The organism is Mycobacterium sp. SM3041 (genome assembly GCF_039668335.1).
Classification (GTDB): domain Bacteria; phylum Actinomycetota; class Actinomycetes; order Mycobacteriales; family Mycobacteriaceae; genus Mycobacterium.
Map to the genome: position 1 here is coordinate 1 of NZ_JAYXBQ010000039.1, position 49,460 is coordinate 49,460.

Genomic DNA, 49,460 nt, shown 5'->3' on the forward strand with positions numbered 1-49,460 from the left:
CGCGTCTTTGATGTGCGGTGGGCTTGATCGCCGTCGTCGTTTGGAGACTGAGATTGCGGCACTGTCGATTGCCACCAGAACAGGAGGCAGGCTTAGCTGCGAAATTGCGCATCAGTGCTACTACGCGATGCCAAATACATCGGTAGATCGCGGTCCCATTGTTGCGGAAAACTGACGCACGACGATGAGTCTCGCTATGCAAAGGTTTGAGGCAACTATTGCCGTGGTCAGCTTGGGCACTCTGTGCCCAGTCGGCGCCGCGCACCGAGCGGTGAAATTTCGGCGCACGCAGGCCGGTATCGACGTTCATGTAACGGATCCTGACTCGGAAACCAGGCGAGCGTGGGCACTTCTTGCTGGAGCGTCAGCTGGTTGGTCTGAAGTCCAGCCTGGCGGTGTCAGTCGAACGGCATGTGACGAGGCCGAGATTCAGCCGCCGCTGACGACAAAATATCATATCTGTCTAGATATTGACATTTACATCCAATATGTAAAAACTGGTGGCGAGTGCGGTCAAGGTACGCCGTGACTGGGAGGAGCTGTTGTGAACCCGCTTGTTGAGCCTGTGATTGAAGCCAGAAGGAGTCTGTCGTCCGTCCTGCTTGCGCCAGCGCCGAGTGTCGTCGACGAGAGTTGGCGTCGATGGAGCCGAGGCTGGCCGGTCTGTGAACTCGCTGTTGTGCCACCCGGAAGTGGCTTGAAACCGGTGCTCGGCGATCCAGGCCTGCCTCTTGTCGGTCATACGCTCGACTACATCCGATTCGGATCGGATTTCAGCCGAGAGCGCTACGACCGTCTGGGTTCTGTGTCGTGGATGGGCGCGTTCGGCACCAAGTTGGTCGTCATCGCCGGTCCGGAGGCCACCCGGCAGGCCTTCACGAGCGAAGCCAAGGCATTTTCTCAGGATGGCTGGTCCTTTTTGATCGACTCCTTCTTTCATCGCGGTTTGATGCTCATGAGCTTTGATGAGCACTTGATGCACCGGCGCATCATGCAGGAGGCGTTTACGCGTCCGCGCCTGACCGGATATGTCGAGCAAATGACCCCACGCGTTCGCTCAGCAGTACCCGCGTGGCCGACGGGCTCGTCGGCTCGAATCTATCCACTGCTGAAGGAACTCACCCTCGATGTAGCCACCGACGTTTTCATGGGTGGCCGCGGCAAGGAGGAGAGTGATGCTGTCAACAAGGCGTTCGTCGCTGCGGTGCGTGCAGCGAGCTCCCTTGTGCGTGTTCCGCTTCCGGGAACTAGATTCCGCGCCGGCGTGCGAGGCCGGCGCGTCTTGGAGGATTACTTTTTCAGGCATCTGCCGGCCGCGCGAGCCGGTGAAACGGACGATCTGTTCGCTGCTCTTTGTCAAGCCACCACCGAAGACGGGGAGCGGTTCTCCGACGAGGATGTGGTGAGTCACATGATCTTCTTGATGATGGCGGCTCACGACACATCGACGATCACCACTACTGCGGTCGCCTATTTCCTCGCCAAGAATCCGGTGTGGCAGGAGGCAGCGGCGGCGGAAGCCGAGTCCGTCGGTGACGGGTTACCAGACATCGAGGCCCTAGAGAAGATGGCGGTTATCGATCTCGTGATCAAGGAAGCGCTCAGATTGGTTGCGCCTGTTCCGTTGGTGATGCGCAAGACGGTTCGCGATGTAGCCATCGACGGATATCACATCCCAGTGGGCACCGTTTGTGCCATTACAGCTGCGGTGAATCACTTCGATCGAACGATCTGGAGTGATCCTGAGCGGTTCGATCCTTCACGTTTTGACGAGCCTCGGCGCGAAGATCAACACCACCGGTTCGCTTGGGTACCTTTCGGGGGAGGAGCGCATAAGTGTATCGGCATGCAATTCGGAACTCTTGAGGTCAAAGCGATCCTGCACCGGATGCTGCGGTCGTTCATCTGGACGGTTCCGGAGAACTATCAGATCCGGTGGGACAACACCTCGCTTCCTGTTCCGGTGGACGGACTTCCGTTGGAGATGCGACGCCGATGACTGACGATTACAGGCGTTATCTCGAAACCACGGAATTTCTAGATTGGCAACATGATGCGGTACGTGACTTCGTGTCGTCGGCGATCCGGGGCGCCTCTGACGACATTACGAAAGCGATATGCATCTTTACCGCGGTCCGTGACTCCATTTGGTATGACCCCTACACAGTCACCGATAACCGGGACGCGTATCGCGCCAGTACTGTCGCGACATCAGGACGCGCCTACTGCGTCCCGAAGGCCGTGCTGTTGACGGCAGCGTGCCGAGCGGCTGGAATTCCGGCGCGGCTGGGGTTCGCCGACGTTCGAAACCACCTCCAAACCAAGACATTGCGTGAGCGGATGGGTGGTACAGACGTCTTTGTCTATCACGGTTACAGTCTCATGTTTCTCAACGGTGCCTGGGTAAAGGCCACTCCGGCGTTCAATCGTGAGTTGTGCGCGCGTTTCGGTGTCTCGCCGATCGATTTCGATGGTCGTAGCGATGCACTGCTACATGGGTTTACGGGTGACGGCACCCAGCACATGGAGTATCTGTGCGATCGAGGAGCATACGACGATCTACCCCTAGCGGACATCCTGCAAGCACTGAAATCGCATTACGGCAGTTTCATCGACCAGCCGAACAGCAGTCCCGACCTCTTCGCCTGAAAGGGCACTACACGATGCAAAGCACTATGCAAGATGTTCCCCTCACGGTCTCGGCAATCGTTCAGCATGCGGCAGCCATACACGGTGATAGCGAGGTCATCACTCAAACCGGAGCTGGTTATCGTAGGACTTCCTATCGCGAGATGCTGCCGCGAGTAGCTCAACTCGCCAACGCACTGCGCAGCCTTGGCGTCACTGCAGATCAACGCGTGGCCACCTTCCAATGGAGCAACCAGGAACATTTGGAGGCCTACTGTGCGGTTCCCTCCATGGGTGCGGTCCTGCATACCTTGAACCTTCGTTTGGCCCCAGATCAACTCGCGTACATCGCCAATCATGCGAACGACCAGATTGTGATAGTCGACGCGTCGGTCGCGCCGTTGCTGGCTGCCGTGCTCCCTGCGATGACGTCGGTGCACACCGTCATCGTCACAGGACAGGGCGACCTTGCCCCGTTGCAGGGAAGCGGAAAAACAGTTCTGTGTTACGAGGAAGTGCTTGCCGGCCAGGAAGAGTCATTTGAGTGGCCGGTTCTCGACGAGTTGTCTGCCGCGGCCATGTGTTACACCAGCGGCACCACGGGAGATCCCAAAGGCGTCGTCTATAGTCATCGTTCCACCTACCTGCACTCCCTGACCGCGTGCACAGCTAATGCGTTGTCGATCAGCGAGGCCGACCGTCTGTTGGCCATCGTTCCAATGTTTCACGCCAATGCGTGGGGGCTTGTCTATGCAGCGTTGATGTCCGGTGCGGATCTGGTGCTGCCTGACCGGTATCTCCAAGCCGAACCATTGGTATCGCTCATCGAAAACACCGGGCCGACCGTCGCTGGTGCGGTTCCGACGATCTGGAATGATGTCGACCGATATCTGGATTCGCATCCTGGGCGGGATATTTCTTCGCTACGTTTGGTCGCTTGCGGCGGATCGGCTGTTCCGATTTCGCTGATTCGTGGGTTTGAAGAAAAGTACAACGTGCCCATCGTGCAGGCATGGGGTATGACCGAAACGTCTCCGCTGGCTACCGTTGCACGTCCGAGTCGCGACGCTGACGAGACGAGACGATGGGAGATGCGGGCCAGTCAAGGTCGGCCGATCTGCGGTGTCGAAATCCGTCTGCGGGACGACGACGGTAAAGACGTGCCGTGGGACGGACAATCCGTTGGGGAGATTCAGGCGCGTGGGCCTTGGATAACCGGCTCATATTTCGGTGATTTCGACTCGGACAAATTTGACGAAGGATGGTTGCGTACCGGTGACGTCGGCCGCATCGATCCGGACGGATGCCTGACCCTGACGGACCGCTCAAAGGACGTGATCAAATCTGGCGGGGAATGGATCTCGTCGGTAGAACTGGAAAACGCGCTTATCGGTCATCCCTCAATCTACGAAGCAGCGGTCATCGGAGTTCCTGACGAAAAATGGCAGGAGAGGCCCTTGGCTCTTGTGGTAGTTCACCCAGGCTCTGAGGTGAACATTGACCAACTTCAGGTCTTTATCTCGCAGAAGGTTGCAAAGTGGTGGATTCCGGAGCGATGGTGTTTCGTTGCTGACATTCCACGTACAAGTGTTGGAAAGTATGACAAAAAAGCAATCCGTGCGAAACATGCGTCTGGACATTACAAAGTTAAGTACGTTTGATTCCCCTGAATATTTGCAGACTCGAGTTGTTGAAAGGAAATTGTGTCCACCTCAATGTCCCCATGGATGAATGCCGAATTGGTAGAGCTTCGCGACCTCGCAGCGAAGTTCTTGTCGGCCGAATTAGCGCCGCATGCGCAGCGCTTTGCCGACCAGCACCACGTCGACCGAGAACTGTGGAACCGGGCGGGTGAGCTGGGCTTGCTCTGCATGTCTATACCTGAGGAATACGGCGGAGGCGGTGGCACGTTCGCACACGAAGCGGTCGTGCTCGAAGAGCAGGCCCGCATCGGTGACAGTTCGTGGGGCGCTGGGCTGCACAGCGGAATCGTCGCGCACTACATCCTGCAGTACGCGACTGAAGAGCTGCGACGAGAATGGTTGCCTAAGATGGCATCCGGCGAACTCGTTGGAGCTATAGCAATGACTGAACCAGGTACCGGCTCGGATTTGCAAAGTGTCAAAACCAAAGCTGTACTGGCCGGAGACGAGTACGTCATCTCGGGCTCAAAGACCTTTATCACCAACGGCCAGCAAGCCGATCTGATAATTGTCGTTGCCAAAACCGACTCCAGTAAGGGCGCGGCCGGAATATCTCTCTTCGTAGTCGAAGCTGACCGGGCGGGGTTCCGGCGTGGCAAGGTTCTCGACAAGATCGGCCAACGCGGTCAGGACACGTCTGAGTTGTTCTTCGACGAAGTGAGGGTTCCGCGCTCGCATCTATTGGGCCAGACCGAGGGTCAGGGCTTCATTCAGCTCATGAACCAGTTGCCCCAAGAACGACTTATCGTCGCGGTGGGTGCAGTCGCGGCGATGGAGCTTGCCCTGGAGCAGACGCTTAACTACACGCGTGAGCGCGAGGCGTTTGGTCGGCCGGTCTTTGGCTTCCAGAACACCAAGTTCATTCTGGCTGAAGCCGCGACCGAAACGCGCATCGCAAGAGTGTTCCTCGACTACTGCATCGACCTGCACCTTGCGGGTCAACTCGACGTGCAGACCGTGGCTATGGCGAAGTGGTGGACCACGGAACGGGCTATGAAGGTCCTTGATGACTGTATGCAGCTGCACGGCGGATATGGCTACATGACTGAGTACCCCATCTCGAGATTGTGGGTGGATCAGCGCGTGCAAAAAATCTATGCCGGCACGAACGAGGTTATGAAGGAAATCATCTCTCGATCGCTGTGATCGACCGATCATTGACTTTTCTAAACAAATCTAGGAGTTCGAATGGCAACGGTGATTCTGCCCTATCGACATGAAGTTGCGGGCCATTGTGGTTCGGGTGCGTTACGTGACTTGACTGAGTGGGCGGGTATTCGTTTCGCCGGACACGTACCGGATGAAGGATTGGTTTTTGTGCTTGGCGGCGCATTGGACTTCTCCTACATCCGATCAGCGAAACTTCAACCGCCGGTCTATCTCGTTGGGCGTAGCGCCGATCTTGAAGACGAATACTTGAACCGATTGGGTGCACAGTTTGAGACTCGCGCGACCGATGACGCTGACCTTGGATGGAAATGGGTTACCGAGCAGCTCGACGCGGGCACGCCAGTCATGGTGTGGACGGACATCGCCGAATTGCCTTATCTGCGCGCGCGGCTGAACATGAGTCGGCACGACGTCGTGGTCGTCGGATATGATGATGCCCAAGAAGTCGCTTATGTCGTAGATAATGATCGCGATACTGTCCAGGCTGTTCCGTATGCAAATTTACGGCGCGCCCGTGCTTCGACTGGATTTCCAGTCCCGACCCGCAATACGACTTACATAGTCGAGTGGCCAGAGTCGGCACCCGACCTCAGGGTAGCTGCGTGCTCGGCGTTTCTTCGTAGCGCTGAAGCCATGGAAGGTGCCTACATTGGCGCACCCATTGCGTCGCTTTCCAGTTCCGAAATGCAGGTGAGCGGACTGGCTGGAATTTCGTCTTTCGTTGAGGATTTGAACCGGTGGCCGGACCTTTTCGATGATGATTGCCTCGAAGCGGCGTTGTTTGCGCTAAGCGCCCTTATTCAAAAGGCTGGAACGGGAGGCGGCCTGTTCCGGAGCCTCCAGGCGCAGGGTTGTCAAAAAGTAGCCGAACTACTCGATTTCGAACCTGCACAAGAAGCTGCCGACGCTGCTGCGGCCGCATCCCGACTTTGGACGGGCTTGGCGTCGATCGCTTATGACCCGGAGGCCGACCCCCGCCGTAGGGCCGCAGATGCTGCTTCTCTGGCGGCGCAGCTGCCGAGTGCCGAATGGGAGTTGGCGACCGCGCTGAGGGCTGCGGGAAATTCGCTTCGTGGACGACGAATCACGAGCGGATAAGGCTGCGGCAAATATGGTCGCGCGAAGATTCCCGGAACAACCATGTGGTCAATATGTCAATAGATGGAGGAAAGCAATGTCCGTTTTTGGTGATGAGGATGAGGTCTACCGCTACTTGGGTGGAATTTTCCGGCGAGGTTTAGAAAACGCAGAGCTTGCGACAAAGCTTGCTCGGTCCGGCGTGGTATTGCGCATTCACTACACCGATCCTGATGCGATAGTAACCGTGGACATGCCAAACAAATTGATCGAGACTGGCGCCGCCAGCGCCGCTACGCCGAACGTCGAACTATTTATGACTGCCGACACTGGCAATAGGTTTTGGCTGGGCAAGGTAAATCTGACGGTGGCCATGGCTAAAGGGAATGTCAGGGCCAAAGGCCCTGTAGCCAAGTTGGTGAGACTAATACCGCAGGCCAAGAATCTCTTTCCAGAGTACCGTGCAATGCTGGAAGCGGAGAAACGCCAAGATCTTTTAAGTGCTTGATGTGGCAAGTCAATCGGCGCTGTCGTAGCTTCAACCGTATTCTTCGTTGAGATTCCCCGTGGTCGCGGTCGCATAGTAACCTCGCTTTGGGGTAGTGCTCAACGCTAAATTAGGTATTTACTAAACATTGTTGCCACCGAAAGGACATATTCAACGTGAAGACACGTGCTGCGGTATTGTGGGGTCTGGGTCAGAAATGGGAAGTCGAAGAGATTGACCTCGACCCTCCGGGTGCTGGCGAGGTACTTGTACGCCTTGCGGCCACGGGGCTGTGCCATTCTGATGAGCATCTCGTAACCGGTGATCTGCCAATCCCGCTGCCGGTTGTCGGTGGCCACGAAGGTGCCGGCACAGTTATTGAGTGTGGCGTGGGCGTTGATGAGTTCGCCGAAGGCGATTCCGTTATCTTGACTTTCCTGCCCTCGTGCGGTCGGTGTTCCTACTGTGCCCGCGGTATGGGGAATCTCTGCGAACTCGGAGCCGCGCTGATGATGGGGCCGCAACTCGATGGCACCTACCGGTTCCATGCTCGAGGCGAAGATGTCGGACAAATGTGCTTGCTGGGGACGTTTTCCGAGTATACCGTGGTGCCGAAATCGTCACTGGTAAAAATAGACGGTGGAATTCCCCTCGACAAGGCAGCATTGATCGGTTGCGGCGTTACGACCGGCTATGGTTCGGCTGTACGGACCGGAGAGGTGCGCGCCGGCGACACTGTTGTGGTCGTTGGTGCAGGCGGTATCGGAATGAATGCGATTCAGGGTGCGCGCATCGCTGGAGCGCTCACGATCGTGGCCGTCGATCCCGTGGAATTTAAGCGGCAGCAGGCCCGGGATTTCGGCGCGACACACACCGCAGCTTCAATGGACGAAGCGTGGTCAGTCGTTAGTGACGTCACGTTCGGCAAATTGGCCGATGTATGTATTCTCACCACGGACATCGCCGAAGTGTCCTACACGGGCGAGGCGCTCGCTTTGGTTGGAAAGCGCGGGCGCGTTGTGGTTACGGCCATCGGGCACCCTGACGACACGTCGATAACTGGATCCCTGCTTGAGATCACGCTCTACGAGAAGCAAATTCGTGGTGCGCTCTATGGTTCGTCAAACGCGCCCCACGATATTCCGCAGTTGGTCGAACTTTATGCCGCCGGGCAGCTGAAGCTTGATGAGTTGATTACCCAGGAATACTCATTGGATCAAATTAACGATGGGTACGATGACATGCGATCCGGAAGAAATATTCGCGGACTCATCCGATTTTGACATTTGACCGCACGGGATTGGGTCACGTCGTTGCCGCTACGGATTTTCATGCAGGGGCTTGGTCTCGGGCTCGGTGAAGGTCGCCACGACTGGCCTGGTGAAGCCGCAGCGGGTAAATACTCACGCGCCGCGTAGCTTCGCCAGGTGCAGACGCGCATCAAACTCCGCGATCAAGAAGCCGAGTTGACTCACTGCGCAGTCAGTTACCTGTCCCGCGACGTCAACCCACAATGATGAACCCGCTACTCCTCGAGCTTTCCGATGACAGCGTTCCCGACATGGTGGCCTGCCGGGTTTTTGGATCTCCACTCAAGCGTTCTATACGAGGCGCAGAGAAACTTGTTTCGCAGCGCGATTGGGATGATGTAAATCTGATCAACGCAGGCCGTGAGATCCACGCCCACGGCCCCACCTTCGGACAATGATTTATCGCTGACGAGTTGCCCAGGTGCGGGATCAGCGCCGGCGAGAGCCGTGTCGCTCTACTGTGCTCGAAGGAGCGTATCTTGTTGTCCTCGTCAAGATTCGTGGGTTGAATCGTCGATCAGGTCCGTAAGTTCATGGCGGCCTCGTGCAGCGTCAGTTCGATGCTCAGTCCCCAAATCCATTGTGGTTGGCCAACCTCACAGAGCGCCGCACCACGAACGCCAGCTCTATCTGTGTATTCCATAAAAGAGGTTCTTTCCAAACGGATCGTGGGCTATCGATCGAAGCGCGCAAGAAGTCCACGCTCGGGTTGGCCGCACTCGATTGTTCATCGGGGCAGAGGCAGCGATTCCGCCGATCCGTTAAAGCATTGTTATGCAAACAATTACGCCGATCGCGGTGCTCAGTGCGCGGGTCGCCTGCGGAGAAACGCGCCTCGCATTGACCCAGCCTCCCGGCGATTCGACGCCACCGTGTCACGTGTTGAACAGCAAACCCGACCCCGGTTGGCGCGCCACTACGTTAAGTTCCATTTCGCCCCGGGGATTCGTACAAATCCGTCCTGAGAATTGTTGTTGGCAAGCGTCTTTCGTCGTGAGGCCGGATGTCCGTGCCACGCGCCGATAGACCCCGAGAACGCCGGGTCATAGCCGTCCGCCCCCATGCAATCACGCCGCTTTTAACCCTGTCCGTTGTGGTCGGCAGCGCGCATGCTCGTATACATGTCCCGACCAAGACACATGCACCTCGCCGGCTTCTTCTCCGCGGGAAACGTCACCCACGCTCACGGCGCCTGGCGGCACGTCGGCGCAACGAACGAGTTTCTTAGCGGGCGGTACTACAAGGAGATCGCCAGGACGCTCGAACGCGGGAAGTTCGATCTGCTGTTCCTGCCCGACGCTCTCGCGATCGAAGACAGCTACGGGCACAATCTTGAAACCGGCGTCGGACTGGGCGGCCAGGGCGCTATTGCGTTGGAGCCGACCAGCGTTGTAGCGACGATGGCCGCCGCGACCGACAAGCTCGGACTCGGGGCGACCGTATCGACCACCTACTACGCGCCGTATCACGTTGCACGAGTGTTCGCGACGCTGGACAACCTCTCCGACGGACGAGTCTCGTGGAACGTGGTCACCTCCCTCAACGACTCCGAAGCCCGCAACTTCGGTGTTGACGAACACCTCGAACACGACCAGCGGTACGACCGCGCCGACGAGTTCCTGGAGGCGGTGAAGAAGCTGTGGGCGTCCTGGTCAGACGACGCGCTGTTATTGAACAAGGCGGGCGGCCAGTTCGCGGACCCGAAGCGGGTGCGTTACGCCGACCACCGGGGCACGTGGCTGTCGGTGCGCGGTCCGCTGCAAGTGCCCAGATCCCGGCAAGGTGAGCCCGTGATTCTGCAAGCCGGTTTGTCACCGCGTGGACGTCGCTTCGCCGGCCGCTGGGCGGAGGCGGTGTTCAGCATTTCGCCCAACGTCGACGTCATGCGCGCGACGTATGCGGACATCAAGTCCAACGTCGCCCTAGCCGGACGTGACCCTGACCAGACAAAGGTCTTCACCGCGGTGATGCCCATTCTGGGCGAGACCGAGGCCATCGCCAACGATCGACTCGAATACGTGAACTCGCTGGTACACCCTGAAGTGGGGTTGTCGACGCTGTCGAGCCACAGCGGCGTCGACCTGTCCGCGTACCCGTTGGATACCAAATACTCCGATATCGTCGGCGATCTGGGCGACCGTCACGTCCCCACCATGTTGCAGATGTTCTCCGCTGTCGCCGGCGGTGCGGATCTGACGCTCGCCGAGCTCGGCCGCCGCTACGGTACGAACGTCGGGTTCGTTCCCCAGTGGGCGGGAACGGCCGAGCAGATCGCCGACCTGCTGGTCGACCACTTCGAGGCGGGCGCGGCCGACGGTTTCATCATCTCCGCCGCTCATCTTCCCGGCAGTTACGACGAGTTCGTGGACCAGGTGGTGCCACTCCTTCAGGAACGCGGGGTGTTCCGCGCCGATTACGAGGGAACGACGCTTCGGGAGCACTTGGGCCTCGATGTACCCGACGCGGAGGCGGTCGCATGACGACGGGCGTCGAGCGCGATGTTCTCGCGTACAGCAATTGCCCCGTGCCGAACGCGCTCCTGACCGCTCTGGAATCCGGTCGCCTGACACGGGAAGGCATCTCACTCGAAGTGCTCACCGGCAGCCAGGGTGATCTGCACTTCACCTACGACCACCCGCAGTACACCCGCTTCGGTGGCGAAATCCCACCGCTGGTCAGCGAGGGACTGCGGGCACCGGGCCGAACACGCCTTCTCGGTATCACCAGATTCGTTGGACGACAGGGCTTCTACGTGGCCGCGGGTAGCCAGGTAACCGATGCTGCCGGGCTTGCCGGCCGACGCGTCGGCGTCTCGTCAGCGGCGGTCCGCATCCTGCGACGGGAACTGGGTGATTACCGGCGACTCGATCCATGGAACCAGACCCTGACCGCTCTCGGCACATGGGAAGCTCGCGGCCTCCTTGCAACGCTGAGTCGCGGTGGCCTCGAACTCGGCGACGTCGAACTCGTCGCCATCGAAACACCGGGGGTCGACCTGCCGCCGGATCAACTTCACTCATCGTCGAGTATCAAGGGTGCGGACCTGTTCCCCGCCGTCGCTTCGCATCAGTCCTCCATCTTGGCGTCCGGCACGGTAGACGCACTCTTCAGCTGGTTGCCGTGGGCAGCGGAACTGGAGGATCTCAGCGGCGCACGGATCGTCTCGGACCTCAGCGACGACGACCGCAACATCTACGCCAGCGTGTGGACGGTGAGCGCGCGATTGATCGACGATCGACCGGATCTGGTGCAGCGACTGGTCGACGCGGCCGTCGACGCGGGACGGTGGGCCCGTGATCATCACGACGAGGTAGTGGCCATTCACGCCGAGAATCTCGGCGTTGCACAGTCGGCCATCGGACGGGGCTTCGGTGCGGACTTCAACAAGCATCTCGGCCCCGCACTCGACGACGAGTCGTTCACGATTCTCGAGCAAACCCAGCGGTTTCTGCTGGACCGTCAGCTCATCGATCGCGCCACCGACCTAGAACAGTGGTCCGCCCCCGACTTCCTCGCCGACAGCATCAAACGATTGACCACGATAGGAGCATGACGATGACATTAACCACCGACGCACACCACAAGGGTGCACAGGCGCTCGCCGATCCCGTCGCGGTCGCCAAGGACCTCGCCTCCACCTGGACCGACGGTCTGCTTGAACGCGACCGCGCCGGCGGCTCAGCCACGGCGGAGCGAAATGCTCTGCGGGACAGCGGACTCCTGTCCCTCGCCGTTCCGCAGGAGTTCGGTGGCTGGGGAGCGTCATGGTCGACGGTCTTCGACGTCATCCGCGAGATCGCCAAAGTGGACGGCTCCCTCGGTCACCTGTTCGGCTATCACATCGTGGACATCGCCTTCGTCGAACTACTGGGTTCGACCGAGCAGAAGGAGTCGACCTACCGCGAGGTGGCACAACACAATCGGTGGGCGGGCAACGCGTCGAGTGAGAACAACAGCCACGTCCTCGATTGGAAGGTCCGCGCGAAGCCGGTGGCGGACGGTGGGTATCGGTTCGACGGCGTCAAACACTTCAGCAGTGGTGCAAAGGGTTCCGATCTGCTCCTCGTGTTCGGTGTCGTTCAGGACGACTCGCAGCAGCAGGGGGCGATCATCACGGCGGTGATCCCCACCGATCGAGCGGGTGTCGTCGTCAACGACGACTGGGACGCGCTCGGCATGCGCCGAACCGACAGCGGCACTACCGAATTCCATGACGTCGAGGTGCGCGCCGATGAGGTGCTCGGCGGTCCGAACGCCGTGCTGAGCGCTTTCTTCCAGTTCCAGCGAGGCAGTCTCTTCGGCCCCCTGGTGCAGCTGGCCTTCGTCAACGTGTACCTCGGCATTGCGCGGGGAGCCCTCGACGCAGCCGCCGAGTACACCCGCACTCAGGCAAGGCCGTGGACACCGGCTGGCGTGACCCAAGCAGTTGAGGATCCATACGTTATCCGCACCTACGGCGAGTTCGGCATCGCATTGCAAGGCGCCGATGCCGCCGCGCGCGAGGCCGCGCGAGTTTTTGAGACGGTGTGGAACAAGGGCGATCAACTGTCGGCGGAGGATCGAGGAGAACTGATGGTTCTGGTGGCGGGCGCCAAAGCGCTGGCATCGCAAGCCGCACTTGACATCACCAGCCGGATCTTCGAGGTCATCGGAGCCAGGGGGACGCATCCGCGTTACGGCTTCGATCGCTTCTGGCGCAACATCAGGACCCACACCCTGCACGATCCGGTGGCGTACAAGATCGCCGAGGTGGGGAATCATGTGTTGAACGGCGCCCATCCGTTACCGGGATTTACATCATAGGTGCGGCCACCGCGTCGCGATGTTTGATGTTTGCCGGGCAGACAAACGTGATTCCACGCGGTTGTAGCTTGGAGACAGATGACCTCAAGGGAATCGCGTGACTCCCAAGCTAATGGGTATGACCATCCGAGTTGAGCACTGCTGCTCCGAACAACTCGCACATTTCTAAGGCGATCTCGACATCGAGCCGGTCGTCGGTTAGGGGGCGGCCCCGTCGCTGGGCTGCACGCCCTACTCGGTACTTGACCGTATTGCTGTGCAGGTGCAGCTTTTCTCCCGCTGACTTAAGGCTGGCTCCCGAACGGAGAAAGACTTTCGCTGTTTCACGGAGTTTTAGGTCGGCTACAGAGTTGCAAGCGAGGGGCCCGAGGGTATCGCGGACGAACATGCTCATCGCATCAATGTCATTGACGAGCAGAGAGCCAAGCGCAACCCCCGGATCGGCCGCGCTGATGAAGCGGTGCTCCGCACCTTCGGCCGCAATAGCGACTAGACGAGCCCGTTCCGCCTGGCGATGTGATCGCCGAAATCCGTCGATACCGGCGAGCGGTGTTCCTACGGCGACGTTGGGCACGTCCTGCTCTGACTCTATGAACCTGCGGAGGTGGGCCACCGCAGTCTCGTCGTTCACCGCAATCCAGGCCCACCCCACCAAACGGTCCACGGACAGATGCAGGGCGGACACGGCCCCCACCGCACGTGATGCACGTTTCAGGAGTCTCTTGGTCGTCTCCGGTTGTGCATCGTGGTCCTCTCGCGGGCGATCCCACCACAGGACGATCGCGGTATGCAGGGCGTCCAGTGGATACTGGATCATCTCGGACGTCGTGGCGATGTTGACGTCCATGCCTGCGAGAACGTCGCGTACTACCTGTGTGCGAGCTCCGCGACGATGCTCTTCCCACACCGTGTGCTCTTCTTGATACGTGCTCAGTAGCTGTTCGGAAACGCAGTCAATGTAGCCGAACGACACTCGCGTGATGTGTTCGTAGAGATCGAGCTTCAGTTCTGGTGACAGATTCGACCGTCTGATCTCGTCGATCACGAATCGCAGTCCTTGCTGATGACCCAGTCGATAAGCCCGCAGCAGGGAATTGGCCGGTACTCCACGCTGTGCCATCCTGCGGGCATGTTCAAGCGCCGCTGCGGGTGGTTCCACAATTGCGATCGGGATGTCGTAACGGAGGGTCGAAAACCAGGTTTCGACGTTCGCCGCGACAGTCTCGATGAGAAGATCTTCGAGTTGACCGTCCCCACTTAGCTCTGCGACCTCGGCCGCCAGAAGCCGCTGGATCAGATCCGGTAGATCGCGCAATTGCTGCCCCAGGCCACCGAGTACCTCGGCGACGTGAACGGGCATCGCCCTGTCAGAAGCGGGGTGAACCACCATGGGTCCATGATAGGCGCTACCTTTGTCTACTGGCGACAAACATTTCCTCGGCATTCATCGATAACCTACGTAGCTCTAGTTGAGCCACCGCGTTAATGTGGAAATCGCTGTTCCCGGCGGTGACCGGCGGATTTCAGTAATCGATATCGTGCGGCTCGCCTCATCGTAGGAGGACCTTTATGTCATTCATCGCAGCTTTCACTGTGTTGGCATGCGTTGCCGGCATAAGTCGGCCTGTTGTTGCCTATGTTGGCTCGCGTCCGGATGTCGGGCGAGCACTCGCTTCGATCGGTGACGACTGGTTGGCAGTCGACCATGCTCGGGACAACCCACCGTTGTAGACGGAGACTGCCCACTGATCAACGGCCGGCAATAGGCTTGTAGTCAGCTCTTGCGCAGCGTCAAGCGAGTGCGCCTTCGCCACCATCTGAGCCGTGCGCCGGGCTACTTGCAGTGCCAGGTGGTCTCTGACGTGCGTTGAATCTGAAGTCGAATTAGTGCCAGTGATGACCCGACGTGCGGTCACGGCCGAGTATGCGGCAGCTGGTGCACGGCGTTCCCGCGCCGACTCGTGTCGCTATAATTTACGGCCGCACGGTTCAGCCAATGATTTCACGCAAAGCAACGCTCTGGCTCGCCCACCTGGTGCAGCTGGCACTGACCGGTCTGGCCATGCTCATCAACTATGTCGCGCGACATCGCTTTTCGCACCCGCAGCCTACCAGCGGGTGATCGATCAACTGACATAGTCTCATTTGGTGACGTAGACCCTCGTTGCTTCGCCGACGATCGCCGCTGTTGCAAGAACTTCCGGCGGGTCGGGAAAATTGAGCATCACGGTTCGGGCACGCAGTAATGGTCTTCATCATCTAAACTCGAGCGACACCAAGAACGGCATGCCCCAAATCGGCAAGTAGAACCGAAATGCGTTCGGCGGCCATACCGGTTTCGCGGTATTGCAACGTCGACTGAATCGCTCCAATTGCGCCGTGGACTACAGCTCGTAATCCTGTCTCGTCAAGTTCGGGGCGGAGCTCACTGAGGACGTGCACCCACTCCTCGAGATATAGACGCTGTTTGCGACGTAACTGACTGCGCTGCTGCGCGGCCAGATTGTGAAATTCGCGGTAGTAGACGATGGCGAGTTCGCGTTGGTCCAAAACGAGCGCTACATGGTCCGCGACGAGGGCGGTCAGTGCCTCGGCGTCGTCACGGCTCTGTTCGACGATCGAGGAAGCACGCTGCAGTAGCGTGTCGATCACTTGCTCGAATAGCGCCGCCAGCAAGCCTGCCTTGCTTTCGAAGTGTCGGTAAATCGCCGGACCGACGACGCCGGCGGAATCGCCGATATCGGCCATCGATGCGGAATGATATCCGCGGTCCGCGATAATCTGCGCGGCTGCCGTCAGAATCCGCGCTCGACGTTCATCGCCCCTTCTGCGACCGTAGGCGACCGTCAGACTCATAGCCGACCTTCCTTTCGCGGAAAAGGGTGGTTGTCTGGACCGTGCACGACGCCTGCGGAGTCGAAGCACCGCCCGTGATGTTAGCATTGATTCACTTACTCAAGCTGAACCTCCCGACATCAGCACCGAACGTGAATTGTGCTCCGAACGACTTGGCCTGCGAGGCTTTCTCGTCTGTAAGAAGCGCGCTACGTGCAATTCGCGGACGGGCCAGCGCGAATCATCAATGTGCGTTTCAGACGTCGCTGGACCGCATGACATCGCCGTACATCTAGGCATGTCGCGCTCGAAGGTCGAGGCGTTGCTTGGCCGCTACTGGATGGCTCCAGGCCAGAACACCAGGTTTGGTGGTGCGCCGAACCACACCATATCGCTGTGAGCACTCCGAGCCCGGGACCTGGTGCGTCTCGATGATCAAAAAGCCGGGCCGCCATGTCAGCGCAACCACAGCGGCGTGGAATACGCCAACGTCAATCACGCGGTCGATGAGCACTCGCGGGTGACGTATAAGGAGACCGGGACTGCCCCCGGATTGGACGACTCCTCACCAGTGAGGAGTCGTCCTTGCTGAGCTGATCAACCCCCGTTCCGAGACGTTTGGCGGTTCAAGCTGAACCGGCGAGCAGTTCGGCGCGGTCGGTGGGAAGACGTTTGGTGATGGCCTGTTTAGCAAGCATGAAATCGCGTGGTCGATTGACGCAGTCGGCGGCGATGAGTTCGCCATCGCGGAAGTAAAAGCAACTGAATTCTCTATGGTGCGATGGTTCGCCGCTGAGTACGACTTCGTCGTATCCGGTGTTCAGACCGGCGATCTGGAGTTTGAGGTCGTACTGGTCGGACCAGAACCACGGTAGCGCAGCGATGGCGCTGCGCTTCCCGCAGATGGTCGCCGCGGCGATCTTGGCCTGCTCGCCGGCGCTCGGCACCGATTCCAGCCGAATGCGTGAACCGTATCGGGCCATCACGTGGCTGGTGCAGTCGCCGGCGGCCACGATGTCCGGATCGCTGGTGCGGGCCCGGTCATCGATCGCGATGCCGTTGTCGACGGATAATCCTGCGGCTGAAGCGAGTTCGGTGTTGGGTACCACGCCGATACCGACGATCACCACATCGGCAGGAAGTGATGCGCCGTCCGCCAGCACTACCTCTCGCACGTTGCCGTTGCCGGTGAAGGCTTCGACGAGGGCCTGAGTTCTGATGTCCACGCCCGCGTCGCGGTGGATCCGCGTGAAGAACGCGGACACTTCCGGCGCGGTGACCCGTTCAAGTACACGATCCGTCGCCTCCAGGACAGTGACCTGCATGCCCAGCGAACACAACGAGGCCGCTGTCTCCAACCCGATGTAGCCGCCCCCCACGATTACGACCCGATGGCCGGGTACAGCAGCTGCTCGGATCGATTCGACGTCAGCCGCAGTGCGCAAGTAGTGAATCCCGCGAAGGTCCGCCCCCGGAATCGGCAGTTGCCTAGCCCTCGCGCCGACACACAACGCGAGCTTGGTATAGCTCACCGTGTCGCCCGTATCCAATAACACGCGCCCCGCAGCCCGGTCGATCGAATCCACGGTCGAGTGCACAAGCTTAATGTCCTGCTTGGGGTAGAAATCGGCACTGCGGATCAGGAGTTCGTCGAGGTTGCTCTTACCGGCCAGGTAGGTCTTCGACAACGGCGGACGGTGATATGGCAGTTTCCCCTCATCCCCGATCAGGACGATCTCGCCTGCCCAACCGTCACGCCGGAGATTGCCCGCCAGCTGCGCGCCGGCGTGGCTGGCTCCGACGATCACCGCCCGTTCGGGCGTCATGCACTCTCTTTAGGGGTGAGGCGGACCATCAACTTGCTGATGCCCCGAATGAAATTCGATTGCACGTACTCAGGCTTGCCGATGACCTCGATGTTCTCGAAGCGTGGGAGCAGTTCCTCCCACAGGATCCGCAGCTGAAGCTCGGCGAGCCGGTTGCCCATGCACCGGTGCACGCCGAACCCGAAGGCGATGTGATTGCGGGCGTTGCTTCGATCGATGATCAACTCGTCGGGCCGCTCGAAGACACGCTCATCCCGATTGCCCGAGGCGTACCACATCACCAGCTTGTCGCCCTTGCGGATGAACTGCCCGTTCAGCATGGTGTCCTTCTTCGCGACGCGCCGCATGTACGCTAAGGGGGTCTGCCACCGGATGATCTCGGGAACCATTCCGGGGATCAGGTCGGGATTCGCCTTCAGTTTCTCGAACTGGTCGGGGAACTCGTTGAGGGCCAGCACCCCGCCACTCATCGAGTTACGCGTGGTGTCATTGCCCCCGATGATGAGCAGCAGCAGGTTGCCCAGAAACTCCATCGGGCGGTCGATGAGATCTTTCGTTTCGTCGTTGCTCTGCAGCATCGCGATCAGATCGAATCCGGGCTCTTCCCCGCGGGCCGTTCGAGCCGCCTTGTCGCGCCAGAGCGCACCGAGCTCCTGCGCCATATCAACCATGCCGCGGAAAATCTCGTCGTTGTCGGACGGACCACCGTTGGCCTGCTCCATGGAGCCGGCCAGATCCGACCACTCCACCAGCTTGCGGCGCCGCTCGTACGGGAAGTCCAACAGCGTCGCCAGCATGCGTGCGGTCAGCTCGACGGAGACGTTCTGTACCCACTCGAACGGCTCGTTCACCGGCAGGTCGTCCAACACCTCCCGAACGCGTGAGCGGATCAACCCCTCCATCTCACGCAGGTTCTTCGGCGCCACAACTCCCTGAACGGTGGCGCGCTGGCGGTCGTGGCGCGGCGGGTCCATCGCGATGAACATCGCGACGTCCATGAAGCGGGGCGGAGTGCCGATGATGATGAACGGTTCCGCCGAGAACACCTCGTGGTTCTTGTCCACGGCGATGATGTCCTCGTGCCGGGTCACCGACCAAAACGGACCGAACGGACTCTTCGCCTGGTAATGGACCGGAGCCTCGTTGCGCACCCGCTCGAAGTAGGACTGCCAGCGACCCTGACGGTAGAGGAACGGGTTGCTGAGATCGATATCAGCCAAGTCGACGTCCTCGACCGGAGGGATGGGGGTCTCGGTGAACAACTTCTGGCCGTTCGTCCCGGTGATCAACCGGCGCATCTTGTCGTAGCCGTGAGCGCCCCTCAGTTGCATCTTCACGGGCAGCGTGGACTGGACTTTCGCGGTGACTGCTGAGGAAATACTCATCTTTTACTCCCCTCTCGTGGTTTACAGTTGGAATTCGGGCAGTTCGACGGTCAAACCGTCCCAAGCCTCAGACGCGACCATCTGGCACGACAGTCTCGAAGTTGGTTGACGCTCGGGATGCATGCTGAGCATGTCTTCTTCGATCGCTCCCGAGCTACCCACCTTGTCAGACCACTCGTGGTCCACGATCACGTGGCACGTGCCGCAGGCGGCTTCCCCGCCGCAATCGCCGTCGATTCCGGGTACCGCGTTGTTCAGCGCGATCTGCATTAACGATTGACCCTCGACAAGGGTCGCTTCGTACGACTCACCATCGTGAGAGACAAAGGTTACGACTGCCATAACTGCCCGTCCTTTACTCGCGTATCCACCTTCCAATTGTTGCCGTGAGCAATCGGTATCGCTATGTTCGAAGCAGTCAGAGAAGTGTGGATTTAGCTCACAAGGGGGTGGGCTGTGGAGTTCGAAGACGCGGGCATGCCAGCGCTGGCTTTCCTTCAGATGCTCGACAGCGACGCGCTCGGGCGTGAGGCGGTGGACGCTCTCCGTGACATCATGGTTCGAGAGCACGTCAACGAGTCGATGTTGGTCGGACCCGACGCACAGGTCCCCTTAAGATGGTTTAAAGAGATATATCCCGATTTCAACGTTGATCACGGCACCCGTCTGGGTTTCGCATTCGCTGAACATGCCAAACTGACGTCATTCGGGGCACTCAGCGTTCCCCTGGTCAGTGCGGGCTCCGTAGCCGAGGTCGTCGAGTTGCTGGCCTATCTGCCAGTGATAACGACTGCCCTGAGCCCGTCGTTCCACTCGACTGAACGCGGACTAACGATCGGGCTCACGGGCCGCACAGGTGACGTTGGCCTGAATTGTCTGGCCGTTACCTACGGCGGACTCGCATTGCTGCGGATGCTCAACATGCTAGCCGGTGCTGTACCCAGTGTTGAACTGCATCTAAGTCAGTCAGCCCCGGGTGGCTGGGTTTCGGACAAGGAAACGCCGACCGGGCGCCTCTTCTTCGGCGCCCCTACCTCGTTTATTCACGTACCCGTGGACACGCTTGACGAGGTCTGTCGATTCTCGGATCCTGTTGCGTATCGGATTGCCGTCGCCGACCTGCAGCGCGTTCTCGACCGGCAGCGTGATGCGTCGTTCACTGAGCAAATAAGACAGCTTCTGGAGAAGGATCTCGCACAGGCGAGCAGCAGCCGTGCCGCAGGCGAGCTCTCGATGTCCACGAGCACCTTGAAACGGCGCCTCTCGGAGGAGGGGACCACCTTCCGCGAGTTGCGTCAGACCTTCATGCAGGAGCGGGCGATCGTGCGACTCCTCGACCGATCAGTGTCGGTAAGCGAGATCGCGGCAGAGCTCGGCTACACCGACCCCACAAACTTCATACACGCTTTGAAACGCTGGACCGGTCGGTCCCCCAGCTATTTCAGACGCCCTTGAATTGTTTGGCTTCCATATGCTCGCCGATCCCGGCGGGAACGCGGCTCTCATCGACTTCGGTTCGCGCTGCGCCTTGTGAGTCGCGGCTTGAACTCGTTTCAGCCCGAAATGGCCATTGTGCTCGTCACCCGAGTAGCGGGCGCCCCTCGGAAACAACAGCGCAGCAAGGTCGAAAGTGGTGACGAGTCCCGGCCCATCCACGCCGGCCGGGACACCCGTGCCCTGTGCGTGAGCATCCGCTCCCGTTTCGATTTTCAGCGTCGAACCGCCCTAGTTTCTATCGGCGTCCCGGCAGATGTCTTCGATGACTGACACGAGGAGGAGTGCACCTGGGCGGCTTCTGCGCCGCCGCCGTACGAGTGCGTGAGGATTTCGAGATTGTGGCCGTACAGTCGTCGAAGTAGCCGCCCTTCAGTTGTCGCAGCGATCGGTCAAATTCGGATCGTCGTGCATCGGCTCGGAACGGTAGGGTTGGTCGCGAGCCCGGACGCGAGATACGGATCTCGTAGAATTGCTCTTTGGTCACGAGGAACCCATCGTGTTGCCCGTTGAAATCGATTCTCGCGTCGACCAAGTCGAGCGTGGTGTCGGCACCTACTTTGACGACCGCGAAATGTCCCAGATTTCATCTGGCTCGGAACTGAGTGCGCGGCAGTAGTAGCGCGCTTGACTCGCTGTCAGTCGCGAAGCGATGTGCTGGTTCAGCATCGGCATGGGTATCGCGTTTCCCCGCACCTGTGCGCAGCTAAACACGGCTCACATTCTGGGGAATCTCTCACTACCCGGCACTTCCGGCAGTTTCGGGCCCCGCACTTGTCCGCGTCGATCTGAAAGTTGGCTGACCACTGACCCGGGCCGCGCACGTTTTCAGACATACTGAACCCGCGCGTGAGCCGAGTCCTCATCGAGCCCTAGGTAAGGGGCGCAACAATTTTCGCAAAAATCCGCTGCTGGGCATGCGAGAGGCGAGAAGGGTTTACCTGGACGACTTGAGAACGCTATGCTAACCACTGTTAACATTGGGACCGTCGCTGAGTGCGGGGGTTGAGAGGAGTGCGGGTGTCTTACGATCAGCCGGCCATCATCGGCGCCGCCGAGCTCACTCCGGGCAGGAAAGTCCCTTACACATCCACCGAAATGCACGTGCGCGCCGCGGTGGCGGCGCTTGCCGATGCGGGGGTTTCGGCGGATGAGGTCGACGGACTCGTATGCGCTGGGCCGATGACGAACGAAGGCTCGATCTTCCTGTCCGAGGACCTTATGGACTACCTTGGTCTGCACAATCTGAAGCTCCAGATGACTTGTCAACTCGGCGGCGGGACCCATCTCGCCATGACCCGTGTGGCGAGTAACGTCATTGCCCGAGGCGAGGCTGAAACGGTACTTGTCGTATCGGCGGGCAAGTTCCCGCCGATACGCGACGGCGGACGCGAACTCATGTCGCTCGTGTGCGACCACGCGTTCGAAATGCCCTACGGGCCATCAGTTCCCGCGCTCTACGGCCTGATCGCGCAGGCGTGGATGCACGAAACCGGCCAGGGCAAGGCCGACATCGCCGAGGTAACCGTGTCGCAAGACCGTTGGGCTGCGTTGAACCCCGCGGCGATCGCTCATGACGCTGAGCGCCTCAGCGTCGACGACGTGATGTCGTCCCGGCCGATCGCAGGACCGTTTCACTTCTACCACTGTTCGATTCCTTGCGAGGGTGGTGGAGCGCTGGTGCTGGGTTCTGCCCGTCGAGCACGCGAGGGCAAGCACCGGCCCGTCCACGTTTTGGGCTTTGGAGAGGGCCACACTCACGGCTTCCTGACGTCGTTGGCCCGGCCGGGTCGCACCGGGGCCGCTAGGTCGGGTCCGATGGCGTTCGAGCGCTCCGGACGGGCGCCGGCCGACGTCGACATCGCTCTGCTCTACGATGCCTTCGCCTCCAACCCAGCGATGATCCTGGAGGAGGCGGGCTTCGTGAAACCCGGCGGGGCGGGCGGTTTCTACCGTGACGGGCGCGCCGATCCGGGCGGTGACCTGCCGGTGAACACCGACGGGGGTCTGATCCGGTTCGGGCACACCGGGACCTCCTCTGGCATTTCGCAGATCCTTGAGGGTTACTGGCAGTTGTCCGGTCGCGCCGAGGGCCGTCAGGTGCTCGGGGCGGATACTGCGTTCGTACACAGCTACGGCTCGATGCTGTGCAGTCACGTCAGCATGGTGATGGAGGGGGCGTCATGACCACGGTTTCGAGTTTCCTCGACGGTCTGCACGATCCGGAGGCATTGCCGCCGCTGACCGACGTCAACCGACGCTATTTCGCCGCGGCGGCCTGCGGGGTACTTGTCTTCCAGCGGTGCGCGAACGGTCACCCGTTCCTGTACCCGCGGCTGGTGTGTCCGGTCTGCTATGAAGCCGAGTTGGCCTGGGAGACTGCTGCGGGCACCGGCGAGATCATCAGTTTCGCGCCGGTGTACCGCCGTCCGTGGGATTCGTTTCCGCGGAGCGAGCCGTACGTGGTCGTGCTCGTCCGACTCGACGAGGGGCCGCAGTTGTTGGCAAGTCTCGAGGGCGTGGCACCCGACGACGTCGTCATCGGCGCGCGAGTGCGCGCAGTGTTCGAGCGCGTGAGCGAGGACCTAGGGCTGGTGCGATTCCGGTTGGCGGCGTCTTGAGTACGTACGGCATCTCCGTGCTCGGCGCGGAGTTGGCGACCCTCGTCGATACAGCCGTGGCCGCCGACCGCGCCGGATTCGACGCCGCCTGGGCATCCGAGTTCTACTCGCGCTCCGGCTCTATCTCGATGGCCGCGATGGCCGCGCGAACACGGCACTGCCGCCTGGGGTCGTCGATCCTGTACGGCGTTGGGCGTAGTCCACTGGTGCTGGCCACCGAAGCGCGCGACCTCGACGAGCTTTCAGACGGGCGTGTTGTCCTCGGCCTCGGTAACGGCACACGCCGCATGATGAGCGACTGGCATGGTGTCGCGGACACCTCGTCACCCGCCGTGCGCATGGAGGAACTGGTCCCGCTGATCCGACGGATCTGGAACCTGCACGAAGGCCCAGTGAACCACGAGGGGCGCTTCTACCGGCTCAACCTTGTTCCCACGGGAGAAGTCCCGCCGCCGAAGCGAGCGATCCCGATCATCACTGCGGGCGTGCGTCCGCGGATGTGCGAGGTAGCCGGGCGCGTCGCCGACGGGTTGGCCGGTCATCCGCTGTTCACCACGACCTACGTCGAGGAGGTCGCCCGCCCGGCCGTCGTACGCGGCGCGGAACGGGCCGGGCGCGACCCCGCCGACGTGGAGATCGTCTCCATGGTCATCTGCTCGGTGCACGAAGACGCTCAGATCGCACGTCGTGAGGCCGCGCAGCAGATCGCGTTCTACTCGTCCGTGAAAAGCTACCAGCACGTGCTTGATGTGAGCGGCTTCGCTAGGCAGGGGGCGGCGATCCGCGAGGCGTTCGCACAGCGCGACCTGCCCGCCATGTTCGCCGCCGTCACAGACGACATGATCGACGCGATGGCCGTCGCCGGCACCGCAGCCGAGGTGCGCGACGGGTTGCGCCGCTACGAAGGCGTGTTGGACCACATCATTCTCTACTCACCCTCGATCGGGCTCGCACCCGAACGGATCGCTGAGAACCTTGGCAGCCTCATTCGCGATTGTGCGCCGGCCTTCGCCGGCGGGAAAGGTGACCAGAGTGGCTGACGCCTCGCTTATCGGGACGCAACTCGGGAGCACCACATTTCCCGTCGACCGGTCCAAAGTGCGCGAGTTCGCGCTGTCCCTCGACGACCACGACCCGATCTACCAGGACGCCGCAGCGGCCCGGGCCGCCGGCTTCAGCGCGATCCCCGCTCCGCCCACCTTCGTCGTCTCCTCGGCTCACTGGCGCGTCGACGACGACATGTTCGGCGCCCTCGGGCTCGACCTGCGCCGCGTACTGCACGGTGAGTGCGGCTGGGAGTATTTCGCGCCGGTGTTCGTCGGCGACGAGCTCACTGAGACGCGCCGGGTGTCGAACGTGACCAGCCGCGAGGGCAAGCGCGGCGGCACCATGACAATCGTGACGATCGAGACCGACTTCACCAACCAGCGCCACGAACTCGTCGTGCGCCAGACCGACGTCTTGATCGAAACCGGAGGCTCCACCCAATGACGACATCCCCCGCGCCGGTGGCGTTGGCCATCGGCGACGAGATGCCGAGCTCACAGTTCGGTCCGCTGACCCGCTCGCACATCGTCCGCTACGCCGGTGCCGGCGGCGACTTCAACCCGATCCACCACGACGAGGAGTTCGCCCGTGCCGCCGGCATGCCCGGTGTGTTCGGTATGGGACTGCTGCACGGCGGCATGCTGGCCCAGCGGCTGACCGACTGGGTGGGGCTGGCCAACATCCGATCGTTCCGGATCCGTTTCACCGGGCAGGTGTGGCCCGGCGACGTGCTTACCTTCGCCGGCAAGGTGACCGGCGTGCGAGAAGCCCAAGGCCAGCAGCTAGCGGACGTCGAACTCGACGTCACGCGCCAGACCGGCGAACCCGCGATAAAGGGGAGCGCCGTCGTGCAGGTGGCCCGGTGAGCGCGCCAACGAGCGACGTCACCGGCCTCGGGATGACATTCGGGACCGTCGACGAGGGCCGGGCGTGGGTCGGTCATCGCACGGGACCGCGACGCGCGTGGTTCCCGATCGATCGCTCGATGGTGTTGTACTACTGTTCGCTCGTCGAGGATGCCAATCCCAGCTACTGGGAGGGTGAGGACTGCCCGCCCGGGCTGTTGATGACCCTTGGCTTCGCGCCGCAGTGGGCGCCGGAGCATCTCACGCGCACGGACATGCTGCTGGCGCTCAGCGTGCCGCTGCCGGGCCACCACATCATCAACGCCTCGACGACGACGGAGTTCGAACGCCGGCCCCGGGTGGGCGATCACGTGTCGATCGTGGAGGAGGTGGCCTCGATCTCCGAACCGAAGACGACGCGGGTGGGCACCGGCGTGTTCATCACGACGGTGAGTACGTTCTCCGATCAGCACGGCGAGATCATCGGGCGCAACACCAACGTGCTGTTCCGATATGACACCGACGCGGACGGCGAGCCGTCGTGAACTCGAGCGATACGGGAGCGGCCGCGCGTCCCGCTCTGCTGTTTGACGAGGTCTCCGTCGGTGACTCACTGCCCACGGTTGCCATCGAGGTGACGTACAAGCGCATCTGCATGAACGCGGCCTCAACGTGGGACTGGTTCCCCGGCCACCACAACCCGGAGTACGCCCGGAGTCAGGGCCAGCGCACGATCTACCTGTCGACTCTCTTCTTTCACGGCTTCATCGACCGGGGCCTCAACGAATGGGCCGGACCCGACGCGCTCATCCGACGCCGCAAAATCTCGATGGTCCGGTCGATCTACCCGGGCCAGACCGCGACCCTGAGCGGCAAGGTCGTGGCCAAACGCGACGATGGCGGACGGCGCCTCGTTGACCTCGAGTTGCTCGTCTCGAGCGAAGATGGTCCGTGCGTGCCGAGTGAAGCCACCGTTGAGCTGGCCGACCCGTTTGTCGAGGTGCAGGGGTGAACTGCCTCTCACATGCGAGGCGACGGTGAGGGACGGAGGCTCGGTGGCCGAGCAACCGATTCGCTACGAGGTCGTCGAAAGCGTCGCGTGGCTGACGATCAACCGGCCCGAGGCGCGCAACGCGCTGAACAACGCTGTGCGCACCGGTTTGTTCGACGCGGTGCGGCGCTTCAACGACGACGACGCGGCGAAGGTGCTCGTCCTCACCGGTGCGGGTGAGAAGGCGTTCTGCGCAGGCGGGGACTTGAAGGAGATGGCGCAGAACGCGCTCAAGGTGCCGCCGAAGGATTTCGCTCCGCAGTTCGGCCGCAACATCGATGTCGCGAAGCCGACGATCGCGGCGGTCAACGGTGTCGCGTTCGCCGGGGGCTTCCTGCTCGCGCAGCAGTGCGACTTGGTGGTGGCTGCCGAACACGCGACGTTCGCGGTCAGCGAGGTCAAGGTCGGTCGCGGGTCGCCGTGGGCGGCACCGCTGTCGTGGCTGGTTCCGCCCCGCGTCGCCATGCAGATATTGCTGACTGGCGACCCGATCACCGCTGAGCGCGCCCACCAGGTCGGCTTGGTCAATGAGGTGGTGCCGGCCGATCAGTTGCGTGAGCGTACCCAGCAGTTGGCGCTCAGCATCGCCGCGAACGCACCGCTGTCCGTGCTCGCGTCCAAGCGCACCGTGTACCTCTCGGCACAGCATCACCTCGCCGCCGCCTACGACCTGGCAGACGAGATATGGGAGCCGGTCTATCTGAGCGACGATGCGCAGGAAGGCCCGACGGCGTTCCGCGAGAAGCGCGTACCACAGTGGAAGGGACGCTGACATGGCGGTGAGCATGCAGTCGGTTATCACCGACATCGAAGCGGAGACGGCAGCCCTACGCGGATTGGTCGCGCCGCTGACCGAAGGTCCGCGCGGCTGGGACGCGCCGACTCCGGCCGTGGGCTGGATGATCCGCGACCAGATCAGTCATCTGGCGTTCTTCGACGACGTGGCGGTGCGCTCGGCCACCGACCCCGACGGGTTCAGCGGCGACTACCTGCCGATGATGGCCGACGGAAGTATCTCACCCGACGTCATCGCCGAGCGCTACCGTCAGATGCCGGCTGCCGACCTGCTCGCGTGGTTCGACACGTCGCGTGCAGCCCTCGTTGCGGCGTTCGCGGACATTGACCCGGCGACCCGCCTGCCGTGGTTCGGGCCGCCGATGAGCGCGGTCTCGTCGCTCACCGCGCGACTCATGGAGACCTGGGCGCACGGCCAGGACGTCGCCGACGCGCTCGGCGCGACCCGCGCGGCCACGGCACGGCTGCGTCACGTAGCCCACATCGGGGTGGGTGCGCGCGCGTTCAGCTACCTGGCCAACGGTCTGGACCTGCCCGCGGACCCGGTACGCGTTGAGCTGACCGCTCCGGACGGCAGCGTCTGGACGTGGGGGCCAGCCGACGCCACCAACCGCGTGAGCGGGCCGGCGCTGGACTTTTGCCTGTTGGTGACCCAACGCCGCCACCGTGATGACACCGCTTTGGTCGTCGACGGCCCGCTGGCCGACCAGTGGCTCTCGATCGCCCAGGCCTTCGCGGGGCCCCCTGGTGGCGGACGCGTGGCGGGCCAGTTCGCAGGGGGTCAGCGGTGAGCGTCCCGATCCGCATCGGCAACTGTTCCGGGTTTTACGGCGACCGCATCGCCGCGGCCCGCGAGATGGTCGAGGGCGGACCGATCGACGTCCTGTGCGGCGATTACCTGGCGGAGCTGACCATGCTCATCTTGGCCAAGGCCCAGGCCAAGGATCCGAACGGCGGATACGCTCGCACTTTCCTCACCCAAATGGAACAAGTGCTGGGCACCTGTCTGGATCGTCGCATCAAGGTCGTCGCGAACGCGGGCGGACTGAATCCCGCTGGCCTGGCGGCCGCGTTGCGCGAGCTGTCCGCACGTCTCGGCCTCACAGCACGGATCGCACACGTCGAGGGCGACGACCTGCGCGGTAGCCTCGACGCGATCACGCCGCCCGTCGGCGAGAAGAAACCGGTGTCGGCCAATGCCTACCTCGGTGCCTGGGGCATCACCGAGGCGCTGCGCTCGGGCGCCGACGTCGTCGTGACCGGCCGCGTCACAGACGCCTCGCTGGTGGTCGGTCCCGCCGCCTGGTGGCACAATTGGGCACCCGACCACTGGGATCGACTCGCGGGTGCCGTGGTCGCCGGGCACGTGATCGAGTGCGGCCCGCAGGCGACGGGTGGAAACTACGCGTTCCTGGACGAGGTCACTGACCGCCGCTATCCGGGGTTTCCGATCGCGGAGGTCGCCGAGGACGGCTCATCGGTGATCACGAAGCATCCGAATACCGGTGGGCTGGTCTCGGTGGGGACGGTCACCGCCCAATTGCTCTACGAAATCGCCGAACCCGCCTATCTCGGCCCCGACGTGGTGACCCATTTCGACACCATCCGCCTGAACCAACAGGGTGAGCACCGTGTCGGCATCAGCGGCACCAGAGGCAGTCCACCGCCAGACACGCTCAAGGTCGCGCTGAACGAGGCGGGCGGATTCCGCAACTCTATGACCATGGTGCTCACAGGCCTCGACGTCGAGGAGAAGGCGGCCTTCGCTGAACAGCAGCTTTTCGACGTTCTCGGCGGGCGCGAAGCCTTCGACGAAGTCGACGTGAGGCTGTTGCGTTTTGACGTCGCCGATGCACCGACGAACGAGCAGGCGTGCGCGCACCTGCGTGTGACGGTGAAGGACGCCGACCCGCGCAAGGTGGGCCGGGCGTTCTCCGGCGGCATCATGGAGATCGCACTGGCCGGATTCGCCGGCTTTCACACGACCACGCCGCCGTCCTCGGAGACCGCGTTCGGCATCTACCGACCGGCCCTCGTGCCACGCACGGCCCTGACCCAAACACTCGTCGACGCGGATGGAAACCGGCACGCGATCGCCGACCCGCCCACCGGTGTAGCGCCTTCGGCTGAGCCGGCCGCGCCTGTTGGTACACCCGCACCCACCGGGCCCACGCGGCGTGCGCCGCTCGGGCGAGTTCTCGGCGCACGATCCGGAGACAAAGGCGGCAACGCCAACCTAGGGCTGTGGGCCCGGGACGACCCCGGCTACGCGTGGGCACGGGAGTATCTCAGCGTCGAGCGCCTTCGCACGCTACTCGGGCCGGAAGCGGCGAACCTTCGCATCGAGCGCTTCGAGCTGCCGAATCTACGAGCGCTCAACGTGGTGGTGTACGGCCTGCTCGGCGATGGTGTCGCATCATCGACCCGGCCGGACGCGCAAGCCAAGGGATTCGGGGAGTACGTGCGGTCCCGCGTGGTGGACATTCCCGAATCGCTGCTCGACGCACGCTGAACGCCCGGCACGACGCCGGTGGTACCCACGAAGAAAACGTCGAACCCAGCATGGGAAAGCTGGACGGCAAGATCGCGCTCGTCTCCGGGTCGGGGCGCGGCATCGGACGTGCCATCGCCAAGAAGCTGGCAGGCGACGGCGCCAAGGTGGTCGTGAACGACCTCGACGCCGGGCCGGCGAAGGAGACGGTGGCTGCGATCGAAGCTGCCGGTGGCACTGCGGTCGTGTGCGCGGGCAGTGTCACCGAGGACGGTTTCGCCGAACGTTTCGTGCAGACGGCCGTCGATGAGTACGGCGGAGTGGACATCATCGTCAACAATGCCGGCTACAGCTGGGACTCGGTGGTGCAGAAGATGAGCGACGAACAGTGGGATGCGATCCTCGACGTGCACCTGAAAGCGCCGTTCCGGACCTTGCGCGCGGCCCAGCCGGTGATCAGCGCGGCGGTGAAGAACGAGCGAGGCCGGTGACGTCGCGTGCCGCAAGGTCGTCAACATCTCCTCGATCGCGGGTACAGGGGGCAACGCCGGTCAGGCGAACTACTCCTCGGGAAAGGCCGGCGTCCTCGGGCTCACGAAGGCCATGTCGAAGGAGTGGGGCCGCTATAACGTGACGCTCGACGCGGTCGCGTTCGGGCTCATCCGCACCCGCCTTACCGAGGCTCCCGCCGGTGGCGACGGGACGATCGACATCCAGGGTCGCGAACTAGCGGTCGGCGTCAACCCCGATCTTCTCGCGACCATGGAATGCGCCATCCCACTTGGTAGGGCCGGAACGCCAGCCGACGGCGCGGGTGCCGTCTACCTCCTGTGCTTTCCCGAGTCGGACTACATCAGCGGCCAGGTCTTGATCTGCGGGGGCGGCTTCAACACCTGAGCAATCTCAGCCGGCCGTCGAGCGTAACCGGTCATTGCTCGCGCTGAACAGCGCGGCAGCTGCCGCGCTGTTCAGCATTGCCTCGACTGTCGCGTCGTCCAGCGACGCGGGCATGTGCGCGGCCGCGTTCAGCAAAGACAGCACGGCGACAACTAGGCCCTGTGCGCGTACGTCGTCCAGATCGTCGCGCGCCAGTACCAGCGCGTCGACCCAGATGGCCTCGTAGCTGCGCTGTCGGCACCCGAAGGGCACGGGTGGCAAGCGGCGATAGTGAGCGGTGCCCGCGGGCGTAGACGGCCAGCAGGCCACGGTGCCGAGCGCCGAAAGCCGCATGCAGCTCGACCAGGGTGCGCAGGACCTCCGACGGCGTCTTGGCCGTCGTGGCGCGTCGCGCGCCGGCTAACAGCTCAGTCATTGCGGAGTCGCACAGTTCGCGCAGGATTGCATCCTTATTCTGGAAGTGGCCGCTGGCCCGCTCACCCCCGCTGCGGCACCGATGTCATCAATACCCACCGAGTGGAAGCCTTGGCGCGCGAACAGGTCGGCGGCGGCCTCAAGAAGCAATTTGCGGCGCAAGCCAGACGCGTTCGTGCCTCCTATCAGTTCGTCGCGATCATTACGTGTGGAGTGCTCCGCAGAACGATAGTCCTATCGACGCCCGGGTTTCCTGCGTCGACACCCACCGCACCGTCTTCGAAAAGGACAACGCAACTGCTGAACTCGGCCGTTGTTGCCAAATTCTCGCATCAGCACGTCGATTGAGAGACCCTGCCCCGAACCCGCGAGGCGCTGCGCAGGCCACTCAGCGCAGAACGACTCCGGCCTCGATGCCTGTGAACTGCGTACGCAGCTCGGTCTTGAGCAGCTTGCCGGTGGCGTTGCGTGGCAGTTCGTCGACGAAGTGCACGTCGCGCGGGCACTTGAAATGTGCCAGCCGCTCACGACACCAGTCCACTATCTCTTGGGCGCTCGGCGCTTCCACCGCGGGTTGGGCGACGACGACCGCGACGACGCGTTCCCCCCACTTCGCGTCCGCGCCTCCGATCACAGCGGCGTCGAGTACCGCCGGGTGACGGAACAGAACCTGCTCGACCTCGATCGGGTAGACGTTCTCGCCGCCGGAGATGATCATGTCCTTCTTGCGGTCGACGAGGGTGATGTATCCCTCGGCGTCCATGCGTCCGAGGTCGCCCGTGTGGAACCAGCCTCCGCGGAACGCCTCAGCGCTCGCCTCGGGCTTCATCCAGTAGCCTGTAAACACGTTGGGGCCACGCACAATCAACTCACCCACAGTGTCGATCGCGACTTCGCGATCGTGGTCGTCGACGATGCGAGCGTCGACGTGCATCGCCACGCGGCCAATCGACCCCGCCCGAGTGCTGGTGTTCTCGGCGTCCAGGACGGTCACCAACGGGGCGGTCTCGGTCATGCCGAAGCCCTCGGTGAAGGGCACACCACGCTCGCGCATGAAATCGATCACCGTCAGGGGAACGGGTGACCCGCCGCCCATAGCGAAACGCAGCGCGGACAGGTCGAAGGAGTCGAAGTCGGGCACCTTCATGAGCGCGGCCCACATGGCCGGCACCATGAACTGAATCGTTACTTGGTGGTCGGCCATCGCTTGCAGCGTTGCTCGCGGGTCGAAGGCGGGCATGATGACGCTGGTGCCGCCGACGTAGAGCAGCGGCAGTGTGTGCACACCCAAGCCACCGATGTGGAACATCGGCGCCACCGCGGCCGTGACGTCGTCGCCCCGCACGCCGATATCGGTGCCGAGGACGTTGATCGCGTTCCACAGCAGGTTGTCGTGGGTGAGGATCGCGCCCTTGGGTCGGCCGGTCGTCCCCGACGTATACATGATGAACGCCGGGTCGCGGCCCTCGACATCGCCGTTAATCGCGTCGAGCGTTCCGCCTGAGACGAGGTCGTCGTAACTGAGCTCACCCGTCGCCGGCACCCCACCGGCGCGCACGATATGGCGCACGCGGGCTCCGGATTCGGTGACGGCTGTCGTGGCTTGTGCGGCCAACGGCTCGTGGAAGATGAGGACGTCGGCCCCGGAGTCGGCCAGGATGTACCCGATCTCGGGTGCAGCAAGCCGCACGTTGAGCGGTACGGTGATAGCGCCGATCTTGGCGCAGCCCAGCAGCACCTCGATGAACTCGGCCGAATTGACCAGCAGCACTGCGACCCTGTCGCCTTTTCGCACGCCGAGCGCGATCAAGGCGGCGGCGAGCTGGTTGGTGCGCCGATCCAAGTCGGCGTAGGTGATGTGCTCGCCGTTGCTGATCAGCGCGGTACGCCCGGCGTTGAGGAAGGAACGCCGGGTGACCCAATGACCGATGCCGCGTTGCATGTGATCTCTTTCCGTTTCCGCCGGCTCAGTAGGACGCTGGAAGACGCAGGCTGTGCTGCGCCACGAAATTGAGGATCATCTCGCGGCTGATGGGGGCGGTGCGCATGAGTCGGGCCGGGCCCCAGAGCGTGGCGAGGCCGTACTCGGTGGCCATGCCGTTGCCGCCGTGGGTCTGAATCGCCTGGTCGAGCGCCAGGATGCCTGCCTCGGCCGCGGCGTACTTCGCCATGTTGGACGCCTCACCCGACCCGGGGTCGCCTGCGTCGTGCAGGGAGGCGGCGCGCTGGGTCATCAAGCGCGCCAGTTCGACCTGGATCTTGGCGTGGGCGAGCGGGTGCGATACACCCTGGTGCGAGCCAATTGGCGCTCCCCATACGTGCCGCTCACGTGCGTAGTTGGCGGCTTTGTCGAGCGCGTAAAGGCCGATGCCGTTGCCTAGTGCTGCGCCCATGATCCGCTCAGGGTTCAAGCCCATGAAGACCTGGCGCAGCCCTTCGTTCTCTGCGCCGATCAGGTTGGCGGCTGGCACACGAACGTTATCGAAGAATAGGGTGAATTGCTTCTCCGGAGTGACGGCCTGCACCGGGATGAGGGACTTGGTCAATCCAGGTGCATCGGTGGGCACGACGAGCAGGCTCAAAAGGCCGCGACCACGGTCGTTGGTGGACGTCCGGGTGACGACCAGAATGGCTTCGGCCTCGTCGACGCCGGAGATGTAGTACTTGGTGCCGTTGACGACCCAGTCGTCACCGTCGCGTTTGGCGGTCGTGGAGATGTTGTGCGAGTTCGAGCCCGCATCCGGCTCGGTGATCGCGAAGGCCATGATCGTTTCGCCGCTCGCGATGCCGGGCAGCCATCGTTGCTTGAGTTCCTCACTGCCGAAGGCCTGAATGATGGTGCCGCAAATGGTCGGCGAAACGACGGTCATCAGCAGCGGGCATCCGGCCGCGGCGAGTTCCTCACCGACGATCTGCATGTCGTAGATGCCGCCGCCGCCGCCGCCGTACTCCTCGGACAGGTTCACGCCGAGGAAGCCCTGCTTGCCTACGGCCCGCCACAGTTCGGTGGTCTTCTCGCCGGCGAGTGACTTCTCGAGGTAGTACTTGTGGCCGAAGTCCTTGGCCATCTCGGCGACCGCCTTGCGCAGGTCTTGGCGTTCCTCAGTCTCGTGTAATTCCATGACATTCCTGACGTCGTGCGGTAGCACGCGGCCGGTCGGCAGCGCGCTGGCTTTACCTAGGGCTGTATGGCGCAGGCCGCCTCGCCGCCGTCCACCGCCTCGACCACGGCGAGTACATCGCCGGTGGAAACCTGCTGGCCGACCTCGACCGGCAGGGCGCTCAACACGCCGTCGATCGGGCTGGCGACGGTGTGCTCCATCTTCATCGCCTCGAGGACGACGAGCGTCTGTCCGGCTGACACCGTCTCGCCCTCGGCGATTGGTAGTCGGACCACCGAGCCGGGCATCGGTGCCGTGAGGGAACCCGGCGGGGTCAACGTGCTCGGGTCGACGAAGCGCGGCACCACTCGTAAGGCGGTATAGCCCAGGACCGAGTCGACATGGGCGAGATCGCCGTCGATGAGCACGTGGAACGTTCGGCGCACTCCGCCCACGCTCAACACGACGGATTCGGTGCTCCCCACCACGACCGCGAGGTCGGCCGACGGTTGGTCATCGACACTCAACGATGTTCCCATCGGATGCAGCGTGTAGCCGACGCGTATATCGCGCCCGGTCTGCGTCCGCCAGGTGGTGGTCTGCGGTTGAGAGGAGTTGTTTCGCCAACCTGCGGGCAGTGACGCTTGCAGGGGCGCGACGGCACGCCGAGCGGCCACGCCGGCCACGGTCGCCGCAATGGCGTGCAGACCCTCAGCGTATGAATCGACAAGGGGCGCGCCGAGTTCGGCGACGTCGTGTCGTTGCAGGAAACCGGTGTCCGTGCCGCGCCCGGCGAATTCGTCGTGGCGCAGGGTCCGCACCAACAGGTCGCGATTGGTGGTAATGCCGTGAATACGGGCGCCGGCCAGCGCCGCCGAGAGACTGGAAAGAGCCTCCTCGCGCGTTGGAGCCCACGCGATGACCTTGGCGAGCAGCGAGTCGTAGTGGTGGCCGACGACCGAACCGGCCCGGAATCCCGAATCGACCCGCACGCCGGCAAGCGCTGGAATATCCATGGTGCGCAGGGTCCCCGTGCAGGGCCGGTAGTCATCGGCCGGATCCTCGGCGCACAAACGGGCCTCGATAGCGTGACCGCGAACTCGCAGGTCGTGCATCTCGTCGGGCAGCGCTCGCCCCATCGCAACCAGCAGCTGGGCCCGCACCAGGTCAAGACCTGTGATCAGCTCGGTGACGGGGTGCTCGACCTGCAACCGGGTGTTCATCTCGAGGAAGGCGAAGGAGCCATCCATGCCGTCCCGGCCCACGTCGTAGACGAACTCGACCGTTCCGGCGCCTACGTAACCGACGGCGCGCGCGGCGGCGATGGCGGCCTCGCTCATCCGAGCGCGCAACGCGTCGTCGACGACCGGTGACGGTGCTTCTTCGATGACTTTCTGGTGGCGACGCTGCACCGAGCACTCGCGCTCGAACAGAGAGACGACGTTGCCGTGCATGTCGGCCATGACCTGGATCTCGACGTGTCGCGGGCGCTGGATGTATCGCTCGAGGAAGACGGTGCCGTCGGAGAACGCGGCAGCAGCCTCACGGGAGGCGGAGGCCACCGCCTCCTCAAGCTCATCCGGCGAGGTGACCACGCGCATACCCCGGCCGCCACCGCCAGCGCTGGCCTTGACCAGGACCGGGTAGCCGACGTTGGAGGCCAACTTCTCGAGGTGTTCGGCAGACAGCCCCGTCGTGTCGCCACCGGGGAGTACGGGAACGCCCGCGTCGGACATCATCTTCTTGGCCGCTAACTTCGAGCCCATCGCATCGATCGCCTCGGCCGGTGGGCCGACGAAGATCAGGTCGGCAGCGGCGCAGGCCCTCGCGAACGCAGCGTTCTCCGACAGGAAGCCGTAACCGGGGTGAACGGCGTCGGCGCCGGTGAGCGAGGCCGCGGCGATGATCCGTGACATGTCGAGGTAGGTCTCGGCGGGGGACGAGCCGGGGAGGCGCACCGCCTCGTCCGCGTCGGCGACATGCCACGCGTCGGCGTCGGCGTCGGAATAGACGGCCACCGTGGCGATCCCGAGGTCGCGGCAAGTGCGGAACACTCGCCGTGCGATTTCACCACGGTTGGCCACCAGTACCTTGGAGATCTTCGGCATCGTCATCACATCCGGAAGACGCCGTAGCCGCGCTGGCCACGAACTTCGCCGTTGTGGATGACCGACAGACACAAACCGAGAACCGTCCGCGTGTCGCGAGGATCGATGATTCCGTCGTCATAGAGGCGACCGCTGTTGGCCAGGGCGACGGATTCCCGCTCGATTTGTTCCTCGACCGAGGTGCGCATCTGGGCGTCGGCGTCCTCATCGAAGGGCAGCCCGCGGTCGGCGGCGGACTCGCGCGCAACGATGGACAGCACTCCGGCCAGTTGCGCCGGACCCATGACCGCCGACTTCGAGTTGGGCCACGCGAACAGGAACCGCGGCGAGTACGACCGGCCGCACATGCCGTAGTTCCCGGCACCGTAAGACGCACCCATGGTGATGGTCACGTGCGGGACAGCGCTGTTCGACACGGCGTTGATCATCTTCGCGCCGTCTTTGATGATGCCTCCCTGCTCGTACTCGGCGCCGACCATGAATCCGGTTGTGTTCTGCAGGAAGATCAGGGGCGTGTCGATCTGATTGGCCAGCTGAATGAACTGGGAGCCCTTCTCGGCCTCCTCACTGAACAAGATGCCCCGCGCATTGGCCAGGATCCCGACCGGAAACCCGTGGATCGAGGCCCAGCCGGTGACCAGTGACGTGCCGTACAGCGGTTTGAACTCGTCGAAGGCCGATCCGTCGACCACTCGGGCGATGACGTCGCGGGGGTCGAAGGGCACCTTCGGATCAACCGACGCGATGCCGAGCAGCTGGTCGGGGTCGTACACCGGCGGGTGCGGCGGCAGTGTGGGTCCGGTGCCACACTTCCGCCAGTTGAGCCGCGCCATGATGCGCCGGCCGATGCGGATCGCATCCTGCTCGTCCTCTGCCATGAAATCGGCCAACCCCGAAGTGCGGGCGTGCATATCGGCGCCGCCGAGCGATTCGTCGTCGGAGACCTCTCCGGTGGCCATCTTCACCAACGGCGGACCGCCGAGGAACACCTTGGAGCGATTGCGCACCATCACGACGTAGTCGCACATGCCAGGGATGTAGGCACCGCCAGCGGTCGAATTGCCGAAGACCAACGCCACGGTCGGCAACCCTGCTGCGCTGTGCTGGGTCAGGTCGTGGAACAGTTGACCGCCGGGCACGAAGATCTCCGCCTGTGTGGGCAGGTCGGCACCGCCGGACTCGACGATGTTGATGATGGGCAGTCGATTCTCCCGCGCGATAGCCATGCCGCGGAACACTTTTCGGAACGTGTACGGGTTCGATGCGCCTCCGCGCACGGTGGGGTCGTGAGCGATGATCATCGACTCGATTCCCTCGACGATGCCGATGCCGACCACCACACTGCCTCCGACGGGGAACCGGGTGCCCCATGCGGCGAAGGGGCACAGTTCGAGGAACGCCGTGTCGGGATCGAGCAGGAGTTCAATGCGTTCTCGGACGAGCAACTTGCCCCGTTTACGATGCCGCGCAACGTACTTCGGTCCGCCACCGGCATTCGCCTGCGCCAGCTGCTCCGCGATGGCGTTGAGTTGAGCGCTCAGGCCGTCGCGGTTCTCGAGGTAGCCGGGCGCCGTTGCATCGACGTGATCGGGTAGGACGTGAACCACGGTATTCCTCCGAGCGATCATCGACGCCGATCTGCTGACGCGGTAATGTTAGCCGCAATTAACGTCGGGTGACAACCGCGGCAGGACATGCCTCGGGTCGAGCAAGGAGGAGCATCACGATGACCCAGTTGGACGAGCAGTCGGGTACCGAGGTGGTCAGCCCGTGGGAGACACCTGAGCGCCGCGCCCTGACCGATCTCGTGCAGGCCTTCACGCGCAAGGAGATCGCCCCTTACGTCAGCGAATGGGAGGAGGCCGGAGAGCTACCACGCGAATTGCACCGCAGCGCGGCCAAGGCGGGCCTGCTCGGTATCGGCTTCGCCGAAGAAGTCGGCGGAGTCGGCGGCGACCTGCGCGACCTAGTCCTTCTCACCGAGGGCGTGATGGAGGCCGGCGGCTCGTCGGGGGTGCTGGCGAGCCTGTTGACACACAACATCGCGTTGCCTCACATGGCCGCCCACCGAGATCCGGATCAGGTCCGCCGGTTCGTCGCGCCCACTCTCGCCGGCGAGAAGATCGGCAGCCTGGGCGTGACCGAACCCGACACCGGTTCCGACGTCGCGGGGATCCGCACGACCGCAGTTCGTGACGGCGATCATTACGTCGTCAACGGGGCGAAGATGTTCATCACATCGGCGGTCCGCGCAGATTTCGTGACGACGGCCGTACGCACCGGCGGCCCTGGCGCCGGCGGAATCTCGCTGCTCGTCGTCGAGCGCGGAACACCCGGATTCACCGTCTCGAGCAAGCTGAAGAAGATGGGCTGGTGGTGCTCGGATACCGCCGAGTTGGGCTACGTCGACGTGCGGGTCCCCGCATGCAACCTCGTCGGCCCCGAGAACAGCGGCTTCATCCAGATCATGCAGCAGTTTCAAGTAGAGCGTGCCTTCATCGCCGTGCAGTGTTACGCCACGGCGCGGCGCTGCCTCGACCTCACCCTGCAGTGGGTGAAGCAGCGCGAGACGTTCGGGCGGGCATTGTCCACCCGTCAGGTGGTTCGCCACAAGGTCGCCGACATGGCTACCGCCGTTGACGTGGCGCGCACCTACACCCGTGCCGCCGTCGACCGCATCGTCGCAGGTGACACCGATGTGCGCATGGTGTCAATGGCGAAGAATGTGGCCGTCGCCGCGTGCGACCTCGCTGTCGATACCGCGGTCCAGTTGCACGGCGGTATGGGCTACCTCCGTGAGACCGAAGTCGAACGCCACTACCGCGATTCGCGCATCCTCGGCATCGGCGGCGGCACCACCGAGATCATGAAGGAGATCATCGCCAAACACATCGGCCTGTGAACCGTGCAGGGCTCGATGCACACCATCGTGTGTCTAAGGGGTCTTGAGGGTTCGGTTGACTCCTGATATCTGAGGATTGTGGGGTTCTCGGTAGAAGGGTGCCGATCATGGCGAAGGCGTATCGGGAGGAGTTCCGGGACGATGTGGAAGCGGAATTACTGCCTCGATCGGAATGAACCACTGTCGCAACGGGATTGCGAGGAATGATGGCCATATGGAGCCGCGTTGACCGCCAACTGCGACTTCATCGGGAATCGATCGAGTAACGGAATATACGATTAGAAAACACGCGGTTTACCGCACAGGCGTAGCTTGTCCGTGGTCGTAACGTGTTATGTGATATCGCTGAGTCACAACTGATTTGGCCGATCGGCGATGAACACACGGTGCACGAGATCGTCATGAACGGGCGGCCCACTTTCGTCGGCACGGCTGGCTTCTCACCAAGCATGCGGAAATTCTGTCGCGTGAGCGCAGCCGCCAAAAGCGCCGCAGCCTTTCTCGGCCAGACCGTCAGGGATGAAGCGGTACACGAACCCGGGATCATCAAGATGGACATCAGGGCAGCGTTGGTCAGGGGGACTGCCCCGAGTTCAGTTGACTCGCGGGGTGTGAATTTTCAGGCCGCAGTTGCGACTGGTGTGTGGAGCAGTTCGAACTCTATCGGCGTGGGTCTGCCGAGTGCGCGTTGTCGGCGTCGGCGGTGTTAGGTCCGCTCGATCCACGACACGATCGCCAGGCGTAATTCGGTGCGAGTGGCCCAGCATTTACGGTCGGGCACGTCGCGCCACCGCGCTGTGCAGCGCCCGAGTGGCCAGCTGCGACTTAATCGGGTCATCGATGCTGTACCCGACGATCCGGTTCGAGAACACATCCTTGATCGCACAGAGGTAGAGCGTGCCCTCTCCGGTCATGTGTTCGGTAGGATCGCTGATCCACAATTGATTTGGGGCTTTAGCAGTGAAGTCGCGGTCCACGAGGTCGTCATGCACCGGCGGGCCGGGTTTCCCGTTCTTGCCCCGCTTCTTACCGAAGACACTCCATAACCGGTTCTGCGAGCAGATCCGCCAGCCGGTGCGCTCGACCATCGGCTCACCGGCGTCACGGGCTTCCTCGACCAGGTAGCGATACCCGAACTCCGGATCGTCGCGGTGGGCATCGAACAGGGCGTTGACGCGGTAGGCCTGGACGAGGTTGGCGTCGGTGACAGGCTGGGACAGCCAGCGGTAATACGGTTGGCGGGCGAGCCTGAGTACCCGGCACGTCACCGCGACAGGGATTCCGTCGGCGGCGAGCTCCTTCACGAGCGGGTAGATACGCTACCGCCCTGCGCAGCACCTCGTTCTCATGTTCCAGCAGCCGATTTCGGCGACGCAGCTCGCGCAGTTCAGCAGAGTCGCCGGTGCTTTTGCCGGGTTTGGCGCCCTCGTCGATGTCGGCCTGGTGCATCCATTTGTGCAGGGTCATCGGATGGACACCGAAATCGGTGGCGACCTGCTCGATCGTCACACCGGCTTCGCGGTTGCGAGCGACGCCGACCACGTCGTCACGGAACTCCTGGGGGGTAAGGCCTGGGCACAAGGACATCCTTCCAGCCTGCCCACGACGGGCAAGCCAACTCAGATGTCACCTATTCATGCAGCAGACCCGGATTCTTACGCCATTGCTAGTGTCCCGCGACTGGAATTCGTTGATTAATACTAGAATCGGCCCGTAGCGACTAGGGGTAGACCGGTAGTTGCGCTGGTATTGAACGACGACGAACGTGAACGTTGCAACGATGGGTGCGCAGGGCCAAGTCATCGCAGGCGCGGCGGTCGCGGATCGTATTGGGTTGCGCGGCAGGTAAATCCGACAACGATGTCGCCCTGACGTGGGCGTATGGCCGCAGACAGTCGGTAGATGGCGTCGACGGTTCTTGAGGCTCGCAGCGACGGGCTGAACGATGAGCCCCGTCCGGGTGGTCCCCGCACCATCACCGATGAGCAGGTCGATGTGGTGCTGGTGGCGACGTTGGAGCGCACTCCGGGGGACGCGACGCACTGGTCGCGGACATCGATGGCCAAAGAATCGGGCCTGGCCAAGTCCATGTTGGGGTACCAAGGCTCATCCACAGGTTCTGATCATTGCTCGGTTCGCGATGTCGTCGGGCTCTACCTGGACCCGCCCGATAAAGCGCTGGGCCCCGCGTCGACGAGAAGGGGTTGGCGGCTATCAACCGCGCACCGTCGATGCGGCCGACAAAATCAGAAGGCAGGGGTCAGTCGGATCGGCAGGTGGGTGGGGCCGCGAAGTGAGCTGTTGATTGACCAGGTGGTCAAACCGGCCGCTGCGATGGCCGAGGCTTGGGTGGTGAGTTCGCGGAGCACGGCCTGGCCTTCCATGCGAGTCAGGGTTGCTCCGATGCACATGTGAGCACCGAAGCCAAAAGCGATGTGGTTGTGCGGGTTTCGATCAGCGCGGTAGGTGTCAGGATACTCGAAGACCTCAGGATCGCGGTTGGCCGCGCCGAAGGCCAGCAAGAGCCGCGACCGGCTGGGGATAGTCACCTCGCCGACTCTGTAGTCGGCGCGAGTGTAGCGGTACAGGTTTTGGATTGGTGTCGAGTAACGCAGCTGTTCCTCGACGGCGCTTGGGATCAGGTCAGGATGGTTTCGGATCATGGCGAACTGATCGGGGGCGTGGGCGAGAGTGTCGAACATACCGCCGATGAGGTTCGTGGTGGTTTCGTTCCCAGCGAACAGCAGTAGCATCGCGATGAAAAACAGCTCGTCGTCGGAGAGCTTGCCATCCTCATTGTTATCGACGAGCCGGCCCAGTACGGTATCCGACCCTTTGAGCTTGCCCGAGGCCAACTGGTCCTTGAAGTACCGGCGCAGTGCCGCGATCGCCCGAACTCCTCTGAACCCGTACCGCAGCCCGGCAGCGGTGGCGCCAGCATTGATTACGCCGACACCGTCTTCGGACCATGATCGGAAGTTGCAGACATCTTCGGGAGGGATGCCGATTATGTGTGCGATCATTCGGATGGGCAAAGGTACGGCGAGGTGCTCCATCACGTCGCAACCGGGGTTGGCGACTACGTCGGCGACGAGTTCTTTGGCGAGTTGGTCTGCCATGCCTTGCCAGTCGCTCATGGCACCCTTGGTGAATCCAGGTTGAACCTGTTTGCGGAGCCTGGTGTGGTCATCGCCGTCGGTGAGCACCAGGATCGGTGCCGAGATCTTCATCCGGGTGACGCCCTGGCTACTTGTGACCGCCTCGGTATCGCGCAAGGCCGCTCGGATGTCTTCGTGTCGGCTGAGAATGAAGGTCGCACGTTTGGGGTTGTAGTGCACTCGCCCTCCGGCGTGCAGCGCGCGATAACTTTCGAATGGCTGCGCCGCGGTCGCCGGATCGAGTGGATCGAAATCGGTATTGACCGCGCCGGTCCATCCTGCATAGCCACGACGCCGGACCCGCACGGCCGCAGCAACGTTCATTCCGATCGCCCCCATCACCGGTGCCCAGACCTGCCGCACCGCGCCATCCCAGCGCAATGTTCTCATCGGCGCTACGCGCCAAGTTTGCTGGACGGTTGGTGCTTTGAGTCCGGTACGTAGCACGCCATGGAAACAAGTCTGACCAACTGCGCTCCACCGCGTCAATGAGTCTCCGGGAAACCCGGGTGTTTCAGGTTTTTGAATCGCCCTGGAAATCCCGGAGGCTCCTGGCCTTGGAAACGAGGATGCGGGTATGCCCACGGTATCGTCATCGGGAAAGGAGCCGACCAGTCGCCGCTACAGCCCGGAGGAGACGGCTGCAGCGGCGCGGATGGTCCGTGCGTTGCGCGCCGAACTCGGCACCGAGCAGGGCACCGTTTGGCGGGTTGCTAACCAGCTCGGCTATGGGGTCGAGTCGGTGCGTTCCTGGGTTCGCCAGGCCGACGTCGACAATGGCTACGAACCCGGAGTAACAACGGCCGAGTCGCAGAAAGTCAAAGAGCTTGAGTAGGAGAACCGAGAACTCAAGCGCGCCAACGAAATTCTGAAAAGAGACGCCAGTTTCTTCGGGGCGGAGCTCGACCGCCAACACAAGAAATAGTCGACTTCATCGACGCCAATCGTGGGGATTTCGGGGTCGAGCCCATCATCACTGTCTTGCGCACCGCAGGCGTGACGGTGGCCTCGAGCGCCTACTACGACGCCAAAGGTCGGCACCCGTCGGCACGTGCTCAGCGCGATGCCGTGCTGGGGCCGGCGCTGGCGAGCTCTGGACAGACAACTACTTGTGTCTACGGCGTACACAAGCTGTGGAAAGCAGCCCGCAGGGACGGTCACGATATCGGCCGCGACCAGGTCACCCGGTTGATGCGAGCGGCGGGGATCTGCGGAGCGCGGCGCGGCAAACGGGTCCGCACCACTAAACCCGACCCGACGGCGGCGCGACACCCGGATCTGGTCAAGCGCAAGTTCACCGCCACCGCGCCGAACCAGCTCTGGGTGACGGATCTGACGTTCGTGCCTACCTGGGCCGGGGTCGCATATATGTGTGCTTCATCGTCGATGCGTACTCGCGGATGATCGTGGGTTGGCGGGTCGCTAGGCACATGCGAACCTCGATGGTGCTCGACGCACTGGAGATGGCGCGGTGGTCACGCGGAAATATGCTGCCGGACTTGGTATGTCACTCCGATGCCGGGTCTCAAGGCGGATTCACCTCGATTCGCTATAGTGAACGGCTCGCTGAAATCGGAGCGGCGCCCTCGATCGGCACCGTAGGCGATAGTTTCGATAATGCTCTGGCCGAGACGGTCAATGGCTACTACAAGGCCGAGCTGATCTACGGACCCGCCCGCACCGGGCCGTGGAAGGCAGTCGAGGACGTCGAGCTGGCGACCCCGGGCTGGGTATACTGGCACAACAGCAGCCGCCTACACAGCTACCTCGGCGACATCCCACCCACCGAATACGAAGATGCGTTCTACGATGCACAACGGACCGACCAACTCCTGGTCGGAATCCAATAGCTCGAGCCTCCTGCAGACCCAGGGCGTTTCAGCCAGACGATCAAGTTGTTCTTAGCGTTCAACGCTGAGCTTGTGAGGTTTACCTGCCGGCAAGTTGCGGTCCCGGCGAGATTGGTGTGCCGCGTCGCGACGTTCTTTCCCGAGCTCGAGCACGGCCAGGCTAGCCATGATGGCGGCTACAGCCCCGCCGGTCGGGGTGTTGGTGTCGATGCCTTCGCGTTTGGCGCGCAACAGGATTCGGCTCTCACTGCATTGGCAATAGTCCGGGTGACTTCGGCAACATTGCGGCCAAGTCAGTCGATCGTGACGACGACTGTGTCGCTGTCAGGGGCGTTGTCCAGGAGAGCCGCCAGGCCGGGGCGGGCGGTGTTGGCCACCCCGGAGAGTTTGTCGGTGTAGGTCTGCTCGTCGTCAACGCCGGCAGCGGCAAGCGCACGCAGTTGCGCGTCGGGATCCTGACCGGTGGTGCCGACGCGGGCATACCCCAAGATCGCTGCCACGCCCAGCGCTATCTCATTAGCCACCGGCGGCTGGGATTTGAGACACGCGGTGTGAGACGAGAAATGCGACGCCGCGAGCTGGATCGACGAGCGGGGGAGGGGGTCCGTGGAGCTGTCTCGTTTCTGGAAAAGAGATACCGGCCCGCTAGGGGTGCTCAGATGCCCGGCGGCCACGTGCCCCGGGGTAGGTCGTCATGCGATGGCCGCTGCGGGCTGTTGGGGGCTTGCTGCCGGGTTATTGGCGAGCATGCCGAGGACGTCTTGCCATACTTGGTAGCTGATCGCGATGTCCAGATGGCCGCCTGCGAATCCCGGATCTTGTTTTTGTAGAACGATGTTGGTGACGTTGGGCCCGCTGAGCGCTTGCTGTGTGTAGGGGGTGACTACCCAATCATTGGTGGTGGCGATGGTGTCGTAAATGACTCCGGGCCGGGTGTCACCGTTGCTGTAGGCTTTTTGTACTAGCGACGAACCCACCGCCTGCTCTAGCCAGGCCGCGCCGCCCTGTGCCACTAGGCCCTTAAACAAGGTGCCTAAAACAGGGATGGACAGCAGGCTGGTCAGCCCGTCCAGATTGGTGCCGTGGTTGCTCGGGGCGATGCCGATGAACTGTGAGACTTTGGCGGCGCCGCCGAGGTTGTTGAGGTAGTACTCGGGCAGGATTCCGCCGCCTTGTGAATGGCCGATCAGGATGACCTTGGAGGCGCCGGTCTGTGCAAGCACCGTGTTGACCTCGGTGGAGAGCTGTTCGGCGGATTGCTTGATGTCGGCAGTGGACTGGATCGGAAAGTTGGGATTGCTGGTGTTGTTGCCGTAGTTGAAGGTGTAGACCTTGTAGCCCGCATCAGCGAGTGCGGGTGCCCCGACGCTCCAGTCGTAGTTCTGATTCGCCGCGGTGGCGTTGATGAAGATGACCGGCAACGGATGTTCGGCGGTGACGGTGATGGATGGATTGTTGGCTCCCGGCGGCGTCACCCCCGGTGTCAGGTAGCCCAGCAGGTTGTATACGCCGTAGTCGACCGCGAACGGCCCGCTGCTGGTGGCATTCAGTGGTGTGTCGGTGAGCGCTTTACTGACGTCGCCGGCCACGGTCGCCACTGTGTTGAGCGCCTTGTATGGCAGTCCCCACAGCAGGTCGGGACCGATCGTGTAGGCGCCCAGCACTGCGATGTTGTTGACCAGTGACGCCGCCATCGTGCCGAGGTCGAACCCCAACCCGACCATCTGCCGGGTGAACTGGGTGACCTGACCGACATCGTGGGCCAGCGCCGAGCTTAGGTGGGCGGCGGTCCCGACTAGCGCCGCGGCCACGGTATTGACCGCCGAGTTGACCAGGTAACCGGGGGACGACTGCGTCCCTACGGTGGACTTGCGTTGCAGCTCCTCGCCCAGAACTGCCAGCGTTACGCCGTCTAGAGCAGTCGGTGCCGATGGCGTGGCTGGAGCGTTGGGCGAACTCGCGGTAGTTGTCGCGCCGCTGGCGGTTAGGGCCGATGTTTTGGCAGCCTTCACGGTTTTGGTCGTGACAGTTTGAGCGGTACTTGCGGCGTTCTTGACCGCAGGCTTGAGGGCCGCTGGGGTGGCGACGGCCGAGACCGACGCGGCGAGCACATGGCTCGGAATCGCCGTCGCGGTCGCCGCGGCGGTGTCGTGCGGAGTCGATGTTGTCGCTGGCGGCGGATCAGCCTTTCCGGTCGCCGCGGCGGTGACCGGATGGGTTTCACCGTGGTGTGCTGGTCCTACCTGAGGCACCGGCGTTCTCGATGTCGGTCCTTCGCTCGAATGACCCGACCCTGAGTTTCGGGATGTGCCCAGGCAATCCCCGAAGACGTCGCCAGTGCCGCATACAGAGTCATCGCCAATGCGCACAACAGTGACCAGCGGAACTTCCGGGGATGATCTTCCAACACCGCGGTATGAAGAACCTTCGTTTCACTAGCGAATCCAGAAACCACAGCGGACGGCTCATTATGAGCGCACCGCTGCCTATCCAGGTGCGAAACGGTGTTTCTGGGATTCGCGCGGTTGGGAAGCGGCTGAAGGCACCCCAGAACCGCGACTGAATCGCGAATCCTCACCCAGTCGAACACCCCACAGCAGGTTTGCGCCAAAGGCCACCCCTAACTGGTACAGGGTGTCACACATCACGTACCGGCCCCTGGGCAAACCGGGTATCAATAGCTTGTGGGCGTGGTAGCGCGAATTCTTCAGACTCGTGGAGCGGCGCACGCCAGCGACACCTTCGGGACTTGGCGCGACCCGAAGCGCTACCTGTGGCTGTTAGGTCCGGTAACCCCGGGCATGGTCGGCCTGTCCTGGGTGCTGGTAAAGCTTACCGGCCTGTCCCTGTTCTGGTGGACCGGAATAGCTCTGACCTTTGTGATCGTGCCCGTTTTGGACCACCTCGTCGGGCCCGACCCGCATCAGGCCTCCGACGACACACTATCTCGGATCGAGGGTGCTCTCTTCTACCGGCTGACCACCTATCTACTCCTGCCCGCCCAATATCTGTCGGTGATCTTCGCGTGCTGGCTGTGGGCCGGCGGCGGCTGGGTCACCATGACACTCGCCGACAAGATCGGCTTGACGGCGTCGGTTGGCACCGTCGGCGGCATCGCCATCAACGCAGCGCACGAACTCGGCCACAAACGCGGCCTGTCCGAGCGCCGGCTGAGCAAGATCGCACTCGCCCAAACCTGCTACGGCCACTTCTACGTCGAGCACAACCGCGGCCACCATGTGCGGGTCGCCACACCCGAAGATCCGGCCAGCTCGCGCGTGGGCGAAAACCTGTACGCCTTCATAGCTCGGTCGATCATCGGTGGCTTGCGCTCGGCATGGCAATTGGAACGTACGCGGATGCGCCGCCTGCACAAATCCACCTGGTCACTGCACAACGAGGTACTCAACGCCTGGCTGATGAGCATCGTTCTGTATGTCGCCCTGGGGCTGTGGTTCGGGACCACCGTGCTGCCCTGGCTGATCGGCCAGGCCGCTATCGGCGTCTTTTTGCTGGAAACAATCAACTATCTGGAGCACTACGGCCTGCGCCGCCAGAAACTACCCAGCGGCCGCTACGAACACGTGCGCGCCACCCACAGCTGGAACAGCAACACCAGAATCGCCAACATCTTCCTGTTCCACCTGCAACGGCACTCCGATCACCATGCCAACCCGACGCGCCGCTACCAGGCCCTGTGCCACGCCGACGAAGCCCCTCAGCTACCCAGCGGCTACGGCACCATGCTGTTGATGGCGATGTGCCCGCCACTGTGGCGTCGAGTGATGGACCCACGGGTGCTCACCCACTACGCCGGCGATGTAAGCCTGGCCAACATACTGCCCGGATACGATCCGCGCCTGCACAAGCGCTACCCGCACCTCGCTGCCTACACCGTTCACTCAAGAAACAGCCGGTCTAAGCAGCGCGGGGCGGGGTGTATGGATCGACTTCGCTGCGGCCAGCGTGACCACGCCCTCTGCCACCGCGGTGCCCTCACGCGCGAACAGAAACCGTGAAACGTCCACCCCTTCGAACTTAAGCGATTCGGGGCGATGATGACTCTCGATACGAGATGCCTACGCTGAGCGGCGCGCAACTAGGGTTGTCGACGGGATGCGATACCTGATCGACCATCCACACGAAACCACCCCTCGCCTGAAGCGGGCCAATCGAATTGCCCGATGACGCACACCAGTGCAATAGTTATGCCTATTGATGTTGTTCTCGATGCCGTGCCACAGTCATAAGGACCGAAAATTATCTGGTACAGCAAACGAAATATTCTGGATGACAATTGCAGAAATCTACATTTATCGACCAAATGGGGACTATCTCGTTAACGGTGTTTCCGGCGGTTTCCATCAGTAGGTTTCGGCTGCCGGGAATCGGTCGCCGAACGTGATTGCAAACGCATTGAGCGCTGGCTTCCACCGCATCATCCATCGTGCCCTGCCCACCCCGGTGGGTTCCAGGGAACGCGTCACCAGATACAGTCACCTGAGCGCGGCCTGCTCAGTCGGAAAGTGCCCGCGGTGTCGACGGCATCTGAAATTTGACCCCCTGGCGGCATCTGAAATTTGACCCCCTGGGTTGGTGGTGGTGATTATTCCTCGGTGGTGGTGGCCACGGTAGGTGGGCGGCCGAGGTCGCGGTTTTTGAGTCGGTAGCTGTCTCCTTTGAGGGTGATGACTTCGGCGTGGTGCACGAGGCGGTCGATCATCGCTGCGGCGACGACGTCGTCGCCGAAGACTTCGCCCCAGCGGCCAAAGGCCTTGTTGGAGGTGACGATCAGGCTGGCGCGTTCGTAGCGCGAGGACACCAGCTGGAAGAACAGGTTGGCGGCCTCGGGTTCGAATGGGATGTAGCCGACTTCGTCGATGACGATGAGGGGGTAGCGGCCCATTCGGGTCAGTTCGTGCTGGATGCGGCCGCTTTGGTGGGCTTCGGCCAGTCGGGCTACCCATTCGGCGGCGGTGGCGAACAGGACCCGATGACCGGCTTGGCAGGCACGGATGGCCAGTCCGGTCGCCAGATGGGTTTTGCCGGTGCCCGGTGTGCCCAGGAACACGACGTTGTCTCGCGCGGTCACGAAGTCCAAGGTGCCCAGGTGAGCGATGGTGTCGCGTTTGAGTCCGCGTGCGTGTTCGAAATCGAACTCTTCCAACGCTTCGATTCAGGGGTCTAGTGCAACAGCTCCTATCTGGGGGGTTGTTGCATGCGTCCTGGCCCTCTGCCTTCGGTAGTGCGCCTGTTCTGGTCTCATGTCAGTTCTGAGCTGTCGATCGATGCGGCTGCGGTCGCTGCCGGCGTGTCGCCGGGCACTGGATGGCAGTGGTTTGTCAACGCTGGCGGGGTGAAACCCAAGATCGATTCGGCGCCAAGGAAGTACACCCGGCTGACTTTCGCCGAGCGTGAGCAGATCGGGCTGGCGGTCGCGGCGCAGGAACCGATCCGTTGCA

At 62.5% G+C, this 49,460-nt stretch carries 35 protein-coding genes, 9 pseudogenes and 1 other annotated feature; of the genes and pseudogenes, 26 read left to right on the forward strand and 18 right to left on the reverse strand.

The window, feature by feature from the left end; all coding sequences use genetic code 11:
- Positions 1-310: hypothetical protein (locus VXD91_RS11010; protein ID WP_346415415.1), on the reverse strand; the 310-nt coding region annotated here is incomplete at its 3' end.
- Positions 311-544: 234 nt separating this feature from the next.
- Between VXD91_RS11010 and VXD91_RS11015 the strand changes: the two genes are divergently transcribed.
- The 10 genes from VXD91_RS11015 (at position 545) to VXD91_RS11060 (ending at position 13,178) form a co-directional block, all read left to right on the forward strand.
- The gene (locus VXD91_RS11015; RefSeq protein ID WP_226519102.1) at positions 545-1,999 is read left to right on the forward strand and encodes a cytochrome P450; all 1,455 of its coding nucleotides are present in this window, start codon (positions 545-547) and stop codon (positions 1,997-1,999) included.
- Entirely contained in the window at positions 1,996-2,649 is a 654-nt protein-coding gene (locus VXD91_RS11020) for a transglutaminase domain-containing protein (protein ID WP_226519101.1), read from the forward strand. The genes VXD91_RS11015 and VXD91_RS11020 overlap by 4 nt, the downstream gene beginning before the upstream one ends.
- 26 nt (positions 2,650-2,675) lie before the next feature.
- Positions 2,676-4,289 carry a fatty acid--CoA ligase gene (locus VXD91_RS11025; RefSeq protein ID WP_293021526.1) on the forward strand — a complete coding sequence of 538 codons (1,614 nt, stop codon included), beginning with the start codon at positions 2,676-2,678 and terminating at the stop codon, positions 4,287-4,289.
- A 66-nt stretch (positions 4,290-4,355) separates the two neighbouring features.
- Positions 4,356-5,477 carry an acyl-CoA dehydrogenase family protein gene (locus tag VXD91_RS11030; RefSeq protein WP_226519100.1) on the forward strand — a complete coding sequence of 374 codons (1,122 nt, stop codon included), beginning with the start codon at positions 4,356-4,358 and terminating at the stop codon, positions 5,475-5,477.
- 42 nt (positions 5,478-5,519) lie between these two features.
- Entirely contained in the window at positions 5,520-6,599 is a 1,080-nt protein-coding gene (locus VXD91_RS11035; RefSeq protein ID WP_226519099.1) for a BtrH N-terminal domain-containing protein, read from the forward strand.
- Positions 6,600-6,675: 76 nt separating this feature from the next.
- A complete protein-coding gene (locus tag VXD91_RS11040; protein ID WP_226522214.1) occupies positions 6,676-7,086 on the forward strand; it encodes an SCP2 sterol-binding domain-containing protein in 411 nt (136 codons plus the stop codon).
- Positions 7,087-7,241: 155 nt separating this feature from the next.
- Positions 7,242-8,348: an NDMA-dependent alcohol dehydrogenase gene (locus VXD91_RS11045; RefSeq protein WP_226519098.1), complete on the forward strand. Its 1,107-nt coding sequence runs from the start codon at positions 7,242-7,244 to the stop codon at positions 8,346-8,348.
- Between the two features lie 1,148 nt (positions 8,349-9,496).
- Entirely contained in the window at positions 9,497-10,855 is a 1,359-nt protein-coding gene (locus VXD91_RS11050; RefSeq protein WP_293021512.1) for an LLM class flavin-dependent oxidoreductase, read from the forward strand.
- Positions 10,852-11,928 (forward strand): 2'-hydroxybiphenyl-2-sulfinate desulfinase, encoded by a 1,077-nt coding sequence (locus VXD91_RS11055; protein ID WP_226519096.1) that lies wholly within the window; start codon positions 10,852-10,854, stop codon positions 11,926-11,928. The genes VXD91_RS11050 and VXD91_RS11055 overlap by 4 nt, the downstream gene beginning before the upstream one ends.
- Positions 11,925-13,178, forward strand: a complete 1,254-nt coding sequence (locus VXD91_RS11060) for an acyl-CoA dehydrogenase family protein (protein WP_293021514.1) — start codon at positions 11,925-11,927, stop codon at positions 13,176-13,178. Before VXD91_RS11055 ends, VXD91_RS11060 begins: the two co-directional genes overlap by 4 nt.
- A gap of 109 nt (positions 13,179-13,287) precedes the next feature.
- Here VXD91_RS11060 and VXD91_RS11065 read toward each other — a convergent pair whose 3' ends face one another.
- From VXD91_RS11065 to VXD91_RS11085, 5 genes are all read right to left on the reverse strand, one after another.
- Entirely contained in the window at positions 13,288-14,568 is a 1,281-nt protein-coding gene (locus VXD91_RS11065; protein ID WP_346415416.1) for a helix-turn-helix domain-containing protein, read from the reverse strand.
- 869 nt (positions 14,569-15,437) lie between these two features.
- Positions 15,438-16,034: a TetR/AcrR family transcriptional regulator gene (locus VXD91_RS11070; protein WP_346415417.1), complete on the reverse strand. Its 597-nt coding sequence runs from the start codon at positions 16,032-16,034 to the stop codon at positions 15,438-15,440.
- A 605-nt stretch (positions 16,035-16,639) separates the two neighbouring features.
- The gene (locus VXD91_RS11075) at positions 16,640-17,839 is read right to left on the reverse strand and encodes an FAD-dependent oxidoreductase (protein ID WP_346415418.1); all 1,200 of its coding nucleotides are present in this window, start codon (positions 17,837-17,839) and stop codon (positions 16,640-16,642) included.
- Positions 17,836-19,224 carry a cytochrome P450 gene (locus tag VXD91_RS11080; protein WP_346415419.1) on the reverse strand — a complete coding sequence of 463 codons (1,389 nt, stop codon included), beginning with the start codon at positions 19,222-19,224 and terminating at the stop codon, positions 17,836-17,838. The genes VXD91_RS11075 and VXD91_RS11080 overlap by 4 nt, the downstream gene beginning before the upstream one ends.
- Before the next feature lie 21 nt (positions 19,225-19,245).
- Entirely contained in the window at positions 19,246-19,566 is a 321-nt protein-coding gene (locus tag VXD91_RS11085; protein ID WP_346415420.1) for a 2Fe-2S iron-sulfur cluster-binding protein, read from the reverse strand.
- A gap of 114 nt (positions 19,567-19,680) precedes the next feature.
- Between VXD91_RS11085 and VXD91_RS11090 the strand changes: the two genes are divergently transcribed.
- The 12 genes and pseudogenes from VXD91_RS11090 (at position 19,681) to VXD91_RS11145 (ending at position 30,465) form a co-directional block, all read left to right on the forward strand.
- The gene (locus VXD91_RS11090) at positions 19,681-20,679 is read left to right on the forward strand and encodes a helix-turn-helix domain-containing protein (protein WP_346415421.1); all 999 of its coding nucleotides are present in this window, start codon (positions 19,681-19,683) and stop codon (positions 20,677-20,679) included.
- 1,059 nt (positions 20,680-21,738) lie between these two features.
- A complete protein-coding gene (locus tag VXD91_RS11095) occupies positions 21,739-22,905 on the forward strand; it encodes a thiolase family protein (protein WP_260939856.1) in 1,167 nt (388 codons plus the stop codon).
- On the forward strand, positions 22,902-23,339 hold the full coding sequence (locus VXD91_RS11100) for an OB-fold domain-containing protein (RefSeq protein ID WP_318986939.1): 438 nt from the start codon (positions 22,902-22,904) through the stop codon (positions 23,337-23,339). The genes VXD91_RS11095 and VXD91_RS11100 overlap by 4 nt, the downstream gene beginning before the upstream one ends.
- Positions 23,336-24,379 (forward strand): LLM class flavin-dependent oxidoreductase, encoded by a 1,044-nt coding sequence (locus VXD91_RS11105; protein WP_293024116.1) that lies wholly within the window; start codon positions 23,336-23,338, stop codon positions 24,377-24,379. The genes VXD91_RS11100 and VXD91_RS11105 overlap by 4 nt, the downstream gene beginning before the upstream one ends.
- Positions 24,372-24,830 carry a MaoC family dehydratase N-terminal domain-containing protein gene (locus VXD91_RS11110; RefSeq protein WP_318986938.1) on the forward strand — a complete coding sequence of 153 codons (459 nt, stop codon included), beginning with the start codon at positions 24,372-24,374 and terminating at the stop codon, positions 24,828-24,830. Before VXD91_RS11105 ends, VXD91_RS11110 begins: the two co-directional genes overlap by 8 nt.
- A complete protein-coding gene (locus tag VXD91_RS11115; protein WP_293024110.1) occupies positions 24,827-25,252 on the forward strand; it encodes a MaoC/PaaZ C-terminal domain-containing protein in 426 nt (141 codons plus the stop codon). The genes VXD91_RS11110 and VXD91_RS11115 overlap by 4 nt, the downstream gene beginning before the upstream one ends.
- 32 nt (positions 25,253-25,284) lie before the next feature.
- Positions 25,285-25,776, forward strand: coding sequence for a MaoC family dehydratase N-terminal domain-containing protein (locus VXD91_RS11120; RefSeq protein ID WP_293024133.1), 492 nt, complete (start codon positions 25,285-25,287; stop codon positions 25,774-25,776).
- Positions 25,773-26,243, forward strand: a complete 471-nt coding sequence (locus VXD91_RS11125) for a MaoC/PaaZ C-terminal domain-containing protein (RefSeq protein ID WP_293024106.1) — start codon at positions 25,773-25,775, stop codon at positions 26,241-26,243. The genes VXD91_RS11120 and VXD91_RS11125 overlap by 4 nt, the downstream gene beginning before the upstream one ends.
- A 43-nt stretch (positions 26,244-26,286) precedes the next feature.
- The gene (locus VXD91_RS11130) at positions 26,287-27,054 is read left to right on the forward strand and encodes an enoyl-CoA hydratase-related protein (RefSeq protein WP_293024104.1); all 768 of its coding nucleotides are present in this window, start codon (positions 26,287-26,289) and stop codon (positions 27,052-27,054) included.
- A 1-nt stretch (position 27,055) separates the two neighbouring features.
- A complete protein-coding gene (locus VXD91_RS11135; protein ID WP_293024101.1) occupies positions 27,056-27,868 on the forward strand; it encodes a TIGR03084 family metal-binding protein in 813 nt (270 codons plus the stop codon).
- Entirely contained in the window at positions 27,865-29,589 is a 1,725-nt protein-coding gene (locus VXD91_RS11140; protein ID WP_346415423.1) for an acyclic terpene utilization AtuA family protein, read from the forward strand. The genes VXD91_RS11135 and VXD91_RS11140 overlap by 4 nt, the downstream gene beginning before the upstream one ends.
- Positions 29,590-29,639: 50 nt before the next feature.
- Positions 29,640-30,465, forward strand: a pseudogene (locus VXD91_RS11145) (SDR family oxidoreductase).
- 6 nt (positions 30,466-30,471) lie between these two features.
- Here the strand turns inward: VXD91_RS11145 and VXD91_RS11150 are convergent.
- The 5 genes and pseudogenes from VXD91_RS11150 to VXD91_RS11170 all read right to left on the reverse strand — a co-directional run bounded on the left by VXD91_RS11150 (position 30,472) and on the right by VXD91_RS11170 (position 37,695).
- Positions 30,472-31,065: pseudogene (locus tag VXD91_RS11150) on the reverse strand (TetR/AcrR family transcriptional regulator).
- 202 nt (positions 31,066-31,267) lie between these two features.
- Complete coding sequence (locus VXD91_RS11155) at positions 31,268-32,821, reverse strand: long-chain fatty acid--CoA ligase (RefSeq protein ID WP_061003864.1); 1,554 nt, start codon at positions 32,819-32,821, stop codon at positions 31,268-31,270.
- Positions 32,822-32,846: 25 nt separating this feature from the next.
- On the reverse strand, positions 32,847-34,001 hold the full coding sequence (locus VXD91_RS11160) for an acyl-CoA dehydrogenase (RefSeq protein ID WP_061003862.1): 1,155 nt from the start codon (positions 33,999-34,001) through the stop codon (positions 32,847-32,849).
- A 56-nt stretch (positions 34,002-34,057) separates the two neighbouring features.
- Positions 34,058-36,088 carry a biotin carboxylase N-terminal domain-containing protein gene (locus VXD91_RS11165; RefSeq protein WP_346415424.1) on the reverse strand — a complete coding sequence of 677 codons (2,031 nt, stop codon included), beginning with the start codon at positions 36,086-36,088 and terminating at the stop codon, positions 34,058-34,060.
- 5 nt (positions 36,089-36,093) lie between these two features.
- Positions 36,094-37,695: a carboxyl transferase domain-containing protein gene (locus VXD91_RS11170; RefSeq protein WP_318986933.1), complete on the reverse strand. Its 1,602-nt coding sequence runs from the start codon at positions 37,693-37,695 to the stop codon at positions 36,094-36,096.
- 119 nt (positions 37,696-37,814) lie between these two features.
- Between VXD91_RS11170 and VXD91_RS11175 the strand changes: the two genes are divergently transcribed.
- The gene (locus VXD91_RS11175; protein WP_318986932.1) at positions 37,815-38,990 is read left to right on the forward strand and encodes an acyl-CoA dehydrogenase family protein; all 1,176 of its coding nucleotides are present in this window, start codon (positions 37,815-37,817) and stop codon (positions 38,988-38,990) included.
- Between the two features lie 247 nt (positions 38,991-39,237).
- Here VXD91_RS11175 and VXD91_RS11180 read toward each other — a convergent pair.
- The 3 genes and pseudogenes from VXD91_RS11180 to VXD91_RS11190 form a co-directional block, all read right to left on the reverse strand.
- Positions 39,238-39,409, reverse strand: a pseudogene (locus VXD91_RS11180) (IS3 family transposase); the annotation flags it as partial.
- Positions 39,410-39,609: 200 nt separating this feature from the next.
- Positions 39,610-40,577, reverse strand: a pseudogene (locus VXD91_RS11185) (IS3 family transposase).
- Between the two features lie 659 nt (positions 40,578-41,236).
- Positions 41,237-42,538, reverse strand: a complete 1,302-nt coding sequence (locus tag VXD91_RS11190) for a cytochrome P450 (protein ID WP_346415426.1) — start codon at positions 42,536-42,538, stop codon at positions 41,237-41,239.
- 187 nt (positions 42,539-42,725) lie between these two features.
- On the opposite strand from VXD91_RS11190, the pseudogene VXD91_RS11195 reads away from it, so the two are divergent.
- A pseudogene (locus VXD91_RS11195) lies at positions 42,726-43,998 on the forward strand (IS3 family transposase).
- Positions 43,028-43,159 (forward strand) — a sequence feature (AL1L pseudoknot). Its footprint overlaps the pseudogene before it by 132 nt.
- A gap of 54 nt (positions 43,999-44,052) precedes the next feature.
- Here VXD91_RS11195 and VXD91_RS11200 read toward each other — a convergent pair.
- Together VXD91_RS11200 and VXD91_RS11205 are read right to left on the reverse strand one after the other, a co-directional pair.
- A pseudogene (locus VXD91_RS11200) lies at positions 44,053-44,498 on the reverse strand (recombinase family protein); the annotation flags it as partial.
- Between the two features lie 192 nt (positions 44,499-44,690).
- A complete protein-coding gene (locus tag VXD91_RS11205) occupies positions 44,691-46,250 on the reverse strand; it encodes an alpha/beta fold hydrolase (RefSeq protein ID WP_346415427.1) in 1,560 nt (519 codons plus the stop codon).
- A 438-nt stretch (positions 46,251-46,688) separates the two neighbouring features.
- Between VXD91_RS11205 and VXD91_RS11210 the strand changes: the two genes are divergently transcribed.
- On the forward strand, positions 46,689-48,017 hold the full coding sequence (locus tag VXD91_RS11210; RefSeq protein ID WP_318986929.1) for an alkane 1-monooxygenase: 1,329 nt from the start codon (positions 46,689-46,691) through the stop codon (positions 48,015-48,017).
- Positions 48,018-48,362: 345 nt separating this feature from the next.
- Here the strand turns inward: VXD91_RS11210 and VXD91_RS11215 are convergent.
- Together VXD91_RS11215 and istB are read right to left on the reverse strand one after the other, a co-directional pair.
- A pseudogene (locus tag VXD91_RS11215) lies at positions 48,363-48,533 on the reverse strand (IS256 family transposase); the annotation flags it as partial.
- A 71-nt stretch (positions 48,534-48,604) separates the two neighbouring features.
- Positions 48,605-49,171, reverse strand: a pseudogene (gene istB, locus VXD91_RS11220) (IS21-like element helper ATPase IstB); the annotation flags it as partial.
- Between the two features lie 72 nt (positions 49,172-49,243).
- Here istB and VXD91_RS11225 point away from each other — a divergent pair.
- Positions 49,244-49,460 (forward strand): annotated as a pseudogene (locus tag VXD91_RS11225) (IS30 family transposase); the annotation flags it as partial.

Bases quoted from the DNA above. Each gene is read 5' to 3' on its own strand.
- VXD91_RS11025 (WP_293021526.1), top strand. From the start codon at position 2,676: ATGCAAGATGTTCCCCTCACGGTCTCGGCAATCGTTCAGCATGCGGCA.
- VXD91_RS11100 (WP_318986939.1), top strand. From the start codon at position 22,902: ATGACCACGGTTTCGAGTTTCCTCGACGGTCTGCACGATCCGGAGGCA.
- VXD91_RS11175 (WP_318986932.1), top strand. From the start codon at position 37,815: ATGACCCAGTTGGACGAGCAGTCGGGTACCGAGGTGGTCAGCCCGTGG.
- VXD91_RS11135 (WP_293024101.1), top strand. From the start codon at position 27,056: ATGGCGGTGAGCATGCAGTCGGTTATCACCGACATCGAAGCGGAGACG.
- VXD91_RS11035 (WP_226519099.1), top strand. From the start codon at position 5,520: ATGGCAACGGTGATTCTGCCCTATCGACATGAAGTTGCGGGCCATTGT.
- VXD91_RS11115 (WP_293024110.1), top strand. From the start codon at position 24,827: ATGACGACATCCCCCGCGCCGGTGGCGTTGGCCATCGGCGACGAGATG.
- VXD91_RS11085 (WP_346415420.1), bottom strand. From the start codon at position 19,566: ATGGCAGTCGTAACCTTTGTCTCTCACGATGGTGAGTCGTACGAAGCG.
- VXD91_RS11050 (WP_293021512.1), top strand. From the start codon at position 9,497: ATGTCCCGACCAAGACACATGCACCTCGCCGGCTTCTTCTCCGCGGGA.
- VXD91_RS11165 (WP_346415424.1), bottom strand. From the start codon at position 36,088: ATGCCGAAGATCTCCAAGGTACTGGTGGCCAACCGTGGTGAAATCGCA.
- VXD91_RS11065 (WP_346415416.1), bottom strand. From the start codon at position 14,568: ATGGTGGTTCACCCCGCTTCTGACAGGGCGATGCCCGTTCACGTCGCC.
- VXD91_RS11030 (WP_226519100.1), top strand. From the start codon at position 4,356: ATGAATGCCGAATTGGTAGAGCTTCGCGACCTCGCAGCGAAGTTCTTG.
- VXD91_RS11055 (WP_226519096.1), top strand. From the start codon at position 10,852: ATGACGACGGGCGTCGAGCGCGATGTTCTCGCGTACAGCAATTGCCCC.
- VXD91_RS11070 (WP_346415417.1), bottom strand. From the start codon at position 16,034: ATGAGTCTGACGGTCGCCTACGGTCGCAGAAGGGGCGATGAACGTCGA.
- VXD91_RS11060 (WP_293021514.1), top strand. From the start codon at position 11,925: ATGACGATGACATTAACCACCGACGCACACCACAAGGGTGCACAGGCG.
- VXD91_RS11080 (WP_346415419.1), bottom strand. From the start codon at position 19,224: ATGAGTATTTCCTCAGCAGTCACCGCGAAAGTCCAGTCCACGCTGCCC.
- VXD91_RS11075 (WP_346415418.1), bottom strand. From the start codon at position 17,839: ATGACGCCCGAACGGGCGGTGATCGTCGGAGCCAGCCACGCCGGCGCG.
- VXD91_RS11160 (WP_061003862.1), bottom strand. From the start codon at position 34,001: ATGGAATTACACGAGACTGAGGAACGCCAAGACCTGCGCAAGGCGGTC.
- VXD91_RS11020 (WP_226519101.1), top strand. From the start codon at position 1,996: ATGACTGACGATTACAGGCGTTATCTCGAAACCACGGAATTTCTAGAT.
- VXD91_RS11155 (WP_061003864.1), bottom strand. From the start codon at position 32,821: ATGCAACGCGGCATCGGTCATTGGGTCACCCGGCGTTCCTTCCTCAAC.
- VXD91_RS11120 (WP_293024133.1), top strand. From the start codon at position 25,285: ATGACATTCGGGACCGTCGACGAGGGCCGGGCGTGGGTCGGTCATCGC.
- VXD91_RS11040 (WP_226522214.1), top strand. From the start codon at position 6,676: ATGTCCGTTTTTGGTGATGAGGATGAGGTCTACCGCTACTTGGGTGGA.
- VXD91_RS11190 (WP_346415426.1), bottom strand. From the start codon at position 42,538: ATGAGAACATTGCGCTGGGATGGCGCGGTGCGGCAGGTCTGGGCACCG.